Annotated in this window: 57 protein-coding genes and 4 pseudogenes (1 of these 61 only partly in view); 35 read left to right on the top strand and 26 right to left on the bottom strand. The window is 34.7% G+C overall.

What is annotated here, in order from left to right:
* The 5 genes from ftsY to lnt form a co-directional block, all read right to left on the bottom strand.
* Positions 1-876: the 5' portion of a signal recognition particle-docking protein FtsY gene (ftsY, locus tag ACZZ9T_RS00305; RefSeq protein ID WP_463429459.1), read on the bottom strand. The gene continues 78 nt to the left of window position 1, outside the view; the window shows 876 of its 954 coding nt (coding positions 1-876); its start codon is at positions 874-876; its stop codon lies off the left edge, out of view.
* Between the two features lie 106 nt (positions 877-982).
* Positions 983-1,135 (bottom strand): DUF4295 family protein, encoded by a 153-nt coding sequence (locus ACZZ9T_RS00300; protein ID WP_082002123.1) that lies wholly within the window; start codon positions 1,133-1,135, stop codon positions 983-985.
* 19 nt (positions 1,136-1,154) lie between these two features.
* Entirely contained in the window at positions 1,155-1,337 is a 183-nt protein-coding gene (gene rpmG, locus ACZZ9T_RS00295; RefSeq protein ID WP_027373683.1) for a 50S ribosomal protein L33, read from the bottom strand.
* Between the two features lie 3 nt (positions 1,338-1,340).
* Positions 1,341-1,583: a 50S ribosomal protein L28 gene (gene rpmB, locus ACZZ9T_RS00290; RefSeq protein WP_463429458.1), complete on the bottom strand. Its 243-nt coding sequence runs from the start codon at positions 1,581-1,583 to the stop codon at positions 1,341-1,343.
* A gap of 189 nt (positions 1,584-1,772) precedes the next feature.
* On the bottom strand, positions 1,773-3,413 hold the full coding sequence (gene lnt / locus ACZZ9T_RS00285) for an apolipoprotein N-acyltransferase (protein ID WP_463440449.1): 1,641 nt from the start codon (positions 3,411-3,413) through the stop codon (positions 1,773-1,775).
* A gap of 52 nt (positions 3,414-3,465) precedes the next feature.
* Here lnt and ACZZ9T_RS00280 point away from each other — a divergent pair, with 52 nt between their 5' ends.
* Positions 3,466-3,891 carry a VanZ family protein gene (locus tag ACZZ9T_RS00280; RefSeq protein WP_463440448.1) on the top strand — a complete coding sequence of 142 codons (426 nt, stop codon included), beginning with the start codon at positions 3,466-3,468 and terminating at the stop codon, positions 3,889-3,891.
* A gap of 65 nt (positions 3,892-3,956) precedes the next feature.
* On the opposite strand, the gene proC is transcribed toward ACZZ9T_RS00280, so the two are convergent.
* The 4 genes and pseudogenes from proC to ACZZ9T_RS00260 form a co-directional block, all read right to left on the bottom strand.
* The gene (gene proC, locus ACZZ9T_RS00275) at positions 3,957-4,760 is read right to left on the bottom strand and encodes a pyrroline-5-carboxylate reductase (RefSeq protein WP_463440447.1); all 804 of its coding nucleotides are present in this window, start codon (positions 4,758-4,760) and stop codon (positions 3,957-3,959) included.
* Between the two features lie 110 nt (positions 4,761-4,870).
* A pseudogene (gene murB, locus ACZZ9T_RS00270) lies at positions 4,871-5,885 on the bottom strand (UDP-N-acetylmuramate dehydrogenase).
* Positions 5,886-5,932: 47 nt separating this feature from the next.
* Positions 5,933-6,412: a hypothetical protein gene (locus tag ACZZ9T_RS00265; RefSeq protein WP_463440446.1), complete on the bottom strand. Its 480-nt coding sequence runs from the start codon at positions 6,410-6,412 to the stop codon at positions 5,933-5,935.
* Positions 6,413-6,424: 12 nt separating this feature from the next.
* Complete coding sequence (locus ACZZ9T_RS00260) at positions 6,425-7,630, bottom strand: pyridoxal phosphate-dependent aminotransferase (RefSeq protein WP_463440445.1); 1,206 nt, start codon at positions 7,628-7,630, stop codon at positions 6,425-6,427.
* Positions 7,631-7,740: 110 nt separating this feature from the next.
* Here ACZZ9T_RS00260 and ACZZ9T_RS00255 point away from each other — a divergent pair, with 110 nt between their 5' ends.
* From ACZZ9T_RS00255 to ACZZ9T_RS00230, 6 genes are all read left to right on the top strand, one after another.
* Entirely contained in the window at positions 7,741-8,196 is a 456-nt protein-coding gene (locus tag ACZZ9T_RS00255) for a DUF1801 domain-containing protein (protein WP_463440444.1), read from the top strand.
* Positions 8,156-8,827: a YiiX/YebB-like N1pC/P60 family cysteine hydrolase gene (locus ACZZ9T_RS00250; protein ID WP_463440443.1), complete on the top strand. Its 672-nt coding sequence runs from the start codon at positions 8,156-8,158 to the stop codon at positions 8,825-8,827. Before ACZZ9T_RS00255 ends, ACZZ9T_RS00250 begins: the two co-directional genes overlap by 41 nt.
* Before the next feature lie 188 nt (positions 8,828-9,015).
* Complete coding sequence (locus ACZZ9T_RS00245; RefSeq protein WP_463440442.1) at positions 9,016-9,297, top strand: cysteine methyltransferase; 282 nt, start codon at positions 9,016-9,018, stop codon at positions 9,295-9,297.
* A 106-nt stretch (positions 9,298-9,403) separates the two neighbouring features.
* Positions 9,404-9,955 carry a LemA family protein gene (locus ACZZ9T_RS00240; protein WP_463440441.1) on the top strand — a complete coding sequence of 184 codons (552 nt, stop codon included), beginning with the start codon at positions 9,404-9,406 and terminating at the stop codon, positions 9,953-9,955.
* Between the two features lie 86 nt (positions 9,956-10,041).
* Positions 10,042-11,979 (top strand): DUF2207 domain-containing protein, encoded by a 1,938-nt coding sequence (locus ACZZ9T_RS00235; protein WP_463440440.1) that lies wholly within the window; start codon positions 10,042-10,044, stop codon positions 11,977-11,979.
* A 10-nt stretch (positions 11,980-11,989) separates the two neighbouring features.
* On the top strand, positions 11,990-13,984 hold the full coding sequence (locus tag ACZZ9T_RS00230) for a DUF2207 domain-containing protein (protein ID WP_463440439.1): 1,995 nt from the start codon (positions 11,990-11,992) through the stop codon (positions 13,982-13,984).
* Between the two features lie 166 nt (positions 13,985-14,150).
* On the opposite strand, the gene murA is transcribed toward ACZZ9T_RS00230, so the two are convergent.
* Together murA and ACZZ9T_RS00220 are read right to left on the bottom strand one after the other, a co-directional pair.
* Positions 14,151-15,458, bottom strand: a complete 1,308-nt coding sequence (gene murA / locus ACZZ9T_RS00225; RefSeq protein WP_463440438.1) for a UDP-N-acetylglucosamine 1-carboxyvinyltransferase — start codon at positions 15,456-15,458, stop codon at positions 14,151-14,153.
* Positions 15,458-16,126: a DUF4290 domain-containing protein gene (locus ACZZ9T_RS00220; protein ID WP_463440437.1), complete on the bottom strand. Its 669-nt coding sequence runs from the start codon at positions 16,124-16,126 to the stop codon at positions 15,458-15,460. The genes murA and ACZZ9T_RS00220 overlap by 1 nt, the downstream gene beginning before the upstream one ends.
* Positions 16,127-16,313: 187 nt before the next feature.
* Between ACZZ9T_RS00220 and ACZZ9T_RS00215 the strand changes: the two genes are divergently transcribed.
* Entirely contained in the window at positions 16,314-17,750 is a 1,437-nt protein-coding gene (locus tag ACZZ9T_RS00215; RefSeq protein WP_463440436.1) for an alpha-amylase, read from the top strand.
* A gap of 45 nt (positions 17,751-17,795) precedes the next feature.
* On the opposite strand, the gene ACZZ9T_RS00210 is transcribed toward ACZZ9T_RS00215, so the two are convergent.
* Both ACZZ9T_RS00210 and ACZZ9T_RS00205 read right to left on the bottom strand, forming a co-directional pair.
* Complete coding sequence (locus ACZZ9T_RS00210) at positions 17,796-18,209, bottom strand: thiol-disulfide oxidoreductase DCC family protein (RefSeq protein ID WP_463440435.1); 414 nt, start codon at positions 18,207-18,209, stop codon at positions 17,796-17,798.
* An 11-nt stretch (positions 18,210-18,220) separates the two neighbouring features.
* Complete coding sequence (locus ACZZ9T_RS00205) at positions 18,221-18,679, bottom strand: heme-binding domain-containing protein (protein ID WP_463440434.1); 459 nt, start codon at positions 18,677-18,679, stop codon at positions 18,221-18,223.
* Between the two features lie 84 nt (positions 18,680-18,763).
* Here ACZZ9T_RS00205 and ACZZ9T_RS00200 point away from each other — a divergent pair, with 84 nt between their 5' ends.
* From ACZZ9T_RS00200 to upp, 3 genes are all read left to right on the top strand, one after another.
* Positions 18,764-19,402 (top strand): hypothetical protein, encoded by a 639-nt coding sequence (locus ACZZ9T_RS00200; protein WP_463440433.1) that lies wholly within the window; start codon positions 18,764-18,766, stop codon positions 19,400-19,402.
* 130 nt (positions 19,403-19,532) lie between these two features.
* Entirely contained in the window at positions 19,533-20,843 is a 1,311-nt protein-coding gene (gene der, locus ACZZ9T_RS00195; protein ID WP_463440432.1) for a ribosome biogenesis GTPase Der, read from the top strand.
* Positions 20,844-20,949: 106 nt separating this feature from the next.
* On the top strand, positions 20,950-21,600 hold the full coding sequence (gene upp, locus ACZZ9T_RS00190) for a uracil phosphoribosyltransferase (protein WP_463440431.1): 651 nt from the start codon (positions 20,950-20,952) through the stop codon (positions 21,598-21,600).
* Between the two features lie 3 nt (positions 21,601-21,603).
* Here upp and ACZZ9T_RS00185 read toward each other — a convergent pair whose 3' ends face one another.
* Both ACZZ9T_RS00185 and ACZZ9T_RS00180 read right to left on the bottom strand, forming a co-directional pair.
* Entirely contained in the window at positions 21,604-22,290 is a 687-nt protein-coding gene (locus ACZZ9T_RS00185; RefSeq protein ID WP_463440430.1) for an alpha/beta fold hydrolase, read from the bottom strand.
* Positions 22,291-22,360: 70 nt separating this feature from the next.
* Entirely contained in the window at positions 22,361-23,014 is a 654-nt protein-coding gene (locus tag ACZZ9T_RS00180) for a ComF family protein (RefSeq protein ID WP_463440429.1), read from the bottom strand.
* 95 nt (positions 23,015-23,109) lie between these two features.
* On the opposite strand from ACZZ9T_RS00180, the gene ACZZ9T_RS00175 reads away from it, so the two are divergent.
* From ACZZ9T_RS00175 to ACZZ9T_RS00160, 4 genes and pseudogenes are all read left to right on the top strand, one after another.
* A complete protein-coding gene (locus ACZZ9T_RS00175; RefSeq protein ID WP_463429438.1) occupies positions 23,110-23,556 on the top strand; it encodes a 6-pyruvoyl trahydropterin synthase family protein in 447 nt (148 codons plus the stop codon).
* A 24-nt stretch (positions 23,557-23,580) separates the two neighbouring features.
* Positions 23,581-24,353 (top strand): annotated as a pseudogene (locus ACZZ9T_RS00170) (UDP-2,3-diacylglucosamine diphosphatase).
* Positions 24,354-24,549: 196 nt separating this feature from the next.
* A complete protein-coding gene (locus ACZZ9T_RS00165; protein ID WP_463440428.1) occupies positions 24,550-25,539 on the top strand; it encodes a long-chain-fatty-acid--protein ligase in 990 nt (329 codons plus the stop codon).
* Positions 25,540-25,669: 130 nt separating this feature from the next.
* Positions 25,670-26,215, top strand: coding sequence for a hypothetical protein (locus ACZZ9T_RS00160; RefSeq protein ID WP_463440427.1), 546 nt, complete (start codon positions 25,670-25,672; stop codon positions 26,213-26,215).
* Between the two features lie 50 nt (positions 26,216-26,265).
* Here the strand turns inward: ACZZ9T_RS00160 and aqpZ are convergent, their stop codons facing one another.
* Positions 26,266-26,982: an aquaporin Z gene (gene aqpZ / locus ACZZ9T_RS00155; RefSeq protein WP_463440426.1), complete on the bottom strand. Its 717-nt coding sequence runs from the start codon at positions 26,980-26,982 to the stop codon at positions 26,266-26,268.
* A gap of 233 nt (positions 26,983-27,215) precedes the next feature.
* Here aqpZ and ACZZ9T_RS00150 point away from each other — a divergent pair, with 233 nt between their 5' ends.
* The 8 genes from ACZZ9T_RS00150 to ACZZ9T_RS00115 all read left to right on the top strand — a co-directional run bounded on the left by ACZZ9T_RS00150 (position 27,216) and on the right by ACZZ9T_RS00115 (position 39,023).
* On the top strand, positions 27,216-27,833 hold the full coding sequence (locus tag ACZZ9T_RS00150; RefSeq protein ID WP_463440425.1) for a DUF5715 family protein: 618 nt from the start codon (positions 27,216-27,218) through the stop codon (positions 27,831-27,833).
* 80 nt (positions 27,834-27,913) lie between these two features.
* Positions 27,914-29,848 (top strand): ABC-F family ATP-binding cassette domain-containing protein, encoded by a 1,935-nt coding sequence (locus tag ACZZ9T_RS00145; RefSeq protein WP_463429432.1) that lies wholly within the window; start codon positions 27,914-27,916, stop codon positions 29,846-29,848.
* A gap of 297 nt (positions 29,849-30,145) precedes the next feature.
* Complete coding sequence (locus tag ACZZ9T_RS00140) at positions 30,146-30,502, top strand: hypothetical protein (protein ID WP_463440424.1); 357 nt, start codon at positions 30,146-30,148, stop codon at positions 30,500-30,502.
* Between the two features lie 217 nt (positions 30,503-30,719).
* Entirely contained in the window at positions 30,720-33,104 is a 2,385-nt protein-coding gene (locus tag ACZZ9T_RS00135) for a TonB-dependent receptor (protein WP_463440423.1), read from the top strand.
* A 43-nt stretch (positions 33,105-33,147) separates the two neighbouring features.
* The gene (locus tag ACZZ9T_RS00130; RefSeq protein ID WP_463440422.1) at positions 33,148-33,717 is read left to right on the top strand and encodes a hypothetical protein; all 570 of its coding nucleotides are present in this window, start codon (positions 33,148-33,150) and stop codon (positions 33,715-33,717) included.
* Between the two features lie 142 nt (positions 33,718-33,859).
* Complete coding sequence (locus ACZZ9T_RS00125) at positions 33,860-35,194, top strand: trigger factor (protein ID WP_463440421.1); 1,335 nt, start codon at positions 33,860-33,862, stop codon at positions 35,192-35,194.
* A gap of 133 nt (positions 35,195-35,327) precedes the next feature.
* Entirely contained in the window at positions 35,328-36,014 is a 687-nt protein-coding gene (locus ACZZ9T_RS00120) for a LolA family protein (protein WP_463429427.1), read from the top strand.
* Positions 36,015-36,170: 156 nt separating this feature from the next.
* The gene (locus tag ACZZ9T_RS00115; protein ID WP_463440420.1) at positions 36,171-39,023 is read left to right on the top strand and encodes a M16 family metallopeptidase; all 2,853 of its coding nucleotides are present in this window, start codon (positions 36,171-36,173) and stop codon (positions 39,021-39,023) included.
* An 80-nt stretch (positions 39,024-39,103) separates the two neighbouring features.
* On the opposite strand, the gene ACZZ9T_RS00110 is transcribed toward ACZZ9T_RS00115, so the two are convergent.
* Positions 39,104-39,688, bottom strand: coding sequence for a DUF3109 family protein (locus tag ACZZ9T_RS00110; protein WP_463440419.1), 585 nt, complete (start codon positions 39,686-39,688; stop codon positions 39,104-39,106).
* A gap of 11 nt (positions 39,689-39,699) precedes the next feature.
* A complete protein-coding gene (locus tag ACZZ9T_RS00105) occupies positions 39,700-40,605 on the bottom strand; it encodes a DUF6427 family protein (protein ID WP_463429424.1) in 906 nt (301 codons plus the stop codon).
* A 42-nt stretch (positions 40,606-40,647) separates the two neighbouring features.
* Here ACZZ9T_RS00105 and ACZZ9T_RS00100 point away from each other — a divergent pair, with 42 nt between their 5' ends.
* A complete protein-coding gene (locus ACZZ9T_RS00100) occupies positions 40,648-40,881 on the top strand; it encodes a DUF6341 family protein (RefSeq protein WP_463440418.1) in 234 nt (77 codons plus the stop codon).
* 66 nt (positions 40,882-40,947) lie between these two features.
* On the opposite strand, the gene ACZZ9T_RS00095 is transcribed toward ACZZ9T_RS00100, so the two are convergent.
* The 5 genes from ACZZ9T_RS00095 to ACZZ9T_RS00075 all read right to left on the bottom strand — a co-directional run bounded on the left by ACZZ9T_RS00095 (position 40,948) and on the right by ACZZ9T_RS00075 (position 44,261).
* Entirely contained in the window at positions 40,948-41,385 is a 438-nt protein-coding gene (locus ACZZ9T_RS00095; protein ID WP_463440417.1) for a universal stress protein, read from the bottom strand.
* 63 nt (positions 41,386-41,448) lie between these two features.
* Complete coding sequence (locus ACZZ9T_RS00090; RefSeq protein ID WP_463429421.1) at positions 41,449-42,054, bottom strand: fumarylacetoacetate hydrolase family protein; 606 nt, start codon at positions 42,052-42,054, stop codon at positions 41,449-41,451.
* A 249-nt stretch (positions 42,055-42,303) separates the two neighbouring features.
* Positions 42,304-42,705 carry a putative signal transducing protein gene (locus ACZZ9T_RS00085; protein WP_463429420.1) on the bottom strand — a complete coding sequence of 134 codons (402 nt, stop codon included), beginning with the start codon at positions 42,703-42,705 and terminating at the stop codon, positions 42,304-42,306.
* A gap of 3 nt (positions 42,706-42,708) precedes the next feature.
* On the bottom strand, positions 42,709-43,473 hold the full coding sequence (locus ACZZ9T_RS00080; protein ID WP_463440416.1) for an exonuclease domain-containing protein: 765 nt from the start codon (positions 43,471-43,473) through the stop codon (positions 42,709-42,711).
* Between the two features lie 74 nt (positions 43,474-43,547).
* On the bottom strand, positions 43,548-44,261 hold the full coding sequence (locus ACZZ9T_RS00075) for a CDP-alcohol phosphatidyltransferase family protein (protein WP_463440415.1): 714 nt from the start codon (positions 44,259-44,261) through the stop codon (positions 43,548-43,550).
* Positions 44,262-44,388: 127 nt separating this feature from the next.
* Between ACZZ9T_RS00075 and ACZZ9T_RS00070 the strand changes: the two genes are divergently transcribed.
* From ACZZ9T_RS00070 to ACZZ9T_RS00030, 9 genes are all read left to right on the top strand, one after another.
* Positions 44,389-46,317, top strand: a complete 1,929-nt coding sequence (locus ACZZ9T_RS00070; protein ID WP_463440414.1) for an LTA synthase family protein — start codon at positions 44,389-44,391, stop codon at positions 46,315-46,317.
* Positions 46,318-46,464: 147 nt separating this feature from the next.
* Complete coding sequence (locus ACZZ9T_RS00065) at positions 46,465-46,884, top strand: DUF2147 domain-containing protein (protein ID WP_463429416.1); 420 nt, start codon at positions 46,465-46,467, stop codon at positions 46,882-46,884.
* A 109-nt stretch (positions 46,885-46,993) separates the two neighbouring features.
* Entirely contained in the window at positions 46,994-47,977 is a 984-nt protein-coding gene (locus tag ACZZ9T_RS00060) for a pyruvate dehydrogenase complex E1 component subunit beta (protein WP_463429415.1), read from the top strand.
* A 108-nt stretch (positions 47,978-48,085) separates the two neighbouring features.
* Positions 48,086-50,077, top strand: a complete 1,992-nt coding sequence (locus ACZZ9T_RS00055; RefSeq protein ID WP_463440413.1) for a KUP/HAK/KT family potassium transporter — start codon at positions 48,086-48,088, stop codon at positions 50,075-50,077.
* Between the two features lie 77 nt (positions 50,078-50,154).
* Complete coding sequence (locus ACZZ9T_RS00050) at positions 50,155-50,628, top strand: transcriptional repressor (RefSeq protein WP_314494890.1); 474 nt, start codon at positions 50,155-50,157, stop codon at positions 50,626-50,628.
* Positions 50,629-50,631: 3 nt separating this feature from the next.
* On the top strand, positions 50,632-52,368 hold the full coding sequence (locus ACZZ9T_RS00045; protein WP_463440412.1) for an OstA-like protein: 1,737 nt from the start codon (positions 50,632-50,634) through the stop codon (positions 52,366-52,368).
* Between the two features lie 106 nt (positions 52,369-52,474).
* The gene (locus ACZZ9T_RS00040) at positions 52,475-53,650 is read left to right on the top strand and encodes an aspartate aminotransferase family protein (RefSeq protein ID WP_463440411.1); all 1,176 of its coding nucleotides are present in this window, start codon (positions 52,475-52,477) and stop codon (positions 53,648-53,650) included.
* Positions 53,651-53,853: 203 nt separating this feature from the next.
* A complete protein-coding gene (locus tag ACZZ9T_RS00035) occupies positions 53,854-54,240 on the top strand; it encodes an START-like domain-containing protein (RefSeq protein ID WP_300355011.1) in 387 nt (128 codons plus the stop codon).
* A gap of 77 nt (positions 54,241-54,317) precedes the next feature.
* The gene (locus ACZZ9T_RS00030) at positions 54,318-55,133 is read left to right on the top strand and encodes an aminotransferase class IV (RefSeq protein ID WP_463440410.1); all 816 of its coding nucleotides are present in this window, start codon (positions 54,318-54,320) and stop codon (positions 55,131-55,133) included.
* Positions 55,134-55,176: 43 nt separating this feature from the next.
* On the opposite strand, the gene ACZZ9T_RS00025 is transcribed toward ACZZ9T_RS00030, so the two are convergent.
* Positions 55,177-55,794 (bottom strand): N-acetylmuramoyl-L-alanine amidase family protein, encoded by a 618-nt coding sequence (locus ACZZ9T_RS00025; protein WP_463440409.1) that lies wholly within the window; start codon positions 55,792-55,794, stop codon positions 55,177-55,179.
* A 104-nt stretch (positions 55,795-55,898) separates the two neighbouring features.
* Positions 55,899-56,448, bottom strand: a pseudogene (locus tag ACZZ9T_RS00020) (YqgE/AlgH family protein).
* A 24-nt stretch (positions 56,449-56,472) separates the two neighbouring features.
* On the opposite strand from ACZZ9T_RS00020, the gene ACZZ9T_RS00015 reads away from it, so the two are divergent.
* Together ACZZ9T_RS00015 and ACZZ9T_RS00010 are read left to right on the top strand one after the other, a co-directional pair.
* Complete coding sequence (locus tag ACZZ9T_RS00015; RefSeq protein ID WP_463440408.1) at positions 56,473-56,802, top strand: pyridoxamine 5'-phosphate oxidase family protein; 330 nt, start codon at positions 56,473-56,475, stop codon at positions 56,800-56,802.
* Positions 56,702-57,127, top strand: a complete 426-nt coding sequence (locus tag ACZZ9T_RS00010) for a pyridoxal 5'-phosphate synthase (protein ID WP_463442966.1) — start codon at positions 56,702-56,704, stop codon at positions 57,125-57,127. The genes ACZZ9T_RS00015 and ACZZ9T_RS00010 overlap by 101 nt, the downstream gene beginning before the upstream one ends.
* Before the next feature lie 164 nt (positions 57,128-57,291).
* On the opposite strand, the pseudogene ACZZ9T_RS00005 reads toward ACZZ9T_RS00010, so the two are convergent.
* Positions 57,292-57,465, bottom strand: a pseudogene (locus ACZZ9T_RS00005) (HU family DNA-binding protein); the annotation flags it as partial.

Below are 57,465 nucleotides of genomic sequence, written 5' to 3'. Positions count from 1 at the left end.
AATATATTTTACAGGAATCTGGAACTGATCAGAAATGCCAATCACCACACCGCCTTTTGCTGTTCCGTCTAATTTTGTTACGGCCAAAGCATTTACTTCAGTTGCTGCGGTAAACTGTTTTGCCTGTTCAAAAGCATTCTGACCTGTTGAACCATCCAATACCAATAAAATCTCATGAGGAGCGTCGGGAATCACTTTCTGCATGACTCTCTTGATTTTAGAAAGCTCATTCATCAGATTGATTTTATTATGAAGTCTTCCTGCAGTATCGATGATGACCACATCCGCATCCTGAGCAACGGCACTTTGTACTGTATCAAAAGCAACAGAAGCAGGGTCAGAACCCATTTCCTGTTTTACAATTGTAACTCCGGCTCTTTCACTCCAAATGGTCAGCTGATCTACAGCAGCTGCACGAAAAGTATCTCCTGCTCCTAAAATAACTTTTTTTCCTTCAGATTTAAACTGATGAGCCAGCTTTCCTATTGTTGTGGTTTTGCCAACACCGTTTACCCCTACAACCATGATGACGTAAGGTTTTTTTGAAGTGTCTATGTTCCCGGTGTTTGCCTGTGGGTTTTCAAGCAGTAATCCTGAGATTTCTTCACGCAGAATACGATCAAGTTCGCTTATATTCACGTACTTGTCTTTTGCTACACGTTCTTCTATTCTCTGGATGATTTTGATGGTGGTAGAAGCGCCTACATCAGAAGCGATAAGTATTTCTTCAAGATCATCAAGAACCTCGTCATCTACTTTGCTTTTGCCGACTACGGCTTTTGTCATTTTTTCAAAGAACCCCTGATTAGATTTTTCCAGACCTTTATCCAGCGTTTCTTTTTCTTCTTTTTTAAAAATATTTTTAAACCAACTCATCTTAGAATTTTGATTTTTATAAGCTTACTTTGTCTTGTACAAACAAAGATAACAAAAAAACTACCCAAAATATGAGTAGTTTCTGTATTGTAAATAAAGTGACTGATTATTTTTTCAAATAAGCGTCAACTTCGTCTGCATTCATTACTTTTTCTTCGAAAACGTAAGCTTCTGATTTAGAAGACTTCACCATTTTCACCACTTTAGTCATTTTTTTTGACTGTCCGCTTTGTAGGGTTGCTACTACTTTCTTTGCCATGGTAAATTATATTTATAAATTACTTGATTTCTTTGTGAAGGGTAGATCTCTTAAGAACAGGATTGTATTTTTTCAATTCCAATCTTTCTGTAGTGTTCTTTTTATTTTTTGTAGAAATGTATCTAGACATTCCCGGCATACCACTTTCTTTGTGCTCTGTACATTCAAGAATTACTTGAACTCTGTTTCCTTTTTTTGCCATGATTTAGTTCTTTTTAATCAATCCTTCTCTGATGCCTCTTGCGATAGCTTCTTCGATTCCAATCTTGTTAATAACTCTCAATCCATGAGCTGAAACTTTAAGCGTAACATGCTTGTCTTGCTCTGGAAGGTAAAATTTCTTTTCCAATAAGTTAATTTCAAAACGACGCTTCGTTTTGTTATTAGCGTGGGAAACGTTGTTACCAACCATTGCACGCTTTCCTGTTATCTGGCAAATTCTTGACATATCTCGATGTTCTTATTTGTATAATATTTGAGGTTGCAAAATAACGAATAATTTTTTAGACAGACAAGTTTTCTACAAAACTTTTGTAATAAATATTTGTCTTTTATTTTTATTCTCAACCGATTTAAATTTAATAATTGTTTAATAGAGCAGTATTTAGCTGTTTCTAAATGTTTTCGGATCTGTATCTTAAACTTTCTTTTTCTCTAATTTATTCTGAAACTTTTTAATCAAAAAATAAAACAGAAGAAACCCTAAAGAAAATATTGAAAATCTCGTCATCAAATCCCCGGCTTTTACATAAAATGTTTCTTTATCATAAAGATTTACTTTTGCAAAAAGAGCAGTTTTATCACCATAAAAAGTGTCTTCCAGAACTTCACCTTTCGCATTGATATGAGCAGAAATTCCGCTGTTGGCAGATCTTGCTATTTCTCTTCTCGTTTCGATGGCTCTTAGTTTTGCATAAGACAAAAGTTGTCTGTGACCTTCCGTAACGCCCCACCAGGAATCGTTGGTTACAATCGCTAGAAAATTCGCTCCTTTTTTTACATATTCTGTCACAAATTCTCCATAAATACTTTCATAACAAATAATCGGAGCAATTTTTCCTTTATTGAAAGGATTCGAAAAAGCTACACGTTTTTTATCTGTTCCCAATGATGCTACAGTACCTCCTAAATCGATCATCGCATCGCCTAAAAGCGGTTTTAAAATGCTCATGTATGGAAATATTTCTACACCGGGTACCAGTTTTCCTTTGTGATACACTTCCACTTTCTGATTAGGAATAATTTGTACTGCAGAATTATAGCTTTCCACCCATAGTTGAGGATTCAGCTGATAGGCTTCTTTAGGTAAATTTTTATCACTTTTATAAAATCGATGCGATGAAATTCCGGTGGTGAAGACAGAACCTGGATGTTTCACCAGAAAACTTTTCACATCATTCAGAAGTACGCTTTTTTCAAATGCAGATTCAGAAATAGAACCTCTTCCCGGGATTGAAGTTTCCGGAGCAATATAATAATCTATTTTTCCTTTAGTGTTTTGTTCGGCAAGTGCAAGAAGTTCTTTTACAATGGTAACGCTGTCTTTGGAATATTTTTCTGCGTACGGATCAAGAGCGGGCTGTAGCATTAAAACTTTAACCTGACCAATAGGTTTTTCATCAAAATTATTAAATTTAACCAGCGAAATAGTCATAGGAAGAATGATCAGCAAAGCAACAATCGATGAATTTCTTATCAAATCTTTTCTTTTCCGTCCTGCTTCAAAAACTCTAATCGTATAAAATATCAGAACATTAATTAAAAGAATCCAGAAGCTTCCGCCGGTTGCGCCTAAAGTGTCGTACCATTGAATCAATTCAGGATAATCTGAAAAAACATTTCCTAAATTCAGCCAAGGCCATGTGAGTTCCCAGTTCAGATGGAATTTCTCAAAACTCATCCAGATTGCCACGAAAAATGCTAATCCCCAATAACTTCCCTGAGCATTTTTGTACCAATGATAACATTGAAATACCAAAGAATATAAAAATGAATTGGCTAAAATAGGAATCAAAACAGCCATCATCGAGTGGCTTCCGTCAGGATTTTTAGAGCCATACAGCCAGCCCGTTGTTACGATATTCCATATTATAAAACATAAGTAAGAAAGCCCGAAAACAACCCAGCTTTTTCTTTTGAAGTTTGAAAATTTAGAAACGCCATGTTCCATCATCAAAAGCGGAACGAGGGCAAAAAATATAAAAAACGGAATTCCGTATGTAGGCCATGATATGGACAAAAGCATCGCTGAAATGAGCGTAAGTAAAACGTATTTCATTAAATTATTTTAACACACAAATTTAATGATTTTGAAATGAATAACTTTGCAAATGATGTTAAAGAAATTTTATAAATTCATTATTTTACCGTACATAATTTTTCTGCTCTATCTGATGTTTTTCGGGATGGGGAGATTTCAGTACGACGAAAATTTGATTCGGGTAGAGCCTTTATTCTCAACATTAAGTTTTATTGAGAATACAATACGTTGGTGGGATATTGTTCGAATTGTTTTGGGGAATGTAGTGATGTTTATTCCTTTTGGTTTTTTAGGATGGGTTTTTCCTCAGATTAAAGACCTGAAGAATACCATTATGACATTTGTTTCTGCAATTGTCATTGTAGAAGCACTTCAGTATTTTTCAAGAATGGGTATTTTTGAGGTGGATGATGTTATCCTCAATACTTTTGGGGTTTATTTGGGTTGGCAAATGTGTAAATTTATCGAAATGCGTTTTAAATCTTTAGTTGTGTGAATGTAACTAATGATTTAATTTTCCTCTAAAACTCTAAAACTCTAAAACTCTAAAACTCTAAAATCTTACCCGTTCAGTTCTTTCGCTCTTTTTTCAGCATTTAAAATTCCTTTCTGTAAAATTTCTTTAAAATTGTTTTCTTCAAATGTTTTCAGGGCAGCTTCTGTTGTGCCACCTTTCGAAGCAACATCTTTGATGAGTTCTTCAAGATTTTTTTCAGAATTATTGATTAAATGGTAAGCACCAAGCATCGTTTGTTTTACAAAAAGTTTAGAAAGATTTTCATCAATTCCCATTTGAGTTCCGGCTTTGATCATGGCATCAACGATATAGTAAAAATAGGCGGGTCCGCTTCCGGAAAGTGCCGTAACACCATCCAATAAGTCCTCGTTTTCCAAATATACAGATCTTCCTGTACTGTTTAAAAGCCGTTCAATATTCATCAATTCGTTAAATGTAATTCCTTCTGCAGACGTGTATCCTGTGATTCCCATTCCTAAAAGAGTAGGAGAATTGGGCATGGCTCTTACAACTAAAGGATGATTCAGTAATTTCTGAATTTTTGCGATTTTGATTCCTGCCATGATGGAGAGAACCATTTGTTTTTCGTTAAGTTTAAACCTGAAATTTTCTGCAACATGCTGGAAATCCTGAGGTTTTACGGCGATAATAATTAAATCTGCATCGAGTTCTTCGACATCATCAAAAATTAAAATTTTAGATTTTGGAAATTCTTCTGATATTTTTTTGATTTTTGAGCGGTTTCTGGTGATGAGCTGAAGGTTTTCCGGTTTTATCAATTCATATTTTAGAAATGATTTTGAGAAAGATAAGCCCATATTTCCGGCTCCGATGATGGCGATTTTCATTTGTGTGTTGTTTTTATGTTAAAGTCTTTTAGGTGACTTCTAAATTTAAAGACTTGTAATCATTAAAAATAGTGAATTCTGATTTTTAAATTGAAATCTACAATATTTTTTTAAATAATATTCACTTCTCTCTCCAACTCAATCCCAAATTTCTCCTTCACCGAATCAATAATCATTGTAGAAAAATCAAAAATTTCTTTTCCGGTTGCATTTCCTGTTGCGTTGATGATCACCAAAGACTGTAATTGGTGTGATGCGACGTTTCCGATTTGTTTTCCTTTCCAGCCACATTGTTCGATGAGCCAGCCTGCCGGAACTTTTACAAAATCTCCGTTGGGATAGCCCTGAATATTTGGAAATTTATTTTTTAAATCTTCAAACTGAATTAAAGGAATCGTGGGATTTTTAAAAAAACTTCCTGCATTTCCAATGACTTTCGGGTCGGGTAATTTGCTTTGTCTGATGTTGATGACGGCTCTTGAAATATCCTGAATGGTAGGATTTTCAATACCCAAATTTTTCAGTTCAGATTTGATGGCACCATATTCGGTTTTGATCAAATGATTTTCTCGGGTCAATCTGAAAGTCACATCCAGAATGACATATTTCCCTTTTCCTTCCTGCTTGAAAAACAGAATCTCTGTACCCGAATCTGCATTGTTCACTGTTGAAAGTTTCAACTTCAGAGTTTTCTAAATTTAAAACTTTGCAGTTAACGAAAATGTCTTTTATTTCGGTTCCGTAAGCACCGATATTCTGCATGGGCGAAGTCCCGACATTTCCAGGAATCAAGGAAAGGTTTTCTAATCCGCCATAGTTTTTATGTAAACAATACAGCACAAATTCATGCCAGTTTTCACCGGCTTTAGCAGTTACTAAAACTTCATTTTCGCTGATGATTTCTTCTGAAATTCCTTTTAAATTGAGCTGAATTGCCAATCCGTCAAAATCTTTCGTCAACAGAATATTACTTCCGCCTCCGAGAAATAAGAGTGGGAGAGTTTGATCGTGTGCATTTTTGAGTGTTTCGATTAATTCTTCTACAGAATTTACTTCTGCGAAATATCTGGATTTAGCTTCTACACCGAAAGTGTTATAAGGTTTTAAAGAAAAATTTTCGTGCATTGAAGGGAAAATATTTAGAATTAATTTAACTGGAATATAGATCCGAATTAGCGTTGCTCAGGAGAAAGACTTTCTAATTTGATTTTGAATTCTTCAAACTGTTTGTAATGAACATCACTGTAAGCATTCACAAAAACGTGTGATTTTTTTGTTGTTTTAATTTGAAAAGTTTCGTCAATTCCATCAATAGGCTGAATGCTGGGTGAACTTTTGATTATACCCAGATCTTTTATTTTAAATGAAGAAATAAGATTTTTCCAGGTTTTTGGTGTGATCGCTTTGTGCCATTCGTTGTGTTTTTTGTTGCCTGTCGTTCCGCTTTCAAAATGAACAGAATCTTTGGTTACTTTAAAACTGCTGTAGTTTCCTAATTCTCCGCCTACATGAGATAATCCGATAAAAGTGATTTCTTCAGGATCTCGTGATGACTTTTTAGTATCGGTTGTTTTTTCACCACAACAAAAGAATGTCAACAGTAAAAACATAGACAAGAGTACTTTCAAACCGACTGTTTTTACTGTTGACATGATTATTTTATATTAAAATCTTATATCTGAATTGTAATTTTCTAAAGCGGCTTGCAATATCGCAACGCTTTTTCTTAAATCTGCTTCTTTAAGGACATAAGCAATTCTTACCTGTTTTTTACCTAATTCCGGATTGCTGTAAAATCCTCCTGCGGGAGCAACCATGATGGTTTCATTATTTAAAGAATATTTTTCAAGTAACCATTGCGCAAATACCTCGGTGTCATCAACCGGAAGTTCAGCTACGCAGTAAAATGCTCCTTTTGGTTTCGGACAAATCACTCCTGGAATTGCATTCAGTAAATCTACCAAAACATTCCTTCTGTGGGTATATTCTTCTCTTACAGCTCTGATGTAAGCTCCGTCATTTTGATGTGCTGCTGTTGCAGCAATCTGTCCTAGAAGAACAGGGCTCAATCTTGCCTGTGCAAAAAGCATCGCCGCATCGTGAATTTTCTTTGAACGAGTGAGTAGACATCCGATTCTTACACCGCACATTGAATAACGCTTAGATTCTGAATCGATGATGATGCAGTTTTCGCTCAATTCAGGGAAAGCAAGCATTGAAATTTGCTGTTTTCCGTCATAAACATATTCTCTGTAAACTTCGTCAGAAATGATTACAATGTCATATTTTAAAGCGATATCTGTTAATTGCTGTAGCTCTTCTCTCGTATATAAGTAACCTGTAGGATTTCCTGGGTTACAGATAACAATCGCTCTCGTTTTTGCCGTGATTTTTTTCTCAAACTCTTCAATCGGAGGCAAGGCAAATCCCGTATCAATAGTTGAGGGTACAGCAACTACATTTACATTAAAAGTACTGGTGAAACCATTGTAATTTGCATAATAAGGCTCCGGAATGATCACTTCATCACCATCATCACATAATGTAGAAATTGCGAAATTCAATGCTTCAGAACCACCGTTGGTTACGATAAAATGATCAGGGGTCAAATCTGTAAAGTCTAACGAATGATAATATTCTGTTAATGCTTTTCTGTACTCAATATTTCCTTCAGAAAGTGCATATTCCAATACTTTTAAATCAATATTTTTTAAAGCATTAAGAGCTGTTTCCGGCGTTTCGATATCAGGTTGTCCGATATTTAAATGATATACTTTCGTTCCTCTCTGCTTTGCTTGAAGTGCGAAGGGAACCAGTTTTCTTACCGGTGAAGGTGGCATCTGTTGTGCTCTGTTTGAGATATTCGGCATTGTTCTAAAATTTGTATGGCAAAAATAGGATTAAATTTTTCAATATTAAAATTATTAGTATTTCAATGAGATTAACTTTAAATTTGTTTTTCAAAACTAAATTAAAATCTATGCAAATTCCTGCTCTATCTGTAGAAGATTATATCTCAAAAATTCCTGAAGAAAGACAGGCAGTTTTCACAAAACTGTTTGATACCATTACCGAAAATTTACCAAAAGGTTTTCAAAAAGACGTAAGTTACGGTATGGTAGGATGGGATGTTCCTTTAGAAACTTTTCCTGCTGGTTACCACTGTACGCCGGGTTCTCCGTTGCCGTTTATGGGACTGGCTTCTCAGAAAAATTTCATTGCACTGTATCACATGGGAATTTATGCAAAACCAGAACTCTTAGACTGGTTTGTAACAGAATTTCCCAAGCATTCTAAAAGAAAACTGGATATGGGAAAATCATGTATCCGTTTTAAGAAAATAGAAGAAATTCCTTTTGAATTAATTGCTGAACTAAGCAGAAAAATGACTGTTGATGAATGGATTACGATTTATGAGACTCAATTTAAAAAATAAGTTTTCTTTAAAAATATTTGCAATCGCATATATTTTTGTGCTATTATCGGGATGTAAAAGTTCAGTAACTTCAGATTTGAAAAATGGAGATTTGCTTTTTGTGACGGCAAAAGAAAGTGGCTTGTCTGGAGCGATTAATAATGTTACCCAAAAGCAGAAAAATGCATCGTTTGATCACATCGGGATTTTACAAAAGGATAAAATGGGTGTTTTCGTACTTCACGCTGCGCCGAATGGCGGATCTCAAAAGCAGAATTTAAAAGAATTTCTGAAAGATCAGGCGAGTGACGGACAAAAAGTGGTGATTTACAGATTAAAGCCTGAATTTCAAAATACAATTCCTAATGCAATTGCAAAAGCGAATTCAATGTTGGGAAAACCATACAATTTCAATTATATTTTAGATGAAAATTCTTATTACTGTTCAGATTATATTGAAAGATCATTTAAAGAAAATCATATTTTTAAGCTGGAACCAATGACGTTCATTGATCCAAAAACAGGAAAAACAAATGTTTTTTGGGAAAAGTTTTACGCTGAAAAAAATCTGAAAGTTCCTGAGGACGAACCGGGATGCAACCCAAATGGATTAGCGGCTTCCGATAAACTCCAAAGAATTAAAGAATTATAATATACAGGAGAAGTTTAAAAGCTTCTCTTTTTTTGTTAAAATTAAAAATTAATACCCTACTAATTTTGTAGACTAATATTTTTTTATATTTTTGTCAGGAATTAATGAGTAAATATTTTAAAATATGTAATTCAGAAAAGTATTCTTAATCAAAAATTGTAGTTATGATAACGCCAAATTTGCAGCCTTTGTCAAAAAATATACATCTTCTCAAAAGAGATCTCATCATCGAAGTGGAACTGAATGGAAAAATGGAATTTGACCATCTTTTGAATGCTATTTACCAGCAAATGGGAATTTGTTATAAAGTTTTGAGTGTAAATGTGGAGTATATGAATGGAGTAAATTTTGGGTCATTTCAGTTACATGTCAATGCTACAATAGAAGAATCTCAGGAACTTGAATTTTTTCTGAATAATAACAAACTCTTGAATACAACTGTAGATTATACCTGCAGAAAATATTCTTAGAGCTATAAGTCCATATAGTTTGAGGGGCGTTCAATTTATTGAACGCTTTTTTTATTCAATTCTCTGAGAAAAAGATTATTTTTATTTTAAAATAAATTACAAAATTATGGTTGCACTTATTATCATCGGAGTTCTTGTATTGATTGTGCTTTACGGAGTTTCCATTTATAACCGTCTCGTAAAACTGAAAAACTTAGTTCAGGAAGCGTGGAGCAGTATTGATGTCATGCTTAAAAAACGTCACGATTTAATTCCGAATTTGGTTGAAACAGTAAAGGGGTATGCAACTCACGAACGTGAAACTCTTGAAAACGTTACCAGAGCAAGAAATTTAGCTGTTGGAGCAGATTCTGTAGAAGGTAAAGAAGCTGCAGAGAAAAATCTGAACCAAGCGATGGTGAATTTATTTGCAGTAGCTGAGCAATATCCGGATTTAAAAGCGAATGCTAACTTCCAGCAATTGCAGGCAGAATTGAGTTCTATTGAAAATGATATTGAAAAATCAAGAAGATACTACAACGGAACGGCAAGAGAAAACAATACTTTGGTAGAATCTTTCCCAAGCAACGTGGTTGCCAACATGTACAAATTTGAAAAAGCCAAATTCTTTGAGCTTGAAAATATTGCAGACAGAGAAGTTCCGACAGTGAAATTTTAAGAAATGAAATCGCTGTAATTGGTTTTGATTCACAAATATCAATCAGAAATGGCGATACCATACAACCCACCAAATAAAATCTATGTATGAAAAATTTCTTACAGTTATTTTTCCTTTTGTTCTTTAGTTTAAATTTTGCTCAGGAAGAGCCTATACGAACAGATCAGTTATCTATAGTTGAAGGACGTGAAAGAATTATGAATTTCCACGCTGATATTGATGTTGATAAAAATTCAGCGATAACGGTTACTGAAAAAATAAAAGTTCACAGTCTGGGAGATAAAATCAAGCGAGGTATCTTTCGCTCATTTCCGCTGACCAGAAATATTAATAACACGACTCAAAAAGTACAATACAATATAGTTTCTATAAAGAAAAACGGCGTTGATGAAGATTATCATGAGGAATATGAAGATGGCTTTCTGAAAATTTATTTCGGAAACAAAGATATTATTCTTGAGCCGGGCGACTATGATTACGAAATAAAATATACCACAGAAAAGCAAATCGGTTTTTTTGAAAAGTATGATGAATTCTATTGGAACGTCAACGGAAACTTCTGGGATTTTCCCGTCGATCAAATTTCCGCAACAGTCAATCTTCCACCAGGTGCAGGGATTTTGCAAAATTCTTGTTACACAGGCAGCCAGGGGAGTACAGATCAAAACTGTACAGTAAAAGTTCTTTCAGAACATTCAATTGAATGGAATGCCGGAAATTTGGGTTCAGAAGAAGGGCTTACGATTGCCGTAGGTTTCAAAAAAGGGGTGATGGTTCCGCCGCCACCGCCGACTTTTCCTGAAAGATTCGGGATTTTGATTGCCGGAATCATTGTGTTTTTAGGGATGGTCATTTATTATATTTCAACATGGAGAAAATACGGTGTTGATCCTGAAAAACCGACTGTGTATCCACAATTCAATTCGCCAGACGATCTTTCGCCTGCTTCTTTAGGTTTCATAAACAGTGAAACTTTTAAAAATAAATATCTAACGGCAGCTTTGGTCAATTTAGCTGTAAAAGGTTATATTCAGATTATAGAAACTGAAGATTCGGGTGTTTTAGGTTTATTTAAATCAAAAAAGTTTACAGTAAAAAAAATAAAAAATGCAGATCAAAAATTACCTGTAGAGGAAATTAATTTGACGAATAATCTTTTTACAACGGTAGACACTGTGAAATTTGACGGAGAATATAATTCTAAAATTGAACAAACTGTTAAAAGTTTTCAGTCTTCGCTTACCTATCAGCATAGCAAATTATTGAACGAAGGAAATAATACCAACAAATTATATCTGCCACTGATTTTAATGACTATTGTTTACGGTCTCGGATTGCTTTTAAGTTTTAAAATGTTTCCTGAATTTGAAAAGGTAACTGTTGGCGGATTTTTATATGTTATTCTGTTGGTTTGCTTTTTAATCACAGGATATCTTTTCAAAGTGTTCCCGGTTTTATTTAAAATTTTCCTGATTATTCCGACTATCATTCTCATTATTTTGGGAGCGTTAATGTTCAATCACAACGAATTTACCATTGATCATAATTTCAATATCTGCTACATCTTTATCGTTTTAGGATTTACATCGCTGATTATTTATCAGTTTCTGATCAGAAGACCTTCCGAAGAAAAATTGAAAAAGAAATCTCTCATTGATGGTTTTAAAATGTACATGGGAGCAGCAGAAAACGAGCAGTTAAAATTTCATAATCCACCCACGATGACCCCGGAATCTTTCGAAAAATTATTGCCTTTTGCAATGGTTTTGGGAGTTGATGAAATTTGGGGGAAAAAATTTGACGCATTGCTGACGAAAATGTCTACAGAATATCAAAGCAATTGGTATATGGGCTCATCGATGAATCATTTTGCGATGGCAAGTGTTCTTAATTCCAGCTTGACACAATCGATACAGTCATCGGCTACGCAACCATCAAGTTCGGGAAGCAGCTCTGGTTCAGGATCGGGCGGCGGTGGATTTTCCGGCGGTGGTGGTGGCGGTGGTGGCGGTGGCGGCTGGTAAAATTTTATTTATGAAAAAATGTATTAAAATATTTCTTTTCTTTTTCTGTGTTCTTGCTTTTGGGCAGGAAGTTATTGTTGACATGCCGTCAGTCGCAAAAGGAGTCACTGCAGATAATAGGATTGAAGATGGTGAAAGAATTGTTTCTTTTCATTCTGATGTTAACATTGCAGAAAACGCTGATGTTACCGTTACAGAAACCATCAAAGTGTTTGTGCGTGGTTATGAAATTAAGCGGGGAATTTTCCGTGCTTTGCCAACTTTTAGAAATATCAATGGTGGAAAGGAAAAGATTACTTACAAAATAATTTCTATAGAAAAAGATGGGGTAAAAGAGCCTTATCACATCGAGAGGCAAAATGGTGTTTTTAATATTTACATTGGTGATAAAGATTATCAACTTGATGAAGGTTTTTATACCTATAAAATTGTTTATCGAACGCAGGATCAGATTGGTCATTTTAAAGGGTATGATGAGTTTTACTGGAATGTGAACGGCACAGATTGGTCTTTTCCGGTAGAACAAATTAGTGCCACGATTCATCTGCCAAAGAATGCAGATATTCTTCAAAATTCTTGTTATACAGGCGTTCACGGAAGTACGGATAAAAACTGCACCAGCGAAAAATTATCTTCAACGCAGATTGTTTTTAAGGCTAATGATTTAAAAGAACATGAAAATCTGACGGTAGCCGTAGGTTTTAAAGCTGGAGTTTTAAAAGTTCCTTCTGGTTTTTTAAAATGGATTGACAGAAACTGGCAAAGTTTACCTCTGTTTTTAATCGGAATTTATCTCTTGTTTTTCTACTATAACAATTGGAAAAAATATGGGAAAGATCCGGAAAAACCAGTTGTGATTCCGCAATTCAATGCACCAAATGATCTTTCGCCTGCATCTCTAGGTTATATTGATAAAGGTGAATTTGACGCTAATTTGGTTACCGCAAATCTCGTAGATCTTTCTATAAAAGGTTTTGTGGATATTGATGAGGTGAAAGATAGTAAGGAAACGTATTTGTCTAAAATTTTCACATTAAAAAAACTTGATAAAAGCGAAAATGATTTGCAGAGTGATCAAAAACTACTTTTAAAAAAGATTTTTGTGAAAGAAGAAAAGATTTCCGTCAATGGTACTTATAATTCAAAGCTCAAAAATGCGGTTGAAGATTTTGAAAAATTTATCTCCAAAGAAAACAAGATTTTTGTTGAGAAAACATCTAATCATAAACTTATTTATAAAGCTTTAAAAATTATTCTTGCGAGTTTTTTTCTTGCCCTTATTATTAATTCTTTAGTTACTCAAGAATTTACAGTACTTGGGATTGGAATTGCGATAGGGATCTTCGGTGGTATTTTTGTAGCGATTCTAGTAGCTATCTGGAGTGATAAAAACAAATTGGCAGTGTTGGTGGTGTTGTTTTTCGCATCAACAATTATGATGCCTATGTTTTTTTTAGCATTTATAGATTCTGACGATATTTCTTCATTTGATTCTAATTGTTTTAAATTTTTAATCTTCTCAATTATTTCTCTATTTATATTCAGGTACTTTATTAATCGGCCAAGTTTTGAAAAGTTGAAAATGAAATCTGAAATTGAAGGTTTTAAAATGTACCTCGGTGCGGCTGAAGAAAACCAACTGAAGTTTCATAATCCTCCTGAAATGACTTCCGATGTGTATGAAAAGTTTCTTCCTTACGCTATTGTTTTCGGGGTTGAAGGAATTTGGGGTAAAAGATTCAGAGATAAAATGCAGGAAACAATTGATGCAACCGAACCGTATAGAGAAATTCAAAATCATTTCAGTTATGGTTTTGGCAATTCGTTTACCACAACATTGAAAGGAACAACCGTTGCTCCTGTAAGCAGCTTTTCATCATCATCTTCTTCCTCATCACGATCTTCAAGCAGTTCATCCTATTCAGGAGGTTCCAGCTCTAGCGGTTCATCTAGTGGGGGATCATCTGGCGGTGGTGGCGGTGGTGGCGGCGGTGGTGGATGGTAATTTGTTTCACAGAAATTATTAAAAACTTCAACGTTTTATAAATCCATTTAATAAAATTAAAGCGTTCAGAAAATTAATTCTAAACGCTTTTGTATTTTGTTTAAAAGGTATAGTGGGCTTTGTAGACTTCAAAAACTTCCATCATCCTGCTACAACTTCCTTCTTATTAAATTCTCTCAATATCTGCTCCAATCGCTTTCAGTCTTCCGTCGATATTTTCGTAACCACGGTCAATTTGTTCGATATTATGAATAATCGATTTTCCTTCTGCTGATAATGCAGCAATTAGAAGTGCATTTCCGGCTCTGATATCCGGAGAAACCATCGTAGTTCCACGAAGCGGTGATTCCTGATTTAAACCGATTACAGTTGCTCTGTGCGGATCGCATAAGATAATCTGTGCTCCCATATCAATCAGTTTATCAACGAAAAATAATCTTGATTCAAACATTTTTTGATGTACCAGAATACTTCCTTTTGCCTGTGTTGCCACTACCAAAATGATGGAAAGTAAATCCGGAGTAAATCCTGGCCACGGCGCATCGGAAATCGTAAGGATAGATCCATCGATAAATTTCTGAATTTTATAATGCTCCTGAGACGGGATGTAAATATCATCACCGCTTTGCTCAAGCTCAATTCCCAGTTTTCTGAAAGTATTTGGAATAACACCAAGCTGGTTCCAGTTGACATTTTTAATGGTAATTTCAGATTTTGTCATGGCTGCAAGACCAATCCAAGAACCGATTTCTACCATATCGGGAAGCATCGTGTGTTCTGTGCCATTCAAATGAGTAACCCCTTCGATCGTTAATAAATTTGATCCGATTCCTGAAATATTAGCACCCATTCTGTTCAGCATCTTACAAAGCTGTTGCAGATAAGGTTCGCAGGCTGCGTTGTAGATTCTTGTTTTTCCTTTTGCTAAAGCCGCTGCCATCACAATATTGGCAGTTCCTGTTACGGAGGCTTCCTCGAGAAGGATGAATTTTCCGTTAAGCTCTTTAGCTTTTAATGAATAGAAATATTCGTTCTCATCGTAGTTAAATTCTGCACCCAATTCTACCAATCCTTGGAAATGCGTATCTAATCTTCTTCTGCCAATTTTATCACCTCCCGGAGTCGGCATGTAAGCTTCACCATAACGAGCCAACATTGGCCCCATCAACATGATTGAGCCTCTTAATTTTGCACCGTCTTTTTTAAATTCATCAGATTTAATATAATCAAAATTGACAGTGTCTGCTTTGAAAGTGAAGTCACCATGACCGTTTTTAGTCACTTTTACTCCGAAATCTCCCAAAATCTCAATCAGTCTGTTGACATCATGTATATCCGGAATGTTTTTTATTCTTACCTCTTCATCTGTTAATAAAACTGCGCATAAGATTTGAAGAGCTTCATTTTTTGCCCCTTGTGGAGTAATTTCACCTTGCAGTCTTTTCCCTCCTCTTATTTGAAACGTCCCACTCATTATCTTCTGTTCTTATTGTTGTTGTTATTGGTGAATCTTCTTTTGTTAAGATTATTGTTAGTACTGTTTTGATTTCTATTGTTGTTATTCTTGTTCAGATTATTTCGGTTGGCGGTAGCGTAATAAATCTTACTCTTGTCAAGAGATTCAATATTCGTCAAATCGAGCCTGTTTGATGACAATTCTTTCAAATGACGGAAAATCACATCATCGGTAACATGTTCTTTATTATAAACATTGTAAGATTTCTTCATATTGTTAGCAATCACCTCAATCAGGGCTTCTTTTTCATCTCCCGGTTCCAGCTCGATGGCTTTTTCTATTAATTGAAGAATGCTTTTTCCATAAAATTTAAAATCTCCCTGAAGCTTAGGATATTCCATTCTTTTGGGCTTTTCCTCTAATTCTTCTTTGGTAGGAAACGGATAAACAGGATCGATATCAAGATCATGCTTTGCTAAAATATATAAATGATCCCAAAGTTTATGTTTGTAATTGTCTTCGTCTCTAAGTTGTGGGTTTCTCTGACCCATAAAATCAATGATTGCCATTGCCATTTCGTTTCTTTCTTCTTTAGAAGGAAGCTCTTTGCAACGCTCAACCAGTTGTTGTATGATTCTGCCGTATTCCGGCATATTAAGCTGAGTTCTTTGGGTATTGTATTCCATAATATGCAAATATATGGATTAATAGAAATAATGAATTGAAAAACTGAAAAGTTTATGTTTTTTTAGCAAAAAAATAACAATTAAATACAGCTTATTTTTAGATACCTATAAATTTTTTGAAATTTTGAAATTTATTTCGCAAAAAGTGTATTTTTGTTATCAGTTTTAATAATTAAATACATTTTAAATGAAAAAAACACATTATTTAGTTTCTCTTTTGGCATTACTTATGATCACCTCCTGTCAAAGCAATGAAGAGGTAGAGATTGAAAACCCGCAACAGCAAAACATTCATGACAAAACTGTTCAGGTAACGAATCATGATGGAAGACCTTTTAATACGGGAAATAGTAATTCTGTAAACGGAAAGTTTATTTCAGGACCCGGTGGAGGAGTTCTGATGCAGGGTTTCTATTGGGACGTACCGGATGGCGGGGTATGGTGGAATACAGTTAAAGATAAATTACCAGCTTGGTCAAATGCAGGAATGAGCGCTATTTGGCTGCCTCCTGTTTCAAAAGCGCAGAACGGATCTTATTCAATGGGATATGATCCTACAGATTACTTTGATTTTGGGAATTATAATCAGAATGGAGCCGTGGAAACCCGTTTCGGATCAAAAACTGAACTTGAAGCACTAATCACAAAAGCGCATGACGAAAACATGCAGGTGTATGCAGATATTGTCCTGAATCACAACAGTGGCGGGCAATCTCAGGCCAATCCTTTTACCGGAACGAATACGTGGACCGATTTTTCTGGCGTTGCATCAGGTAAGTTTCAAAGAAGCTACAAAGATTTTTACAAAAATTCTTACGGAAATAATGATGAAGGAGCTTTTGGAGGTTTCCCGGATCTTTGCCATGCAAATCCATATGTACAAAACTGGTTGTGGGAGCGTGAAGATTCTGTAGGTAAATATTATAAAAATGTAATGAAATTTGACGGATGGAGATTTGATTACGTTAAAGGTTTTGGACCTTGGGTTGTCAATACATGGAATGCAAACATTGGCGGATTTTCTGTTGGTGAATTATGGGATTCTAACGTAAATACCTTAGAATGGTGGGCAAACAACGCAAATAGCTCTGTGTTTGATTTTGCTGCTTACTACAAAATGGATGAAGCATTTGATAACGGAAATCTAAACGTTCTAAACGACGATATGATGTGGAAAAGAAATCCCTACAAAGCTGTAACCTTCGTTGCCAATCATGATACGGATATTATTAATAATAAAATGTTGGCATATTCCTATATCCTGACTCATGAAGGTTATCCAACGATGTTTTACAGAGATTATGAAGAATGGCTGAACAAAGAAAGGCTTAATAACCTGATTTGGATTCATAATAATAAAGCAACAGGAAATACATCCATTCTTTATACGGATAACGACGAATATATTGCCAGAAGAAACGGATATAACGGAAACCCGGGATTAGTCGTTTATATCAATAGTTCTTCTCATTGGCAGGAAAGATGGATCCAGACAAACTGGAGCAGTCAACAGATTAAAGATTTCACAGGTCATTCATCTTGGTATCCTACAACACAGGGAGACAAATGGGTGAAAATTCAATGTCCGCCAAACAGTTATTCTATTTGGTCACTCAATCAATAACTGAATAAAAAAACTGCTTCATGATTGAGGCAGTTTTTATTTAAACTAAACTTCGATAAATTTTTTCTTCTGATGCTGATCGGGTAAAAAGCATTTTTGAGCAGAAAGCTTCATTCTGTTTTCAGATATTTTATCATAAATCTTATCGCTCAAAAAAGCGGGGAACAATTTTCCTGCTGCAGATAATTTATAAATACCACCCAATAAATCTGCAATCTTAAGAACTGCGCGAGATTTTATCAAATAATATGCTTCGGGCTTCCAAAGATACAGGGTGTTGAATTGTTTGGTTTCAAGACCTCTTTCTGAGAGAAATTTTTGTCCAAAATCAGATTGCAGTGATGCAAACATAAATTGGTCATTTTTGTCTCGTTCCAAAATCCATTGCACCCAAAAGTTACAGACTCCACATTCGCCGTCGAAAAATACAATGTGTTTATTTTTCCAGTTTTCCTCCATGATTCTTAAATTTATTGCATTTTTATCTGCGTGTCTTGTATTTGCTTTTTAAAATAGGTAACCAATTGCTTTCTTTGCTGGTCGCTCAGTTTGGCATCCTGATGACCAATATAATAGGATTCTAACGGCATTTCTTTTTTTTCAATCATTTCTATACATTCTTCCATTTTATGAATCTGCCTTTTAGGTTCATACATTGCAAATATAGAGAAGTTTAAGTGTTGACGTCCTTCATTAATGTGGTTCTTCAAAAACCATGATGAGGGTGCAATACTGGAATACCACGGATATTTTGTTTCGTTTGAATGACAGTCGTAGCACGAAGTACTAATTATATTGGCTGTTTCAGGCGGGGTATTTTTAATGGTCAAAAAATCCATTCCCTTATTTACAGGCGGATTGGTTTTGTCAATGGGAAAAAACTGAATGATTATAAATGCTACAAGTAAAATAATAAGTATTTTTTTCATAAATTTTGCTGTTAATAAATAATTATTTCCGAATTAGTGTTGTTTTTTGAAAAATAATATATATTTGTATCGAAAAATAAATGTATGAAAAAAAATCTATTATCAGTTCTATTATTAACTGGTTTTTTGTTTAATGCACAGGTAGGTATTAATACAGAATCTCCAAAAGCTACTTTAGATGTTGTAGGGTATCCTTCTGATGGAAATAAACTGGATGGGATTATCGCTCCCAGAATTGAAGCTGGTCAATTAAAGATAAAACTTTACACTACCGCACAATCTGGCTCTCTGGTTTATGTTACTGTTGCAGATCCTTCACCCAGTGGTCAAACAATAGATGTCACTTCACCCGGTTATTATTATTTTGATGGAGAGACTTCTGTTAATAAGTGGGTAAAAGTAGTATCCGGAAACCTTGCTTTAAATTCATTTTCAACTCCTTATGAAACTCCTAATTCAGGAAATTTATTACTGAATGATAAACATCATACACTAAGAATCTACGGAGGTACTACCGGGATTACTCTTCCTGATGCAAGCACCTGTAAAGGACGAATTTATATATTGATTGGCAGTACCGGAATTGCATCAAAACCAATCTCCACAGTTTCGGGAGCGGGAATTTATGATGATGTAACCAATACCAATATTACAACGATTAGCGGAAGTCAGAGATATCAGATTCAGAGTGACGGTGTTGGCTGGATAGTAATTGGGCGATGAAATCGTCATCAGCATTTTCTGCTAAATAATAATACCTTATCTTTGCAAAAAAAATTGGGCTTCAATAGTTGAAGTAACCCATTGATAATCTGATCCTGAGTGTAATCTCAAGGGTTATTAAACATTTTTTATGTCAAATATAGTTGCAATCGTTGGGCGTCCCAACGTAGGAAAATCCACACTTTTTAATCGTTTGCTTGAAAGAAGAGAAGCTATCGTAGATTCTACTTCCGGAGTTACCAGAGACCGTCATTACGGAAAATCTGACTGGAATGGGGTAGACTTTACCGTGATTGATACGGGTGGTTATGAAGTAAATAGTGAAGACGTTTTTCAGGAAGAAATTTCAAAACAGGTACAGTTGGCAATTGATGAAGCTACATCTATCATCTTTATGCTGAATGTGGAAGAAGGACTTACAGATACGGATTACGAGATCCATGAAATGCTGAGAAGAGCCAATAAACCTGTATATATTGTGATTAATAAAGTAGATTCTGCTAGAGAAGAAGTAGATGCTACAGAATTTTATCAGTTAGGAATCGAAAAATACTATACTTTATCTTCTGCTACAGGGTCAGGAACGGGAGAAATTCTGGATGATATAGTGAGAGATTTTCCGACGACAGATTACAAAGATCCGTTTGAAGGTCTGCCAAAAATCACGATTGCAGGTCGTCCCAATGTAGGGAAATCTACTTTGACAAATGCCTTGCTTGATACCGACAGAAACATTGTTACTGATGTTGCAGGTACTACAAGAGACAGTATCCAGACACTTTACAACAAATTCGGACATGAGTTTGTATTGGTAGACACTGCAGGAATGCGTCGTAAATCTAAAGTAAACGAAGATCTGGAATTTTATTCTGTCATGAGGTCGATTCGTTCTATAGAATATTCTGATGTGGTAATCATTATGGTTGATGCTACTCAAGGTTGGGAATCTCAGGATATGAATATTTTCGGTTTGGCTCAGAAAAACAGAAAAGGAATCGTAATTGTGGTTAACAAATGGGATTTGGTTGAAGATAAGCATACCAATACCATCAGAGATTTTGAAAAATCAATCAGAGATAAAATAGGTCAGTTCAGTGATATTCCAATTCTTTTTGTTTCAGCTTTAACGAAACAAAGAATCCTGAAAGCGGTGGAAATGGCTATGGTTGTTTATGAAGACCGTAAAAAGAAAATTAAAACTTCAAAACTAAATGAAGTGATGCTTCCTATTTTCGAACGTACACCTCCACCAGCAAATAAAGGAAAATTTATTAAAATCAAATATTGTGTGCAGTTACCAACGCCGTCTCCACAATTTGTATTTTTCTGTAATTTGCCGCAATATGTGAAAGAAGCATATAAGAGGTTTACAGAAAATCAGTTAAGAAAAGAATTCGGATTTACCGGAGTTCCTATTGAAGTATATTTCAGACAAAAATAATCGGATTAATCTCCATTTAAAATCATAAAAATATAATCCCTTTCAGTAATTTCTGAGAGGGATTTATTTTATATTTCATAGTTTTGCTATCAGAACAATCAAAATTATGACGGTAGAACTTTCTAAAACTTTTTCTTTAGTTAATTCATGGATTAACGAACTCCGAAATGTAGAAATTCAACATGACCGAATGAGATTTCGCAGGAATATGGAGCGTATCGGAGAAATTGCTGCGTTTGAAATCAGTAAAGATTTGGAAACAAAAGAAGTTGAAATTAGAACTCCGTTAGACACCATCAAAACTCAGGAAATTGCAGTACAACCTGTCATTACAACAATCTTAAGAGCTGGCGTTCCTTTATTTGAGGGGATTTTAAACTATTTTGACAAAGCTGATTGCGGTTTTGTAGCAGCCTACAGAAAACATGATGCGAATGATTATTTTTCTATCAAGCAGGATTATTTAACCTGTCCGAGTATCGATGGAAAACCATTAATTGTGGCAGATCCTATGTTGGCAACCGGTGCGTCTTTAATTGAAGCCATCAAAGATTTGCTGACCAACGGAACACCTTCCCAATTGCACATCGTTGCGGCAATCGCATCCAAACAAGGTGTAGAAACCATCGAAAAAGCTTATCCTGAAGCGAAAATTTGGGTCGGAGCGATTGATGGAAATTTAACTTCAAAAGGATATATTATTCCGGGATTGGGCGATGCGGGAGATTTGAGTTATGGGGAGAAATTGCAGAGATAATCATTACAGATTCCAGAAATCTTTCATCAGATCAAATAATAAATCAGGTCGTATTTTTTCCACAGGATGTTTTGTATCGGGAAGTACGGCTAGTTTTGCTTTTTTTAGTTTTCTGTAGACTTCTGTACTTTCCTCAATGGTGACCATATGATCCTGATCTCCGACCATGATCTGAACAGGAATTTCTATATTTTCTAAAACATCATCCTGTAAAGGCGGATTTTTACCTAAAGAAATCATCATTTCAGCAATTGCAGGAAGTAGTTTTTTCCATTTTGTACCATGTTGAAACTCTAATAATTCTGCATACTTAGGAACTTTTTCTGTGATTATATCAGGATTGAGCATTGTACTTTCTTTCAAAGCCTGTTCTTTCGTCCAGTTGAATTTTGTTCCCAATGTCATTATTGAATTTATTTTTCCGGGATTTTGTGAAGCACAATAAAGTGCTACATAACCGCCCATACTATGTCCGAAAATATCAACGTTATTAAGATTTTCCTGTTCAATAAATTCTGCTAATTCTTGTGTGTATTTTTCAATAGTAATTCCGTTTAGCGGCAACTCTTTACTTCCGTGCCCCGAAAACAAAGGGCTATAAATATTGAAATACTTTGAAAGCTGATCTAAATACGGTGTGAAAACATCGCTGTGACTTAATGCTCCGTGTAATAAAATAAGGTTTCTCATGGTCATTGTTTTGTGGGAAATTAATAAAAATATTTCAAATGAAAACATTTTTTATCCCTGTTACGATCAATCACTCATCCATCGCCATGACCAGAACACTCACTTTATTATTCCTTTCTTTCAAAATTTCCCAGGCAATAATAGCCAAAGTATTTCCTGTGGTAAAAACATCGTCAATCAGTAAAACGTGTTGATTTGAAATATTTTGAGTTAAAGAAAACGTATTTTGATTTTCCAGACGGTGTTGTCTGTCTTTTAAAGCCTGAGCTTTAGAATAATAATTTCGTTTTAGTAAACTGTGGTCAAAAGGAATTTTATAAAAATCAGACAATGTTTCAGTAAATAAATGAAGTTGATTGTAGCCTCTTTCTTTTTCTTTCTTTGGATGAAGCGGAACGCTTACCAACAAATCTGGCTTTTCGTTTTTAAAATCTAAATTTTCAGTTACCCAATCTGCAAGAATCTTACCTGTTTTCTCACGAGTTCTGTATTTTAACTGGTGAATGATTTTTCGGCTGAGATTTTCATGTTCAAACTGCATCAAAGCATACGCATTTTCAATGGGAAAGAGCAATTTGCATTTTTCTTTTAAACTGTTTTCAGAAAAGTAAGCAAAATGGGTAAAGTGAATCTGTTCAAAACAGATGTTGCAAACTATCAGATCACCATCGATAATTCTATTACAGTCAATGCAGCGGTTTGGGAAGAATAAGTCTAAAATCATTTGTGTGTGTTTAAAGATAAAATTAATAAAAATTTCAATACATAAGCACTATATTTGAAATTCAATTTTCTAATCAAATTCTCTATCTTTGCACCATGATACGTATTACAAAAATTTTTACATTCGAGACTGCTCATGTTTTGTACAATTATGATGGGAAATGTAAAAATATGCACGGACATTCTTACAAACTTTTCGTTACCGTAAAAGGAAAACCGATCAATGATCTGGAAAACCCCAAAAACGGAATGGTGGTAGATTTCGGAGATATTAAAGCAATTGTGAAAGCTGAAATTGTAGATGTTTGGGATCATTCTGTGTTGATCAACGGTGCTTCTCCACACAGAGAAATGGGTGAAGAATTAGAAAATAAAGGTCAGAAAGTAATTTACTGCAATTTTCAGCCGACCTGCGAGAATATGTTGTACGCCATCGCTGCAAAAATAAAATCAAAACTTCCGGCTGATGTTTCTTTGGCTTATCTGAAGCTTCATGAGACAGAAAACTCTTACGGAGAATGGTATGCAGAAGACAATCAATAATATTTCCTGATTTAAACTAGAGACGTGCTGAAAACTACCATCCATTTAGAACCCGGAAAGAAAGTCTATTTTGCATCAGACCAGCATTTTGGAGCACCGAATCCTAAGGAAAGCAAACTTCGTGAGGAGAAATTTATCCGTTGGATGAATGAGATCAAAGAAGATGCTCAGATTTTATTTCTGATGGGTGATTTGTTCGATTTTTGGCATGAATGGAAACATGTAATTCCGAAAGGTTATGTACGTGTTTTGGGGAAAATTGCTGAGTTAAAAGATAGGGGTGTTCAGATTTATTTTTTCGTCGGAAATCATGATCTTTGGATGAAAGATTATCTGAAGAAGAAATAGGATGCACCGTTTTCTACAAAAAGCAATATTTTGAGATTGGAGGAAAACAGTTTTTGCTGGCTCACGGTGATGGTTTGGGACCCGGAGATAAAGGGTATAAAAGAATGAAGAAAGTGTTTACAAATCCTGTTGCACAATGGTTTTTTAAATGGCTTCATCCCGATATTGCAATGAAAGTTGCTTTGTACTTGTCGCAGAAAAATAAAATGATTTCCGGAGATGAAGACAAAGCGTTTTTGGGTGAGGAAAAAGAGTTTCTGATCATCTACTCAAAAGAAAAGCTGAAAACAGAAAAAATCGATTATTTTATCTACGGTCACAGACATTTGCCGATGGTTTTAGATTTAAATGAAAATTCAAAATACATCAATCTTGGAGACTGGATTTCTTATTTTACGTACGGAGTTTTTGAAAATAACTTTGAATTGAAAACTTTTGAGCATACATAAAAAAATTACCTCCAAAGAGGTAATTCCTGAATAACAGTTTCTACGGCTGTTATATCTAATCCATATTCTGAAGACTGAATTGCAATAACCTAACCAATTTTTAAGTTTTTAAATTAATTATTTCTTAAAATTACAATCAAATTTCCTATATGATTCAAAATGAATCAATAAGGCACAAAAGTTATTTTAAATTAAATTGAAAAGTATATTTGACATACAGAACGAACAAGAATTTTTGGATGTGGCACTGACAACTTTTCGGTATCAATACAAAAATATTGAGGTTTACAGAAAATTTGTAGATTATCTGAATATCAACATTGAAGGAGTGAAGTCATTAGATAAAATTCCTTTTTTGCCGATAGAGATGTTTAAAAATCATAAGATTGTAGATCAGAATATTTCTACAGATCTGTTTTTTCAAAGCTCCGGAACAACGCAGATGAATTTGTCTAAACATTTCATTACAAACGAAAATATATATCAGGAAAGCATTTACAAAAGCTTCGACCGGTTCATCGGAAAGCCTGAAGATTTCATATTTTTAGGTTTGCTTCCAAGTTATCTCGAAAAACAAAACTCATCATTGATTTATATGGTGGATTTTCTGATGAAAAAATCAGACAAACCAGAAAATGGATATTTTCTTTACAATCACGCAGATTTATTGAAGCTTTTAAATGAATTAAAAGACAAGAAAGTCATTCTTTTCGGAGTTTCTTTTGCGCTTCTGGATTTTCTGGATTATTGTACATCAAACTCCTCGATACTCCAACAATATAACAATCTGGCCGTTATAGAAACGGGCGGAATGAAAGGGCGTAAAGGAGAAATGACGAAAGACGAACTGTTGATAATTCTTCAGGAAGGTTTTAAAACTGAGAAAATATACTCAGAATATTCGATGACAGAATTGCTTTCCCAGGCTTATTCTTTAGGCAGTAATGTTTACGAATGTCCAAATTGGATGAGGGTTTTGATCAGAAATGTAGAAGATCCTTTTAGTTATGAAGCTGCCGGAAAAACGGGAGCAATTAATATTATCGATCTGGCAAATATTCACTCATGTGCATTCATTGCAACGCAGGATTTGGGTAAATTGTTGACAGAAGATGAGAAGAAATTTCAGGTGCTGGGAAGAATAGATCATTCGGATATTCGTGGATGTAGTCTATTAGTGAGTTAACGGGTTTGAAAGTAGGAGAGTGTTAGGGTTTGAGTCCTTGCTAAATGGAACGCCTTTGCGAACGAAAAAATATGCTCAATAATATTAAGAAATCTGCGGACTTTGCGTTTAAATAAAAAAAACTTAAAACGTGCTTAAAATAGAAGAACTGGTTCATGCTTACATTCATGCGAATTGCGATTTTGAGAAAGAAATCGTGTTGAGCAATCACTTTCATTCAGATTGGGAAGCAGATGTTTTGATTATTGATTCTGAAGGTTTCAGTCATGAAATTGAAATCAAACTTTCAAAGAGTGATTTTAAAAACGATTTTAAAAAGTCATATATTAATACAAAAACCGGAGAAAAATTCCTGAAGCATGACAAAATTTGTTGTGGCGATTATCCTTGTAATGCATTTAGTTTTCTACTTCCGATGGGAATGATTGAGCATTCTCAAATTCCCGAACACTGCGGAATTATTGAGTTTTATCACAATGAAGATAGTTGGGATACAGAATTCTATATGATCCGTTCACCCAAAAAAGTACACGAAGATTCTTATTGGAAACTGAATGATAAAGATCTTTTTATTCGAAAAATGGCACTTAATTTATTACAGAGAAAATTAGAAATAAAAGGAAAACACGAAGAACTTATTTTTAAAAATCCTTTCGAAATAAAGAAACCGAAATAGAAAAATCCTGCCGAAAGACAGGATTTATTTTTGATATATAGTTGTGAAGTTTATTTTGCAGATTCTGGTCTTTCCATTAATACATTGTAAGTGAAAGCTGCTGCAACACCTCCTAAAACCGGTGCAGCAACAAATAGCCATAGCTGTGAAAGTGCCTCACCACCTGCGAAAATAGCCGGGCCAATACTTCTTGCCGGATTTACAGAAACTCCTGTTACTTTAATTCCGACAATATGAATCAACACCAAAGAAAATCCAATGGCTAAACCTGCAAATCCACCGTTGATATTTTTCGTAGAAGTTGAACCTAATATCACCATCAGGAAAATAAAAGTAAAAATAAATTCAGCAACAAATGCAGCTGTGGAATTGTAAGCATCCAAATATCCTGTTCCCCATCCGTTTGATCCCAATGCCCATGGTCCCATTTCCGCACCTGGGTGATTGGTGAAAATCACATATAGAATTCCTGCGCCCATAATTGCACCAATAATTTGGGCAATGATGTATCGAATTGCTTCATCAATTTTCATTCTTCCTGCAGCAACCATGGCTATTGAAATGGCAGGGTTGATATGGCATCCCGAAATATGACCTATTGCATAAGCCATTGCTACCACGCTTAAACCAAATGCGAAAGAAATTCCCAGAAGTCCTACTCCTGTTGTACCATCTGCACCTGCAATCACTGCGCTTCCGCATCCCATGAGAACAAGTACCATTGTGCCGAGCATCTCAGCCACGAATTTTGAAGTTTTTGAAATCATCTTTAATGTATTTTTAAATTGTTCAGCGAATGTACAAAAATTAATTATTCAAACTTAATTGATGTTAAATAAATTATTGTGTATAATATTTAAAAATGAGTGCGATTTATGTAATTTATTAACTTTTTTTATGATAAAGATTTTATTCATAAAATATTATGAGAATGCATTAATTTAATATCTTTGGAATTGCACAATCAATTATTTTATATTTAATTTCAAAATTGTACTTAATGAGAAAGTTGCTTTGTATTCTGCTTTTCTTTTTTTATTATTTTTTCAATGGTCAGGCCTTAAAAAAATCTACATCATGCTATGATTTAACAGAAGTTTTGAAAGTTGAACCCACTCCTTTGTACAAGCCGCATCTAGCGGCATCCAAGAGTTTTAATGTGAATATTCTTAAAAATACTTCGCAAGTTCAGAAGTATATCAATAAAGGTAAATTCCATACCGTAAAAAAAACAGGGAAGGGATATAGGGTTCAAAAACTGGATTACAGCAGACCCTATTTAGTGTCAAAAGCTAAAACGACTTTAGAAAAAATAGGTTCAAGATTCAGTAAAGAAAGTAAAGGACATACCTTTACTGTTTCATCCCTTACCAGAACACTCGAAGACCAATGTAGATTAAGAAAAGTTAATTCTAATGCCTCAATGGGAATCAGTTCGCATAATTATGGGAACTCCTTTGATATTTCGTACGTGAGATTTAACAATAAACTGAAAACAAACCCAAAATTAGAGGCAGCTTTAGAAAAAGTTTTGAAATATTATGCTGATGCAGGTCGTATTTTTTACATCAAAGAACGTCAGCAAAGCTGTTTTCACGTCACAGTTAAGAATTATTAAATTTAAAGTCCTTTATTTTCCGTATTTTTGCACCCGAAAAATATTCGGTAGACATTATTCATCATTAATTACTCATAAAGATGCTTTCGGTTCAAGGTTTAGGCTTACATCATTCGGGAAACTACTTGTTTCAAAACGTGAATTTCACCATTAAAAAGGATGATAAAATTGGTTTGGTTGGTAAAAACGGAGCGGGAAAATCCACTTTGCTGAAAATGCTTTCCAAAGAAATTACTTTTTATGAAGGTTTGGTGGTTCCGGAAGGAAATATTACCATCGGTTTTCTGAAACAGGATCTTGATTTTGTAAAAGGAAGAACCGTTTGGAATGAAACCATGCAGGCTTTTGAGCAAATTAATGCATGGAAAAATGAATTGGAAGAAGTCAATCATCAGCTCGCAACAAGAACCGATTACGAAAGTGATGCCTATACAGACATCATCAACAAAATGACGGAGCTGAACGATATTTTAATGCATCATGACGCTTACAATCTGGAAGGGGATATTGAAAAAGTATTGTTTGGTTTAGGTTTTAAAGCAGATGATTTCCAAAAAATAACAGACGAATTTTCCGGAGGGTGGAGAATGAGAATTGAATTGGCAAAACTGCTTCTTCAGAAAAATGACCTGATGCTTCTCGATGAGCCTACCAACCACCTGGATATGGAATCAATCATCTGGTTGGAAAACTTTTTGAAAGATTATCCCGGTGCAATCGTTTTGGTAAGTCACGACAAACAGTTTATGACCGCAGTTTGTAACCGTACTTTTGATGTGAATAACAGAAAAGTAGACGATTATAAAACCAACTACACCAAATATTTGGTGATGCGTGAAGAACGCCGTGAAAAACTGATTCAGGCAAAAAAGAATCAGGATGCGGAGATCAAACAAATGGAAGATAACATTAATAAGTTCCGTGCAAGTGCTACCAAAGCATCTTTTGCGCAGTCGCTTATTAAAAAATTAGATAAAATTGACCGTATTGAGGTTGATAATGAAGACGTTTCAAAATTCAATATTCGTTTCGTACAATCTGTTGTTCCCGGGAAAGTAATTTTTGAAGCTGAACACTTGGGTAAAGCTTATGGTAAAAAGCAGATTTTCGATGAGGTAGATTTCATCGTTCAGCGAGGCGACAGAATTGCTCTTCTTGGACAAAACGGACAGGGGAAAACAACTTTGGCGAAAATTCTTGCCGGAGATATTCAGGATTATTCAGGAACCTGGAACTTGGGTCATAATGTCAATATCGGATACTTCGCCCAAAATCAGGAAGAAGTTTTAACGCCAAATAAAACCGTTTTGGAAGAAGCAGAAGATTCTGCAACCGAAGAAACAAGACCTAGAGTAAGAGATTTATTGGGTTCTTTCTTATTCCAGGGGGAAGCGGTAAATAAAAAGACCAAAGTGCTTTCCGGAGGGGAAAGAAACCGTTTGGCATTGTGTAAATTATTGCTTCGTCCCTTCAATACGTTGATTATGGATGAGCCTACCAATCACTTGGATATTCAGTCTAAAGAGATTATCAAATTGGCATTACAGAAGTTTGAAGGTACTTTGATTGTGATTTCTCACGACAGAGAATTCCTGCAAGGACTTTGTGATAAGATTTACGAATTCCGTGATGGCAGAATGAAAGAATTCTTAGGAAGTGTGAATGAGTATCTTGAATTCAGACAAAAAGAATCCATTAGAGAAATCTCTGCCGAAAAAGCGAAACTTCATGATGATGAGGTTAAGGTTGTAGAAAAAGCTAAAGCTGAAGAAAAGCAAGCCAAAGCTGAAATTAAATCTACTGTCATCGTAAGCAAAGAACAAAAGAATATTCAGAATAAAATCAAAAAAGTAGAAGAAAAAATTTCTGAGTTGGAAACAGCTATCGAAAATATGGAAGCTTCATTTACGACTGAAAATCCTTCTGAAGAAACTTTAGAAAAATACAACAAAACGAAAGAAGACCTTGATGCAGCTTTGCAGGAATGGGAATATCTGGGAACACAACTTGGTTGATTTTCTATTCAATATAAATAATAAAGATGGGTGTATCACTCATCTTTTTTTTGTTGTGAAAAGTAGTGCTTTTTACACATATCCGATTTGTAAATGAAGTAATCTCCAGATTGTAAATTTGAGGATTTATTTTAAAAAGCTGAAACTCCATAACATCATCATGTTTGTAAATAGTATAACAATGATTTGAGCTCCGTAGGAGCGATACGTTTGTGAATAAAGATACAATCATCATTAAATAACTATAATTTAATCTTTATTTAAAAAGCTTTAAAATATTATTCTTATTTTTGCCAGATGATTTTTAAAGAAAGCAGAAATCTGAAAAGTTTTATTTCCAAGCTGATGTTTGGGATCTACTTTTTTGCGCTGTTTTCTTCAAGCTTTCACAGTCACGATTCTGCTGATGTTTTTATAGGTTTTAATTTAAAAAAATCAGAGAATAATATTTCAAAAAACCTTTCTAAAGAAAAAGCCGGCGACTGTTTGGCCTGTCATTTCTTAGCAACCGGAAACACCTTAATTCCCGAAGAATTTAGTTTTGCTTTCGAGAGCTATACGCACGAGGTAGAGCAAATTATTGCGGTTCAGGAAAGAGTTTGGTCTCAGACAAAATTCACTTTTCAGCTTCGGGGTCCACCCACAATTTCTTAATTACAGATTTACTTACCGGATTTGACTTAAATTTTTAAGGCTTACCTCACTCAATGGGAAAATGGGGGCTATTAAGTCATTAAGAATAACAATTTAATGTATTCTATACATCTAAACACGTTAATGCACTGTATATTTTGCATGTACAAATCCGCTATTCATTTATTTTCACGATTAAGAATGTGCTTTTTTAAAGTACGAAATCTATCTATTTACAATGAAATTGATATATAGTTTAATGTTGATCCTTACAGGATTTGCATTTACAAACGCACAAAAAACCCATAGTGTAGCAGGTGTTGTTCAGGATTTCCATGATAAAACCATGCTGCAAAATGCTGTGGTAAAAATTGGAGATTTTACTGCTAAAACAGACAAAAAAGGGAAGTTTTCATTCAATAAAATTCCTGCTGGGAAATATATACTTATTGCTACACATCCTGATTGTAATGATTATACTGAAAATGTAGGAATTACACAGGATATGCATCTCGTCATTACTCTTGAGCACCATATTCAGGATATAGAAACGGTAACCATACATGGAAATCACAAGAAAAACGGTTCTTTAATTATAAAAACTCTTGATAAAACGGAGATAGAAAGAAATTCTACCGATAATCTGGGGAATTTATTATCCAAAATTTCAGGTGTTACCGCGTTAAAAACAGGAAATAACATCTCAAAACCTATTATTCATGGGCTGTACGGAAGTAGAATCGCTATTTTAAATAACGGAGTAAAACTGGCAGAACAAGAATGGGGAGTAGAACATGCACCAAATGTTGATATCAATAATTTTCAACATATCGATGTCATTAAAGGTGCATCAGCATTGAAATATGGAAGTGATGCCATCGGTGGAGTCGTGGTAATGGAACCTGAAATTTTTCCTAAAAAAGATACAATCAAAGGTTCAGTCGGTCTTTCAGGTATTTCCAACGGAAGAGGTCTGGCTTTTGATGCAGATGTTGCTAAAGTCTGGAAAAGCGGATGGGCTGTAAAGTCTGGCGGAAGCATTAAGAAACTGGGCGATCAAAGTGCTCCTGATTACAACCTGAAGAATACAGGAATGGATTTTTCATCTTTTAATTTTACGGTTCAGAATAATTCTTATGAAAAAGGAATTTCATTTGATTATTATTTAACCAACCAAAACATTGGGATTCTGAGAGATTCTCATGTTGCCAATTCAGGTGATTATTACCGTGCAATGAGCGCAAATCCACCGATTTATTCAGGAAAATTCAGTTATGATATCGATAATCCTAGACAGGTTGTTGAGCATCAAATTGCGAAAGTTTCTGCTTTCAAAAGGTTTGAAAATATAGGAAAATTATCAGCAACATACAGCTATCAGTACAATCACAGACAGGAATATGACATCAGAAGAGGAGAGTTGAAAGACATCCCTTCTTTGGATCTCGAATTAATGACCCATCAGTTTAACCTAAATGATTTATTGGAAAGGGAAAAATGGTCTCTGGAAACAGGAATTGATGCAGGTTTTCAAAACAATTATTCAGATCCTGCGACAAAAGCAAGACGTTTGATTCCTAATTATGATAAATATTCTGCGGGAATTTATTCTGTTTTTAAGTATAAAATTTCTCAGGATTTTAATTTTGAAGCAGGAGCGAGATATGATTTTGCCCGTTATGATGTCACCAAATGGTATGATAAAAGTGATTGGAAAGAAAGATATGCAGATGTTTTTCCTCAGTTCTATGTGAAAACTGATCAAAACAGAGTTTTGACACGTCCTCAACTGAATTATAATAATGTTTCATTTAATGCAGGGCTGGAATATCACCCTAGTTCTATGTTTGATCTCAGATTCAATTATGCGAAAGTAGGCAGATCTCCGAATGTTGCAGAATTATTCTCTGACGGATTACATCATTCTGCAGGAATCATTGAAACCGGAGATATGGCATTGAAAAATGAGCAGGGACATCAGTTCAATCTTACAGTAGATTCAAGATTTAATGTGTTGAAAGGACTTAATATTTCCGTAAATCCTTATTTTTTTATGACCAAAAATTTCATTAATGAAGTTCCGGTCGGTATCAAAGGGACAATCAGGGGAGTTTTCCCAGAATGGCAATATCAGCAGATCGATGCCAAAATGTACGGTTTAGACCTGGATATCAATTGGAAACTGACTGAAGATTTTACTTATGTTGGAAAAGGAAGTTATGTTCACGGCCAGGACGAAACCAACAACGAACCGTTGATTTTAATGATGCCTCCAAATTTCTCCAATGCGTTGCAATTCAAGAAAGAAAAATGGAATAATTTTTATTTCACTGTTGAAAATCAAACCTCTTTAAGACAAACCAGATTCCCGATCAGAAATGCTCCACTGGAAATTTATTTGGATGGTGAATTGGTCAATACAGAGATCGATTTCAGCACACCGCCAAACGGATATTCACTTTGGAATATTCAGACAGGTGTAAATATCAGCAAAAATCTTTCTGCAGGTCTTATCGTGAATAATGTCTTCAATATTTCGTACAGAGATTACCTGAATCGTTTAAGATTCTTCGCAGATGAGGCAGGAAGAAACTTTATTTTAAACTTTAGATACAGATTCTAAAAAATTCTAAAAAATTATTTAATTAAATTTTAAAATTATCAAAATGAAAAACGTATTCAATACAAAAAATATTATCAAATTATTAGCGGTTTTATTCATCACAATCAGTGTTGTTTCTTGCCAGAGAGATTCGGCAGATGAAGACGATATTCCACAGGAAGAGCTTACAAATATCCTATTATTAGTAAAAGAAGACGCGCCGGGAGCAATTGCAGTAGAGTATAACTACAGCATAGGAGCAGGAGGAATTCCTACCATTCCTCTTACCAACGGAAAATCTTATATTGTAAACACGAGATTTTATAATGGTAATGATGATGTTACGCAGGAAATCATTGATGCTAAAGACGAGCATTTTATTATTTTTGATTTTCCTAAATCTACTATTAATCTTACGAGAGAAGACGGTGTATTATCAACAGGAGATTTAGGCAAAGTAGGTCTTATAACCAAATGGAATGTGGTGAGTGTAGTTAATTCTTCTGCACCGTTTTTAAAATTAGATTTAATCCACGCTCCGCAAAGTGCAAGTTCTGCGCAAAATGGTACGGCATGGGGAAGTGTAGTAGGCGGTGAAACTGATGCAGAAGCTACGTTTAACCTCAGCAATTAATAAAAAGCTTTTATGGCAGACAAAAACCACTGAAATTTCAGTGGTTTTTTTATTTATAAATATTTGATGACGAAGAATTTATCTTTAATGATTCATTTTAATAAAAAATTCATATTTTTGCAACCTAAAATTTTAATCAATAATGAAGGTTACCGCAAAAAACCATGATGATGTAAGTGCATTGCTTACAGTAACATTGGAGAAATCTGACTACAAAGAAAAAGTAGAAAAGCAATTGATTAATTATGCTAAAAACGCACAGGTTCCTGGTTTCAGAAAAGGAAAAGTGCCTTTGAGTATGGTTAGAAAGCAATATGAAGCAGGGATTGCATTCGAAGAAATCAACAAACAAGTTTCTGATGCTTTGAATAACTATATCAACGAAAACAAACTAAGATTGGTTGGTCAGCCAGTTCCTCAGCCTGTAAATGATTTCAATCACAATGCAGAGAAGTTGGAAGTTGCTTTCGAAGTTGGTTACGAACCAGAATTTACTATAGATTTGGCTAAATACGAAGCTCCTCATTACAAAGTAGAAGCTTCTGATAAAGAAATCAGCAAAAGCATCGAGAATATGCAGAAACGTTTTGCAGAGCAGGTTCCGCAAGACAAAATCGCTAAAGATTCTTACATCAACCTGGAAATTTCTCAGGTAGTGGAAGAAGATGCTGAAGGTGAGCACCACCACCAACCTAAAAATGCTACCATTACTGCTGAAAACAAGGACGTTTTCAAATTGGTAAAAGGGCTGAAAATGGATGAGTCTGTGAAAGTTTCTAAAGAAACTCTTACTTCTGACGAAAACCTGGCTAAAGAACTAGGATTCACTAAAGAAGAAGCTGAGCATTTACACCACGCTGAAGTTGAAGTGAAAGTAAAAGATTTCTACAGCTTAAACTTAGCAGAACTTAATCAGGAATTGTTTGATAAAGTTTACGGTGAAGGAAATATCAAAAGTGAAGAAGAACTTAAAGATAAAGTAAAAACTGAGCTTGATGAATACTTCCAGCAAAATGCAGACGTACACTTTGTGAATAAAGTATTGGAGCAGGTTTCTGAAAAAGAAGAAGTAAAGCTTCCTGAAGAATTCCTGACGAAGTGGTTGGTATTCTCAAACCAGAACATCCAGTCTGAAGAGCAGGCAAAAGGAATTCTTGAAGCAGAGAAAACTCAGTTAAAATACCAGATCATCGAAGGTAAATTGATGTCTGATAATGATATCAAATTAGATTACGCTGATGTTTTGGCTCAGGCAGAGCAGTTGGTAAGAAACCAATTGGCGATCTATGGAATTCATCATTTAGGAGACGAAGAAATTCAGAAATACGCTGTTGAAATGTTGAAAGACCAGGAGCAGGTAAGACAGATCTCTTCTGAAGTTGCTATGGCAAAACTAAAAGATGTAATTCTTGAAAAAGCGACTAAAAAAGAAACTGTAATCTCTCACGACGAGTTTTTAGAAGAATTGAAGAAGTAATTTACTTTTTATATAAATTAAAACCCACCAACTTGGTGGGTTTTGTTGTTGATGATTCTATTTTTCAATGCAAATCTTCATATCCTTATACCAATCAAATTTCCTATATTTACACCATAAATTTAATAGTAATATGAAAAAGATAATCGTTCCGTTTTTCTGCGCTGTACTTTTTTCTACATCAGCAGTAGCGCAAAAAACATCTACGGCTACCGTAAAATCTGCGGCAGCTACATCACAGATCACTCCAAAACAGGTAATTGATAACTATATTACTGCTCTTGGAGGGAAATCAAAACTGGAAGCTGTAAAATCTACCGTTATTGAAAACGTAATCTCAGCACAAGGTATGGAGATCACTTCTACCACAAAGAAAATGGGAAATAAATTCAAATCTGTACAAACGGTAATGGGACAGGAGATGACTCAGGTCTTTGACGGCGAAAAAGGATATATGAACCAGATGGGAGCAAAAACTGAATTTCCGGCAGATAAAATTCCTGAACTGAAAAAAAGTCAGACGATTGATGCACTGTCTTATGATCCTGCAAGTTTTCAAACGGTATCGGTTGAAAAAATAGATGGGAAAGATTACCATGTGTTATCTTCAGATAAAGGAAAATTTTATTTTGATGCTGCTACAGGTTTGCTTTACAAAGCAGGAAGCGGACAGGGAGATGCGGTCATGAAAAGTTATATGACGGTAGACGGAATTAAATTTCCTGAGCTGATAGAAGCTGAAGGTGGTGGACAAAAAGTGACCATCAAAACAACAAAGATCACACTGAATTCTGGAGTGAGCGAAGCTGATTTCAAATAGAATACATCATTTTAATATACCCAAAAGACCGGAAATTTTCCGGTCTTTTTTTATAAAAATAATTTTAACTCAATTTTAACTAAAATCTGGCAAATAAAATTTCTTGTAATTGTGAATAATGTATATTTTTATCCCGAAAATTTAAATATCAATTGTATGAAAAAAATTCTATTGTCATTGGGAGTTGTCTTTATGGCTTCATCTGGTGCATTTGCACAGAATATCCCGATGGATGCATCTGTAAAAACAGGAACTCTTCCAAATGGGATGAAGTACTACATCAAAAAAAATACATTACCCGAAAAAAAGGTAGATTTCCGTTTGGCAATCAATGCAGGATCTATCCTTGAAGACGAAAACCAAAGAGGTCTTGCCCACTTTATGGAGCATATGAACTTCAACGGAACCAAAAATTTCCCGGATAACAAACTGGTAGACTTTCTACAGTCAATTGGCGTGAAATTCGGTCAGCATCTTAATGCATATACAAGCTTTGACGAAACGGTTTATATGCTTCCTGTTCCTTTAGACAAGCCCGGAAATTTTGATGCAGGTCTTAAAGTAATGGAAGACTGGGCTTTTAACGCAACATTGACGGACGAGCAGATTAATAAAGAAAGAGGCGTTGTACTTGAAGAATTAAGACTGGGATTAGGTGCAGACAAAAGAATGTCTGATAAGTATCTTCCTAAGATGTTGCACAAATCTCACTATGCCGACAGATTACCTATTGGTAAAAAGGAGGTTCTGCAAAACTTTAATCCAGATGTGATCAGACAGTTTCACAAAGACTGGTACAGACCAGATTTGATGGCAATTGTAGTGGTGGGAGATATCAATGTAGAAGAAGTAGAAAAGAAAATTAAAGATAATTTCACCAAATATAAAAATCCTTCTAAGCCAAGAGAAAGAAAAACTTTTGATTTACCCAACCACGAGCAAACTCTTGTAGCAATAGAAACCGATCCTGATGCTACCAGTTCTATGGTTCAGTTTATGATGAAAGATACGGAATCTTACTCACCAGACGTTACTGTAGAACAATACAACCAAAGCTTGGTAGAAAATCTGGCCACCACAATGCTGAACAACAGATTGAGAGAATTGGTCAATTCAAACAACCCTCCGTTCACATTCGGGTCTGTATATCACGGCGGTGTTGTGGGCAGAACAAAAGAAGCTTTCCAAGGATATGCGATGGTAAAAGATGGAAACCAGGTGAGTGCTTTGAAGGTTTTACTGGAAGAAACGGAAAGGGCAAAACGATTTGGATTTACTCAAAGCGAATTAGATAGAGCAAAGGCTCAAATGATGTCTAATATGGAAAGATCCTACAACAATCGCGACAAAACGGAAAGCGATATGTTGATAGACGAGTATGTAAGAAATTTCCTGGAGCAGGAACCGATGCCGGGAATCGCCTGGGAATATGAAGATACCAAGAAGTTTTTACCAACAGTTACGTTAGCTCAGACTAATGAGGTGATCAAGAAAATGGTAAAAGAAGACAGCAGAGTAGTGATACTTACCGGTCCGAAGAAGGACAATATTACAATGCCAACTGAAGCGATGGTTCTAAAAACCTTTGATAATGTAAAAATGGCAGATCTAAAACCTTACGAAGAGAAAGCCGCAATCAAAAATTTGGTTAAACCTTTCAAATCTGAAGGTAAAATTGCTACAACAGATACTGATGCCAAGCTGGGTACTACCACCTGGACTTTAGGAAACGGAGCAAAAGTTACTTTCAAAAAAACAGATTTCAAAGATGATGAAATTGTTTTCACGGCAAGAAGTTTAGGTGGAAATTCTTTATTGAATGATTCAGATTATAACAAAACCCAATTTGCTTATCAGGCTTTAGCCGAAGCGGGTGTAAATGGCAATTCTAAAGCAGATCTTACCAATTATTTAGCAGGGAAGCAGGCAAGTGTAAATCCTTTTATCGGTACTTTAACTGAAGGAATCAATGGAAGAACCAACCAAAAAGATCTTGGTTCTGCATTGGAGCTAATTTATGCTTATTTTACAGGATTAAATTATAGTCCGGAAGCATTCAATGCTTACAAAATGAAGCAGTCTGCCATGATGGATAATTTACTTTCTGATCCTCAGTTCTACTTTTCCAGTGAGCATGCTAAATTTACACAACAGAAGAATCCGAGATTTATTGGTTTAATTCCGATGGAAAAAGATTGGGCAGCCACTGATTACAAAAAAGCGTACGATGTATACAAGGATAAATTTGCCAATGCCGGTAATTTCCATTTCTATTTCGTAGGAAACATTGATGAAGCTAAATTTAAAAATGAAGTTTTACAGTATATCGCAAGCTTACCAAGCTCTGGAAAAGCGACCAACTTTAAAGATACAGGATACAGATCGATAACGGGTGATCACACCAAAGTGTATAAGAAAGGTAAAGATCCTAAGAGTATGGTTCAAATCGTTTATTCCGGAGAAACTCCGTATAACGAGAAAGAAGCTATGGCATTATCTGCACTAGGAGAAGTGGCTACAATAAAAGTTATTGAAAAACTGAGAGAAGACGAAAGCGGAATCTACGGTGGCGGAGCAAGAGGGGGAATGGGTAAAGTTCCTTACGGAAACTACAGCTTTAGCATCAGTTTCCCATGTGGACCTGAGAATGCGGATAAACTGACTAAAAGTGCAATCACCGAAATTCAAAAACTGATTGAAAAAGGTCCTGATCAGAAAGATCTTGATAAGTACAAAGAAGGTGAAATGAATGACTACAATACAGACATCAAAGATAATAGCTACTGGATGAATGCTATCGCAAAAAATCAGTTGGATGGAAGTGATAAGTATGAAATCTTAAATTATCAGGATAAAGTAAAAGCACTGACTGTAAAAGATTTGCAGGATGTTGCTAAAAAATATCTTATGAAAAACAGAATAGTTGCGACCTTAATGCCTGAAGACGGTTGGGAAAGCGCACCAAAGAAAACTGAAACTGCAAGCGTAACAGCTTCTGTAGCCAGGTAATCATTCATCTTAATCGATGAATAAAACAACCGCAGAGATTTTCTGCGGTTGTTTGTTTTTAGTAAAGCGATAGATTTCAACTAAGATCCATATTCCTTTTTCCACTCTTCGGCAACTTCGCTTAACGTTGCGTAAAAGTCTTCTCCGTATTTACGTGTTAAAGGCGTCTTTAAGAACTTATATACCGGAACCTGAAGTTCTTTACCTAAAGTACAGGCATCGTTGCAAATAGGCCATTCATGGTAATTCAAAGCAGTGAATGAAGAGTATTCTGTAACCCGTATCGGGTATAGATGACAAGAGATCGGTTTTTGCCAGTCGATAGATCCGTCTTCATAGGCTTTTTCGATCCCGCATTTTGTAATTCCTCTTTCGTCAAATGTAACGTAGGCACATTCGGCATCTTCAATCATCGGGGTGACGTACATTCCGTCCATCGGATCGGTTGTCCATGTTCCCTGTTCTTCCAGAGCTTTTATTCCGTCTTGAGTAAGATAGGGTTTTATTTTATCAAAAATATTGTCTAAAATAACCAATTCGTCCTTATCTAACGGTGCTCCCACATCACCTTCCACACAACAAGCACCTTTGCATTTGGTGAGATTACATACAAATTCTTCAGAGAAAATATCTTCAGAAATTAATTTATCGTCTATTTGAATCATAATTTTTTTTTTTAAAATAAATCGAAATGTGTTCCTGCTTTAAAAGTAATTAAGCTCGCAATAATTACCCATAAACTTAATTCCTGAATCCAGTATTTCGGCAAAAATTTAAGCATTCTGCTGATTATTATGGTTGCAGGAAATGCTAACAGCAGCAGATATTCGTAATTACTATTCATGTATAAAACAATGCTTACGAGCTGGGCAAATGAAAATACAAGCAGAAAAGAATATTTATATCTGCTTACAGGACTCTTCTTATTATAATGCTTAAAATGATCATATATTGCATAGATCAACATCATAAAAATTGGAATTAATGGGATGAGTTCGGTGAAATCTGTCACGAATTTTATTTTTCCGAATGGCAGGTAATCCGAATTCCACTCGTTGAATTTAAAGAAAAACATTAAAGAGAAATAACTGAACGCAATTAATGACATTCCTAAAATAAATCTGAAAATATTGAGTCCTATTCTGTCTGAAGTTACAATCAGGTGAATCAGTACAAATAAAATGGTAGGCCAGATGGTAGGAAGAAATATAAAATTCAGCGCTAGAATTGCACCTACCAAAACATAAGATTTTTTTCTAAGATCTTCATCTGTACTGGTAAGCAGTAGTAAAAGGAAAGCATTGGTCAGCAATGATACGGCAATTCCGATATCCAATGTTCCCGGATACAATCCAAAAACAAAAAATGTGTAGAGAAATAACGGCAGATGCGTTTGGTAATTCAGAGCAATGGCATTAAAACAAAAATATCCCAAAGAGATTCCTAAAAATGTTATCACGGCAATGATCGCCTCATATGTGCTGAAATTCAGGATATTAAATATAATTACTCCAAACAGAAGAAAGCCGATGTAAACAGGAATTGAAAAAATATTGCTTTCTTTTGAAAGTAATCTAAACATTTTTTATAAATTTGTGCAAAGTTAATTTAAAAAAGGAAAATAATGACGTCTTTCTTTCTATTCTTAAGTGATGTTTTCAAATGGTCTTTCGGGTTTTTCTCAACCTTTGGAAACGTACTCAACTGGATTTTATTCATCGTTTGTTGCGTACTATTTACATATTGGTGCTATGTCTTGGTGGTAACACTTGGAGGAGACAAAGACAAAGAATATTATTCCCCAACTGAGGGTAAAAACCCTTATTATGATCCCTCGATCTATAAAAAAGAAGGTTAATTAATTGGTTATATAATAAAAAGACCGGTCATTTTTGATCGGTCTTTTTTATGTTGGTATTTACTCTTAATCGTGTATTGGCAGAACCAAAACAGGGATTTTAGAATTTTTAGTAATTCCTTTGGTTAGACTTCCTACAAAAACATCATAAATTCCGCTTCTTCCGTGTGAGCCCATTACGATGAAGTCTGCATTTTTAGTATCTGCATATTCCAGAATAATATCTTTAGCGATTCCCTGCTTCAAAATATGTTCACAGTCTATATTCTGAGCCAAAATTCTTTGGTTAATTTTATTAAGTAGTACAAGCTCTTCTCTTATTTCGTTTTCTTCCACTTCAGGAAAATACTGATAGCCCATATCTCCAATTGCAAAACCGATGTCTGTGGGTGCAACGTGTATCAAATTGATCTTTCCGTTCACCTTCTTTGCAAATTGTATTGCTCCGTCTACAAGATGATCTGTTTTTTCGCCAAAATCTACTGGCAATACTATGTTTATCATATTTTCATTTTTAAATTGGTCTCCTTAAAGATAGTAAAAATTGTAAAAAAATCTTGTTAATTTTTATAATATTCTGATATCTAAAGCTTTTTCTTCTTCAAGATATGCTTCCAGAATATCGTTCTCAGATACTTTGCCTACACCTTCAGGAGTACCGGTAAAGATGAGGTCACCCACTTTTAAAGTAAAATACTGCGAAACAAAAGCGATGATGTCATCAATCTTAAATATCATGTCTTTTGAATTTCCATGTTGTACTTCTTCCTTGTTTTTAAGCAATGAAAACTGTAGATTTTCAAGATTGTACTGTTCTTTTTTGAAGAAATTTCCGACCACTGCAGAACCGTCAAATCCTTTCGCCAGTTCCCAGGGAAGACCTTTAGATTTTAAGTCGCTCTGCAAATCTCTCGCTGTAAAATCAATTCCTAAGCCAATTTCGTCATAATGCTTATCAGCAACTTCTTTCTGGATGTATTTTCCGCCTTTAGAGATTTTCACCACCACTTCCAGTTCATAATGAACATCATTGGAAAATTCAGGAATATAAAAATCATTTCCTTTTAAAACTGCTGTGTCGGGTTTCATAAAGATAACCGGCTTTTCAGGAATTGCATTTCCCAATTCTTTTGCGTGTTCGCTATAATTTCTTCCTATGCAGATTATTTTCATAATTTTTGTCATTGCGAGCCGAAGGCGAAGCAATCTTTTTATTTAGTTAAACATATTTTTAGGAGCTATTTCCCGCTTTCCGTTGCAATCTTTTTTTTTCAAAAAAGGATTTCCACTACAATCGGGGCTAAACTTTTGTCATTCTTTTCAAGACTAAACATTCTACAATATGTTTGTCATTCCGGAGGAATCTAAGCGTATATTTAAAACATTATTTAGATTCTTTCAGAATGACAAAGAATGCTTTTTTTATTCGTGTGTAAACTCATTCTCACAATAATAACACACAAATTTGTGGCTTGAAATCAAAGAAATTCCAAAAAAACTTGTTGAGCTATCGTCTCTGTAAATATGGTTTGAACCGCATTTTGGGCAGACAAAATCAAATTTTGGGTCAGCAACTGTGTGTTCAACTTCCAAAGAGAATTTATTATTTTCGTGATAATCAGTGAGAATCTTTTCAGCGTTTTGAAAGTCATCTTCAAAAACCTGCAGTTGAATTCCGCCTAAAGCCTGTGATAATAACCAATCTGACTGAATGGTCTGTTCGTTGGCAATAAAGCTCTGAATGTCGTTTTCAGCTAAGATCTGTTTATCTCTGTTGGCTTCGAGAGCTGTTTCGTAAAATTTGAACTTAACTAAATCACTCATATTTTAAAATTTACTTGATAACTGAATTTTTGTAAAAACTTTCTTCGTGTACAGCGGGAAATCAGCATTCTGAAGCCATCCGTAATATCCAAGGTCTTTTTTGAAAACATCTTTCACGCCTTGTCCTTTATATTTTCCGAAATTAAAAACCTCGGTATTTTTATCATTCAGTCCTATAAAACCTGCCAAATCAGCATTTTTATTGTGGAAACTAAACTCGCTTAATGCATTGATTTCTTTCGGAACATCATCATATTTTCCCACCTGAGCATCCAGAACTTCAAAAGTTGCCAAAACATCAGCTTCTGCCGAATGTGCGTTTTCTAAAGTTTTCCCACAATAAAACTGGTAAGCTGCGCCCAAATTTCTCGGTTCCATTTTATGATAGATCGTTTGTGCATCTACCAATTTGAATTTACTTAAGTCAAAATCAAAATCTGCACGAAGCAATTCTTCAGCCAATAAGGGAACATCAAATCTATTAGAATTAAACCCACCCAAATCTGCGCCAGAAATCATTTCTACTACTTTAGATGCAATTTCTTTAAAGGTCGGAGCATCTTTTACATCTTCATCATAAATACCATGAATTTCACTTGAAGATAGAGGAATTGGCATTTCCGGATTAACTTTCCATGTTTTGCTTTCTCTTGAAGAATCAGGATTTACTTTTAGAATGCAAATCTCAACAATTCTGTCTTTCCCGACATTTGTTCCAGTCGTTTCAAGATCAAAGACACAAAGTGGTTTATGTAGTTTTAAGTTCATTTTTTAAAGAGTTATAAGTTATGCATTATGAATATGAGTTGTAAGAATTGTTAACTTATCACTCACACTCATAACTATTTTAGTTGTTTCTGGAATATAAGAGAAATAAAAATGTAATAGAGAATCACTAATGGAATTCCTACAGTTTTAAAAATAATTAAAATAAGAATTGCACCAATTAATAAAGCCAGTTTCGGATAATTATCCTGCAACTTCATCGATTTGAATTTCATCGCAATCATTTTGATGGGTGAGATTAGAAGCCATGAAGAAACTATGGTTAAAATCAATAAATACAAACCACTTTCGAAAAGAAAACCGAAACTTTGAGTTTCTTTAAAAGCATAAAATAATCCAAAAATCAAAATCGTATTTGATGGTGTATTTAATCCTTTAAAATAATATTTCTGGTCTTCATCCAAATTAAAAATCGCCAATCTTAAACAGGAAAAAAGTGTAATAAAAAATCCAAAATATTTTATTTCAAAAGGAAAATTTATTCCTAAAAGTTCGTTTCCGAAAGGTTCAAGCATTTTAAACATTGTCAAACCTGGAATCAATCCGAAACTTACCATATCTGCCAAGGAATCCAGCTGAGTTCCCAAATTGGAATTGGCCTTTAAAGCTCTCGCCACAAATCCGTCAAAAAAATCTAAGATCAAAGATAAAATAATGCAGATGGCAGTCGTCTGATAATCGCCATTAATCAAATGTACAGCTCCGACGCAGCATGAAAATAAATTTCCGAGTGTGATGGCATTTGCCAGATTGTTTTTAATGAAATTCATGAGAGCAAAATTACATTTTTTAAAAATTTTAACCTTAATTAATGTGAACTAAAAATTACAATACTGTGAATTTAACTTAAATTTGCAGACTATAAATTATTTGAATTTTAAAAATAGTAATACCTAAATGAAATTTTTTAAAGAATTTAGAAAACAAGAAGTCCTGATTTTATGTTACAGGATTTTTTTGGCTTTTGTTTTTTATCAGTTTGCCAGATTTCTGTTTTGGTTTTTCAATAAAGATTTAATAAAAATAGACAGTGTTGCAGATTATTTGAGTCTTGCTTTTCACGGGATTGCGTTTGACCTTACTGCGATTCTGTATGTCAACTCACTGTTTATTCTGTTGAGTCTGATTCCTATAATCATTAATACTAAAAAAGTTTATCAGAAAGTTCTTTTCTGGCTGTATTTTATCACGAATGGCATTGCGTATTCGATGAATTTCGGAGATTTTATTTATTATAAATTTTCACAGACAAGATTGACTTCAGCCGCTTTTCAGGTGACAAAACATGAATCGAATATTTTAAAAGTGTTTACAGTATCTACAAAAGAACATCCTTTTGTGATCTTTTGGTTTTTTGCATTGATGGCATTGTGGATTTTTCTTTACAAAAGATTTAAAATTCATGAAAGAAAACCTGCTCAATTAATCCCTTATTTTATTTTATCGGTTTTGACGATATGTCTTTCTGCGGTTTTGATTGTAGGTGGAATTCGGGGTGACTTTAAACACAGTACAAGACCAATTAATCTGGTTGACGCTAATAAATTTGTGAAAACGCCACTTCAGGGAAATGTAGTTTTGAACAGTACATTTTCGTTTTTCAGAACCTTGGGAAGCAACAATTTCAAAGAAGTTCATTTTGTTGATGAGAAATTTATCAACGAAAATATTCAGCCTTATAAAATTTACGACAGACAGGTTGAGGATAAACCGAACGTCGTTATTTTTATTGTAGAATCTTTCGGAAGAGAATATTCAGGAGCATTTAATAAAGATAAAAATATTAAAGATTATGTTTCTTACACCCCTTTTATTGACAGTCTGGCAAATGAAAGTTTAATCTTCCCCAATACTTTTGCCAACGGAAGGCAGTCGATTCATGGGATGAGCAGTATTTTGGCAGGAATTCCGAGCCTCACAGATGCATTTACGAGTTCGCCTTATTCTAATCAGAAAATACAGTCGATTGTTTCGGTTTGTAATGATATGGGGTATGATACGTCGTTTTACCACGGCGCACCGAATGGATCGATGGGATTTTTAGGCTTTGGAAATATTCTTGGGTTTAAACATTATTTCGGGAAAGATGAATACAATCATAACGAAGATTTTGACGGAATCTGGGCTATTTGGGACGAGCCGTTCCTTCAGTATTTTGCTAAAAATACAGGGAAAACAAAACCTTTTATGGCAACTGTTTTTACGGCTTCGTCACACCATCCGTTTAAAATTCCTGAGAAATATAATGGGAAGTTCAAAAAAGGAAATGTAGAAATGCATCAGCCGATGCAGTACACTGACTATTCAATCAAAAAGTATTTTGAAACGGCGAAAAAACAGCCATGGTTCAATAATACGATATTTGTTTTCACAGGAGATCATCCCAATCAGATTTATTACCCGGAATATGAAAAAGCAATGAACCGTTTTGCAGTACCGTTGATTTTTTATTCGCCAAATTCTAAATTCAATTTAAAAGGTACAAATAATGAAGTGGCACAGCAAATTGATATTTACCCCACTTTAGCGGATTTAATTGGTTACAATAAAAAAATCAGAAGCTGGGGAAGAAGTTTGCTGAGTGAGAAAAAATATGCTCCTTTAATTGTTAATTCAGATGGCTCATCTGAGCAGTTTATTATCGGGAATTACATGTACCGTTTTGATGGTAAAGATATTACTGGAATTTACGATAAAAGCGATTTAGGATTTGAAAATAATTTAAACGGTAAATTAAAAACTACCGAAACAGAAAAAGGAAAGCTGATTGCCAAAGCTTGGTATCAGGATTATATGAACCGAATAATGAACAGAAAGCTGAATTAATTTTTATAAGTGTTTAATTTAAAAAAATGGTCTCTCTATTGTTATATATGCTACGGATAATAAAAATTGTTGCATGTTTAAAAATTATTTCTATTTTTAACTATTGAACAAATTAATTATCTATTAATAAATTAAACTTAAAATAAAATGAAAAAATTATTAGCAACAGTTGTACTTTCTTTATTCAGCGTAATGTCATTTGCACAGATTGAAGGAAAGTGGAAAACCATTGATGATGAGACCAAACAGGCAAAATCCATCGTTGAAATCTGGAAAAAATCTGATGGTAAATATTACGGCAAAATTTCTCAATTATTAGCGAAACCAGCAAATCCTAATTGTGTGGCATGTAAAGACGACAGAAAAGGGAAACCATTAGTAGGGCTTGAAATTATCAGAGGGCTGTCAAAAGACGGTGATGAGTTCACCGGAGGTACTATTACCGATCCTAAAACAGGCAAAACTTACAAATGTACCATTACAAAAGCTGGTGATAAACTGAACGTAAGAGGATATATGGGAGTTTCAATTTTAGGAAGAACACAAGTTTGGCAGAAAGTCAACTAATCAGTTTAAAATAATATTAAATATAGGGCAACTCAGCAATGAGTTGTCTTTTTTGTTATGTAAATAATAAATAATTACTATTTTTGTACTCTAAATTTTTCAAATAAATATGGCAGAATATACTTTTCGTGAAGTGATTGCGCAGGCAATGAGTGAGGAAATGCGTAAAGACGAATCCATTTTTCTAATGGGAGAAGAAGTTGCAGATTACAATGGTGCATACAAAGCTTCTAAAGGAATGCTGGATGAGTTTGGTGCTAAACGTGTAATCGATACACCTATTGCAGAGCTTGGTTTTACCGGTATCGCCGTAGGTGCTGCAATGAATGGTAACAGACCGATTGTAGAATATATGACGTTCAACTTTGCACTTGTTGGGATCGATCAGATTATCAACAACGCCGCAAAAATTCGTCAGATGAGTGGTGGTCAGTGGAACTGCCCGATTGTTTTCCGTGGTCCTACAGCTTCTGCAGGTCAGTTGGGTGCAACGCACTCTCAGGCTTTCGAAAACTGGTTTGCAAACGTTCCGGGTCTTAAAGTAGTAGTACCTTCAAACCCATATGACGCAAAAGGATTATTAAAAACTGCAATTCAGGATAACGATCCGGTGATTTTCATGGAATCTGAACAGATGTACGGAGACAAAATGGAAATTCCTGAGGAAGAATATTACTTGCCAATAGGAAAAGCAGAGATAAAAAAAGAAGGTACTGATGTTACTTTGGTTTCTTTCGGAAAAATCATGAAATTAGCGATTCAGGCAGCTGAAGATATGGCTAAAGAAGGTATTTCTGTTGAAGTGATTGATTTAAGAACTGTTCGTCCTTTAGATTTTGATACTGTTTTAGCTTCGGTAAAGAAAACCAACAGATTGGTTATTTTAGAAGAAGCATGGCCTTTTGGTTCTGTATCTTCAGAAATAACTTATATGGTACAGCAAAAAGCATTTGATTATTTAGATGCTCCAATTAAAAGAATTACAACTCCGGATGCTCCTGCACCTTACTCAGCAGCATTATTTGCAGATTGGTTCCCGAAACTTGAAAAAGTAAAAGAAGAAATCAAAAAAGCAATGTACATTAAGTCATAGAAAAAAACTTCCGAAAGGAAGTTTTTTCATTTATACAATGCATCACTATTTGAGTTGAGGATCATAAATTTAGTATACATTTGCGCTTTCAAAAATTAATTAGCTGACATGGCAAACGTTACAGAAGGAGGTCATCACTTAGATCTTAAAAAACTTTCATTTGTGGGAGTTCTTGTTTCACTCGGAATTGTTTTCGGTGATATTGGTACCTCACCGCTTTATGTAATGAAAGCGATTGTGAATGCGCGAGAAGAAGGTGCTACAATGCCTTTTGATCAGTATATAGAAGGTGCACTATCATGTATCATTTGGACTTTAACGTTACAGACAACCCTGAAGTATGTAATTATTGCACTTCGGGCAGATAATAAGGGTGAAGGTGGTATTCTGGCTCTTTATTCTTTAGTAAAAAAGCTCAAGAAAAAATGGCTTTACGTTGTTGCAATTATTGGTGCTTCAACTTTGGTTGCAGATAGCGTTATCACGCCATCATTAACGGTAATGTCAGCCATTGAAGGACTTAAAATCTACAATCCTGAAACCCCGGTTGTAGTTATCACTATCTTTATTTTATTTATCGTATTCGTTGTTCAGCAATTCGGTACGGCTTCAATTGGTAAGCTCTTCGGGCCGATCATGGTGACATGGTTTCTCGCATTAGGAGCTTTTGGATCGATTCATATTGTTGATAATTTTGAAATTTTAAAAGCATTCAATCCTATTTACGCTTATAATTTGATTACTCACTCACCGAGCGCAATCGTTATCATGGGAGCTGTTTTTCTTTGTACAACGGGAGCGGAAGCATTGTATTCAGATTTAGGTCATTGTGGTGCAAAAAACATCAGAGTAAGCTGGATTTTTGTTAAATTAATGCTGATTCTAAATTATTTAGGTCAGGGAGCTTGGCTTTTAACGAATTATAAACAAGTATTTACAGGAGTTAATCCTTTCTTCGGAATCATGCCGGAGTGGGCAGTTTTACCGGGTGTGATTTTAGCAACTTTGGCAGCGATTATTGCAAGCCAGGCGGTAATTACGGGTTCGTTTACCATGTTTTCTGAGGCAATGTCCATTTCATTCTGGCCAAACCAGCACATCGAATATCCTTCAGGGATTAAAGGTCAGATGTATATCCCAAGAATCAACTGGGGATTGATGGCGTTATGTTTCGGTGTCGTTATTTTCTTTAAAGAATCCGGCAAAATGGAAGCTGCATATGGTTTAACGATTACCATTACGATGCTGATGACCACTATTTTGTTGATTTATTGGTTGAGCCGAAGTCGTGTCAACAGATTTTTCATCATAGGTTTTGGATTAATTTATATTTTCTTAGAATCTGGGTTTTTCTACGCAAACGTCATCAAGTTTATGGATGGTGGATGGCTGACTATGGTATTGGGAGGATTCATCGCAATCTGTATGTACTCATGGTATAATGGAAGAATGATCAAAGCCAACTTTATCAATTTCGTTAAAATCGATAAATATGTTGCAATTATCAAAGACATGAAGCTGGATGAAACGATTCCTAAATACTGTACGAATCTCGCCTATCTGAGCCGTGCAAAAAGAAATGATGAAATTGAGGCTAAAATAATTTATTCTATCATCAAAAAACAACCAAAAAGAGCAGATCATTATTTTATATTAAGCATCATCAACCAGGAAGATCCTTATACGTTCAAATACAGTGTAGATGAAATTTTACCGGGAACAATCTATAAAGTCAACTTTCTTTTAGGATTCAAGGTTGACAGAAGAATCAATGATTATTTTAATATGGTGTTGAAAGATATGATGGCAGAAGGCACAATACCTTCACGAAGCAGTCACCCATCTTTAAGGGCACACAATATTCCGCCGGATCTGAAATATGTGATTATTGATAACACCTATATCAATGATATTCTTTTAACGGTGAAACAGAAAATTACACTCAGTTTATATAATTTTGTGAAGTACATTGGTAGTGATGATTTTAAGGCTTGGGGAGTTACCATGCACAATGTAGAAGTGGAATCTGCTCCTTTAACGGAAGAAACGATCTCTGCAAACAGAATAGAACAGTCTAATTATCTGCGTCATAATTTGTAAGAACATCAATGTCATGATTTCTGAAGCGATAATTATATTTAAATAAAAATCGATAAATTTGTAGTATAAATTTTTTAATGGATACTTTACAAAAAGAAAAAAATATAACCTTAATAAAAGATGTTTTAAGAAATTACCTTTTAGAAAAGGGATTTCGAAACACACCGGAACGATACACCATTTTAGAGGAAATCTATAATATGGATCACCATTTCAATGTAGATGATCTATATCTCTTAATGATGCAAAAGAAATATCATGTTTCTAAAGCAACGATCTATAATACGATTGAGATATTTCTGGATGCAGGATTGATCCGTAAGCATCAGTTCGGTGAGAAAACATTAACATCTTCTTCTTACGAAAAATCATACTTCGATAAGCAGCATGATCATTTGGTGATTTACAAAAAAGGTTCAGACAAAGAGATTGAAGAGATTATTGAATTTTGCGATCCTAGAATTCAGGGGATTAAAGAAGCAATTGAAGAAGCTTTTGGTGTGAAAATCGATTCTCATTCGCTGTATTTTTATGGCAAAAAGAATGACTGATCAATGAGAATATTTTTTTTCATATTCCTTTTATTTACGACGGTCACTTTTGCACAAAATCAGCCTAAGCTTGTGCAGAGAGATCCTTTTTTGCAGAATCCTGTAAAAAATCAGCCACAAAAATCAAACCCCGAAAACAAGGTTCGTATCAAAAATGCCAATGAGATCAAGAAGGATACAAAATATGATGGCAACCAATATCTTGTGGGTAATGTAATTATTGAGCATCAAGGCTCAGTCTTATACGCGGACGAAGTGGTTTTATATGAAGCTGAAAACTTCGTTAAAGCAATTGGCAATACCAAACTTCAGAATCCGGACGGCTCGATAATCACCGCTTCTGAAATGGAGTATGACGGGAATACTCAAAAAGGGGTTGCCAGAAAAAATGTGATTTTAAATGATCCTAAAGGAACAGTCATAAAGACCGAAACGATGTACTACGACAGAGGTTCGAATCTGGCGTACTACAATACTGGAGGAACCATAAATGATGGCAAAAGCACTACCTATTCAAAATCTGCAACCTACAATCTCGCACTGAGAACCATTAACTTATCAGATAATGTGAGAATTGAAGACAAAGATTATATTTTAGATGGAATTAATGTCGTTCAGAATCAAAATACCAATGTTGTTGACATCAACGGTCCCACGACGATTACCAATCGAAAAAATCCTAAAAATAGAATTTTTACCGAAAAAGGAACCCATAATCTCAATACGAAAGAATCTTTCCTGAATAAGAACTCAAGGATATATTACAATGATAAAATTCTTACGGGCGATGCGATGTATTACAATCAGCTCAGTGGCTTCGGGACGGCTACAGGAAATGTCACGCTCGATGATCCTTTAGAAAAAAGATACCTGAAAGGAGGTTATGGTGAAATTTTTGAAAAGAAAGATTCTGCCATGATGACCAAAAGTCCTTACGCTGTAAAAATTCTGGAAACAGATTCGCTATATTTTGCATCAGAGAAAATACTTTCTTACCAAAAATTAGATTCTGCCAACGTTAAGAAAAGTTATTTACGGGCATTTAAAAAAGCAAGAATTTATAAATCTAATGCACAGGGAAGAGCAGATTCTATCGCATTTAACGAAACCGACGGCATCATGCACATGTACACCAACCCCATTTTATGGAGTGGAGAAAAACAGGTGACCGGTGATAAAGTGGAAGCATATTTCAATACCCAGACAGAAAACATAGACTCTCTCAAAGTGATCGGAAACGGTTATGCAATTAGTAAAGTAGATTCTCTTAACATGAAAGATGAGTTTAACCAGGTGAAAGGCAAATTGATGGTTGTTTATTACGAAGGTAAAGACATTAAAGATGTAAAGGTAATCGGAAATGCCCAATCCATCACTTATGCAGATGATGTTAACGAAAAAACCAAAGAAAAAGAAAGGGTAGGAATCACGCTTTCATCCTGCGGAATCATCAATGCCAATTTCGAAGAGCAGGCTTTACAGATTGTATCGTGCAGCATTGGTGCATTATCATCTACCTATCCGATGAGTAAAATAGGGCCCGATCGAAAGAAATTTCAGGATTTCAATTGGAATACTAAAGACAGGATCAGAAAATGGCAAGATATTCTCGTCGACTCTCCAAATTACGAAGAAATAAAATACGAGTCTGGTGATGCACTCTTCAATCAGGCTCAGGAAATTATCGATAAACAAAAAGCTGCAGAAGAAGCCAAAAAGCCGAAAAGAGTAAGGAAATAATTTAAAATATAAAGACCAGTTTTTAAAGCTGGTCTTTTTTCTTGTCCATTAGTTTTACAATTCAACTTATCTTTTTTAGCTTTGCCTAAATTTTTCATCCATACAAATGCAACAGGACTTTTTTAAATATCAGGCAAAAACCACGCAGTTTGCGGCAGGTTTTGAAGTAGAAAAAGCAGAAGGAAGCTATATTTTTGGCAAAGACGGCAGAAAATATCTTGATTTTGTTGCGGGAGTTTCTGCCAATACTTTAGGTCATTCTCATCCCAAAATTGTTAATGCGATCAAACAACAGGCAGATAAATATCTTCACGTCATGGTATATGGCGAGTATGCTCAGGAAAAACCTGTAGAATTGTGCAAATTGTTGGCTGAAGCAACGCCCGAACCATTGGAAGTTACTTATTTGGTGAACAGTGGGGCAGAAGCTATCGACGGAAGTTTAAAACTGGCCAAAAGATATACCGGCAGAGAAGAAATTGTTTCTTTCAAAAACTCTTATCACGGAAATACGCATGGAGCGTTAAGCGTTTCCGGAAATGAATTTCATAAAAGAGAATTTCGTCCGTTGTTGCCAATGGTTTCTTTTATTGAATTTAATAATGAAAATGATCTTGATAAAATCACACAAAAAACTGCTTGTGTAATTCTTGAGACCATTCAGGGAGCAGCAGGATTTTTAGTTCCTGATGATAATTATTTAATCAAACTAAAAAAGAGATGCGAAGAAGTAGGAGCACTTTTGATTTTAGATGAAATTCAGCCGGGCTTCGGAAGAACAGGAAAATTGTTTGCGTTTGAACATTTCGGAATTGTGCCTGATATTATGGTGATGGGAAAAGGAATGGGGGGTGGAGTTCCGGTAGGAGCTTTTATGAGTTCGAAAAAAATTATGGAAACTTTGTCTCATTCGCCAAAATTAGGTCATATCACGACTTTCGGAGGAAATCCTTTGATTGCGGCAGCTTCTCATGCAACTTTAAAGGAAGTTTTAGAAAGCGGATTGATGAATGAAATTGCTGAAAAAGAAGAGTTGTTCAGAAAACTGCTGATACACCCAAAAATTAAAAATATAAACGGAAAAGGTTTGATGCTTGCTGTCAACCTCGGAACACCGGAATTTACTTTAGATGTAGCCAAAAGATGCATGGAAAAAGGATTAATCGTTTTCTGGCAACTGTATAGAAATGAATATCTGAGAATTTCTCCTCCGTTGACAATTTCTAAAGACGAAATTGCTGAAGGATGTCAGATCATTCTTGACGTCTTAAATGAAAACTGAAAATCACTTTATGATATATAGCAAAACCTCTTCAAGAAAGAGGTTTTTTAATGATCAGTACAAATTTTGAAACAAAAATTGAGATCAAATGAAATAAATTTATTTTTGTGATAAATATCATTGATATTGCTTAAAAATCTATTTAGTTTTTTGTGTAATAAAAAAATTAATTTATATATTGCGTGACGTTAAAAATAAGTTATATGGCGAAACATAAAGTCCATTACGAATTCCCAATGCATTGTCTCTCAGAGATTTTGTACGAATATTTGGCTAGTGCTGAGGGATTATCCGAGTGGTTTGCAGATGATGTAATAGAGAAAGGTGACGATTTCTATTTTAGTTGGGGTGGAGGTTCTGAAGAAAAAGCAACTTTGATCAGATACAAGCCTGAAAGTTTCGTGCGTTTCAGATGGGAAGAAGATGAAGGTACTAAAAACTTCTTTGAAATGACGATTACGATTGATGATATTACAGAAGATTTGGCTTTAAATATTACAGATTTTTGTGAAGAAGGTGACGAAGAAGAAAATGCTTTGTACTGGGAAAATCTGATTGAAAACCTTAGAATAAAATTAGGTGCAGCTTAATTCTTAAGCGGTACTGACTTAATGGTAAAACTGATGGACGATTTATCGTTCATTATTTTTTTATAAATAATCATATTTTGGATAATACATATTTTACTTCAGAAGAGCTTGAATTGAAAAACAGAGCATTTCTTTTGGGAGATGCGGTCAAAGTTTCATTTTTTGTAAGAAATTCTCAACTCATTATGGATGAAGAATGCTACTTCTTCCTGATGGCTTCCATGCGGAAAATGCGAATGAATATTCCCTTAACGTATACCCTGGAGTTTTTTCAGAATCTTTTTCATGAAAAAGTTATTCTGCAAAAAGAAGTGAAAAACGGAATTATTGATTTTTTGGTTTACAGAAATTATGATGATATCACACTCTCAAAGTCATCCATTGCCTATTTCTTTGAGGTTAAAGAATTGGATGATGTTTTAAATTTACATCAGCGTCCTTTAGAATTAGATTTAATCAAGGAAATTAACGTCAATAATAATCTTTTGAGCAATATCAGAGTACATTGTCCGGAAAATATTTATGCTGCAATTTACGCACAGGAAAATGATCTTGATGATGTGATACTATTAAATCCAAACAAGAGAATTGCACGTTCTGTTTCAGGAAATCTTTTGTTTTTAGAAGGGAATATCATTAAAGTTCCGAAACATTCTGAAGGTGCTTACATTTCGCCATTGTTGGAAAATTTTGTTACATTTTTGCACAAAAATAATTTAGCAGATATTCAGGAGCATGAGATTATTGCTTTTGAATCTCAAAAGGCTGAAGAAATTCTGATGATTTCAGACGAAAAAGGAATTTTCTCAGTAGGAAAAATTAGAAATAAAACATTTGAAAACTTGCGCTTTTTAGAATTAGTAAAAGGCTGGAAGAATAGTTTTTCAAATTAAATTGACAAACCCGGTAAACAACTGTTACGTCCTTTACCGGGTTTTATTCTGATACAATCAGAAAAGAGTATTTTTTTCTTATTTTTTCGTAAATAATTTCGATGAATTTTTGGGCAACTTCTTTCTGTCCGTTTTCACTGCTCAGATATTCCCGATCTTTTGTATTATTGATAAACCCCAATTCTACCACTACTGACGGAGCTTTTGATTCTCTCAAAATATGAAGATTCATTTCTTTACTATCGCATACTCCCAATTTTTTTGAAATTTTTTCAGCCAAAGCTTTAGAAGCATCAGAATTTTGAGTGAAGATCTCATGTCCCATTCTCTCTGACTCTTTTGCAGGACTTCTGTTGACGTGAAGTGAGATAACCATTTCAGGATTCAGTTTGTTGATTATGTCTGTTCTTTCACGTAAGGTAGGGGAAGAATCAGAATCTCGTGTAAGAACGATTTCATAATTATCCTGAGACTTGTTCAGTTCTTTGATTTTTGAAGCAATTCCTAAGACGATTTGCTTTTCAGAAACGCCTTTATAAGTGGCACCCATATCATTTCCGCCATGTCCGGCATCAATAACAATTATTTTTTTATGGCTAGGCGAGAAAGAGAGTATTGCTGAAGATGCAATTAATAAAAATAACAGTTTAATTGCTTTCATAGTTCATTTGTTTAATTCATCTAAGAACGTGAAAAGTATTCTAAAATTATGTTGTGAATACTAAATATTTGTTAAAATTAAATCGCTTCATTGTGAAACATAAACTAATTCAGCGATATATCATCGGGAGTATTTGCCCAAAGCAGAAATTCCCCGCCAAGATTTTGCATGATAGACTTCCATAGTGACTGATCGTTGGGAAGTGTGTAATCGAGATTATAGACATCTACTACGGTCCATAATTTGTTTTTTATTTCGTTATCTAGCTGCATACCGCCCCAACCGGAATAGCCTGAGAATATTTTCACATCGTTGATTGATAATTCATTGCTGATCACTGAACTGATCACTTTTTCTATGTCTTCTGTAACATAAAATTCTTCATTAATCTCAATAGTAACATCAGATACTTTCTTACCTTTTATAATGAAAAAAACTTTGTCATTTTCTACCGGTCCACCATCGTAAACTTCAATTTTAAAATCGAAAAAGTTTTTGAATCTGTTACTCATTTTTGAATTTTTCTTATTCAAAATCAATCCAAAAGCTGAATTTTCATCATGTTCTATGATAAGCACCACCGATTCTGGAAAAAATATCTCCGGAAATATCAGGTGTGGAAATTAATATTTTACCTTTGTATGAGTAATTCATACTCAAATTTAATAAAAATTATTTATGGAAAACCTTCACGATAAGAGAAAAATCTATGAAAAATCTCAACTTATTGAAAGTGAGATTAAAGAGAATCCTATTGAGCAGTTCAGAGATTGGTTTTTGGAAGCTTCTGTAAATCCAGCTGTTTCTGAAGCCAATGCGATGGCAGTTTCTACCTTAGAAGATGACGGTTGCCCCAGAACAAGAATGGTTTTGCTTAAAGAATATACATACGAAGGTTTTATCTTTTATACCAATTATGACAGCCGGAAGGGCAAAGCAATTGAAAAAACACACAAAGCCTGTTTGCATTTTTTCTTGGCCGGCTTTGGAAAGACAAATCATCATTAAAGCTGATTTGGGGAAAATTGCAGAAAACTTAAGCGACGGCTATTTTCATTCCCGACCAAAAGGAAGCCAATTGGGAGCAGCGGTTTCTCCACAAAGTGAAGTGATCCCAAATAGAGAATTTTTAGAAGTTAAATTAAAAGAACTGGAAACAAAGTTTGAAAATTCTGAAGTTCCAAGACCTGATAACTGGGGCGGTTATATTGCAAAACCTTATGAAATAGAATTTTGGCAGGGAAGACCTAATAGATTGCATGACAGAATTATTTATTCATTAAAGGATTTGGATTTGGGAAGTTTCCCGACTTGCTCCATAATTTTTCTTTAGTGAAAGTTCGAATTTCTGAGAAACAAAAGATGAATAATTTAAAATCTCAATACGAGTAGAATAGATTGGACTATTTATAAAATCCTAAAATACATTCATAGTATTTGTACAAACAAAAAAAAACCTCATCAAAAGATGAGGTTGTATTTTTTATAATCGGGTGATTATTTTTTCTTAACTCCAGATACGGCAGTTGCCAAATCAGCACCAGCTTTGAATTTTGCTACTGTTTTAGCAGCAATCTTGATTGGTTTTTTAGTTGCAGGGTTGATACCTTGTCTCGCAGCTCTTTCAGATACTGGAAAAAGTACCGAAACCTACCAGAGAAACTTGGTACT

Source organism: Chryseobacterium sp. AC417 (assembly GCF_979258215.1).
Note: the sequence above shows the minus strand (reverse complement) of the source record. Positions and strands in the feature narration are given on the sequence as shown.

Bases quoted from the DNA above. Each gene is read 5' to 3' on its own strand.
- ACZZ9T_RS00300 (WP_082002123.1), bottom strand. From the start codon at position 1,135: ATGGCAAAGAAAGTAGTAGCAACCCTACAAAGCGGACAGTCAAAAAAA.
- rpmG (WP_027373683.1), bottom strand. From the start codon at position 1,337: ATGGCAAAAAAAGGAAACAGAGTTCAAGTAATTCTTGAATGTACAGAG.
- rpmB (WP_463429458.1), bottom strand. From the start codon at position 1,583: ATGTCAAGAATTTGCCAGATAACAGGAAAGCGTGCAATGGTTGGTAAC.
- lnt (WP_463440449.1), bottom strand. From the start codon at position 3,413: ATGAAATACGTTTTACTTACGCTCATTTCAGCGATGCTTTTGTCCATA.
- ACZZ9T_RS00280 (WP_463440448.1), top strand. From the start codon at position 3,466: ATGATGTTAAAGAAATTTTATAAATTCATTATTTTACCGTACATAATT.
- proC (WP_463440447.1), bottom strand. From the start codon at position 4,760: ATGAAAATCGCCATCATCGGAGCCGGAAATATGGGCTTATCTTTCTCA.
- ACZZ9T_RS00265 (WP_463440446.1), bottom strand. From the start codon at position 6,412: ATGTCAACAGTAAAAACAGTCGGTTTGAAAGTACTCTTGTCTATGTTT.
- ACZZ9T_RS00260 (WP_463440445.1), bottom strand. From the start codon at position 7,630: ATGCCGAATATCTCAAACAGAGCACAACAGATGCCACCTTCACCGGTA.
- ACZZ9T_RS00255 (WP_463440444.1), top strand. From the start codon at position 7,741: ATGCAAATTCCTGCTCTATCTGTAGAAGATTATATCTCAAAAATTCCT.
- ACZZ9T_RS00250 (WP_463440443.1), top strand. From the start codon at position 8,156: ATGAATGGATTACGATTTATGAGACTCAATTTAAAAAATAAGTTTTCT.
- ACZZ9T_RS00240 (WP_463440441.1), top strand. From the start codon at position 9,404: ATGGTTGCACTTATTATCATCGGAGTTCTTGTATTGATTGTGCTTTAC.
- ACZZ9T_RS00235 (WP_463440440.1), top strand. From the start codon at position 10,042: ATGAAAAATTTCTTACAGTTATTTTTCCTTTTGTTCTTTAGTTTAAAT.
- ACZZ9T_RS00230 (WP_463440439.1), top strand. From the start codon at position 11,990: ATGAAAAAATGTATTAAAATATTTCTTTTCTTTTTCTGTGTTCTTGCT.
- murA (WP_463440438.1), bottom strand. From the start codon at position 15,458: ATGAGTGGGACGTTTCAAATAAGAGGAGGGAAAAGACTGCAAGGTGAA.
- ACZZ9T_RS00220 (WP_463440437.1), bottom strand. From the start codon at position 16,126: ATGGAATACAATACCCAAAGAACTCAGCTTAATATGCCGGAATACGGC.
- ACZZ9T_RS00215 (WP_463440436.1), top strand. From the start codon at position 16,314: ATGAAAAAAACACATTATTTAGTTTCTCTTTTGGCATTACTTATGATC.
- ACZZ9T_RS00210 (WP_463440435.1), bottom strand. From the start codon at position 18,209: ATGGAGGAAAACTGGAAAAATAAACACATTGTATTTTTCGACGGCGAA.
- ACZZ9T_RS00205 (WP_463440434.1), bottom strand. From the start codon at position 18,679: ATGAAAAAAATACTTATTATTTTACTTGTAGCATTTATAATCATTCAG.
- ACZZ9T_RS00200 (WP_463440433.1), top strand. From the start codon at position 18,764: ATGAAAAAAAATCTATTATCAGTTCTATTATTAACTGGTTTTTTGTTT.
- der (WP_463440432.1), top strand. From the start codon at position 19,533: ATGTCAAATATAGTTGCAATCGTTGGGCGTCCCAACGTAGGAAAATCC.
- upp (WP_463440431.1), top strand. From the start codon at position 20,950: ATGACGGTAGAACTTTCTAAAACTTTTTCTTTAGTTAATTCATGGATT.
- ACZZ9T_RS00185 (WP_463440430.1), bottom strand. From the start codon at position 22,290: ATGAGAAACCTTATTTTATTACACGGAGCATTAAGTCACAGCGATGTT.
- ACZZ9T_RS00180 (WP_463440429.1), bottom strand. From the start codon at position 23,014: ATGATTTTAGACTTATTCTTCCCAAACCGCTGCATTGACTGTAATAGA.
- ACZZ9T_RS00175 (WP_463429438.1), top strand. From the start codon at position 23,110: ATGATACGTATTACAAAAATTTTTACATTCGAGACTGCTCATGTTTTG.
- aqpZ (WP_463440426.1), bottom strand. From the start codon at position 26,982: ATGATTTCAAAAACTTCAAAATTCGTGGCTGAGATGCTCGGCACAATG.
- ACZZ9T_RS00150 (WP_463440425.1), top strand. From the start codon at position 27,216: ATGAGAAAGTTGCTTTGTATTCTGCTTTTCTTTTTTTATTATTTTTTC.
- ACZZ9T_RS00145 (WP_463429432.1), top strand. From the start codon at position 27,914: ATGCTTTCGGTTCAAGGTTTAGGCTTACATCATTCGGGAAACTACTTG.
- ACZZ9T_RS00140 (WP_463440424.1), top strand. From the start codon at position 30,146: ATGATTTTTAAAGAAAGCAGAAATCTGAAAAGTTTTATTTCCAAGCTG.
- ACZZ9T_RS00135 (WP_463440423.1), top strand. From the start codon at position 30,720: ATGAAATTGATATATAGTTTAATGTTGATCCTTACAGGATTTGCATTT.
- ACZZ9T_RS00130 (WP_463440422.1), top strand. From the start codon at position 33,148: ATGAAAAACGTATTCAATACAAAAAATATTATCAAATTATTAGCGGTT.
- ACZZ9T_RS00125 (WP_463440421.1), top strand. From the start codon at position 33,860: ATGAAGGTTACCGCAAAAAACCATGATGATGTAAGTGCATTGCTTACA.
- ACZZ9T_RS00120 (WP_463429427.1), top strand. From the start codon at position 35,328: ATGAAAAAGATAATCGTTCCGTTTTTCTGCGCTGTACTTTTTTCTACA.
- ACZZ9T_RS00115 (WP_463440420.1), top strand. From the start codon at position 36,171: ATGAAAAAAATTCTATTGTCATTGGGAGTTGTCTTTATGGCTTCATCT.
- ACZZ9T_RS00110 (WP_463440419.1), bottom strand. From the start codon at position 39,688: ATGATTCAAATAGACGATAAATTAATTTCTGAAGATATTTTCTCTGAA.
- ACZZ9T_RS00105 (WP_463429424.1), bottom strand. From the start codon at position 40,605: ATGTTTAGATTACTTTCAAAAGAAAGCAATATTTTTTCAATTCCTGTT.
- ACZZ9T_RS00100 (WP_463440418.1), top strand. From the start codon at position 40,648: ATGACGTCTTTCTTTCTATTCTTAAGTGATGTTTTCAAATGGTCTTTC.
- ACZZ9T_RS00095 (WP_463440417.1), bottom strand. From the start codon at position 41,385: ATGATAAACATAGTATTGCCAGTAGATTTTGGCGAAAAAACAGATCAT.
- ACZZ9T_RS00090 (WP_463429421.1), bottom strand. From the start codon at position 42,054: ATGAAAATAATCTGCATAGGAAGAAATTATAGCGAACACGCAAAAGAA.
- ACZZ9T_RS00085 (WP_463429420.1), bottom strand. From the start codon at position 42,705: ATGAGTGATTTAGTTAAGTTCAAATTTTACGAAACAGCTCTCGAAGCC.
- ACZZ9T_RS00080 (WP_463440416.1), bottom strand. From the start codon at position 43,473: ATGAACTTAAAACTACATAAACCACTTTGTGTCTTTGATCTTGAAACG.
- ACZZ9T_RS00075 (WP_463440415.1), bottom strand. From the start codon at position 44,261: ATGAATTTCATTAAAAACAATCTGGCAAATGCCATCACACTCGGAAAT.
- ACZZ9T_RS00070 (WP_463440414.1), top strand. From the start codon at position 44,389: ATGAAATTTTTTAAAGAATTTAGAAAACAAGAAGTCCTGATTTTATGT.
- ACZZ9T_RS00065 (WP_463429416.1), top strand. From the start codon at position 46,465: ATGAAAAAATTATTAGCAACAGTTGTACTTTCTTTATTCAGCGTAATG.
- ACZZ9T_RS00060 (WP_463429415.1), top strand. From the start codon at position 46,994: ATGGCAGAATATACTTTTCGTGAAGTGATTGCGCAGGCAATGAGTGAG.
- ACZZ9T_RS00055 (WP_463440413.1), top strand. From the start codon at position 48,086: ATGGCAAACGTTACAGAAGGAGGTCATCACTTAGATCTTAAAAAACTT.
- ACZZ9T_RS00050 (WP_314494890.1), top strand. From the start codon at position 50,155: ATGGATACTTTACAAAAAGAAAAAAATATAACCTTAATAAAAGATGTT.
- ACZZ9T_RS00045 (WP_463440412.1), top strand. From the start codon at position 50,632: ATGAGAATATTTTTTTTCATATTCCTTTTATTTACGACGGTCACTTTT.
- ACZZ9T_RS00040 (WP_463440411.1), top strand. From the start codon at position 52,475: ATGCAACAGGACTTTTTTAAATATCAGGCAAAAACCACGCAGTTTGCG.
- ACZZ9T_RS00035 (WP_300355011.1), top strand. From the start codon at position 53,854: ATGGCGAAACATAAAGTCCATTACGAATTCCCAATGCATTGTCTCTCA.
- ACZZ9T_RS00025 (WP_463440409.1), bottom strand. From the start codon at position 55,794: ATGAAAGCAATTAAACTGTTATTTTTATTAATTGCATCTTCAGCAATA.
- ACZZ9T_RS00015 (WP_463440408.1), top strand. From the start codon at position 56,473: ATGGAAAACCTTCACGATAAGAGAAAAATCTATGAAAAATCTCAACTT.